General features: G+C 62.4%; 41 protein-coding genes. 14 read left to right on the forward strand and 27 right to left on the reverse strand.

The window, feature by feature from the left end:
- Nucleotides 1-78 precede the first annotated feature (78 nt).
- Nucleotides 79-267, forward strand: coding sequence for a CsbD family protein (locus tag G3N97_RS10260; protein ID WP_205993113.1), 189 nt, complete (start codon nt 79-81; stop codon nt 265-267).
- 149 nt (nt 268-416) lie between these two features.
- Here G3N97_RS10260 and G3N97_RS10265 read toward each other — a convergent pair whose 3' ends face one another.
- The 6 genes from G3N97_RS10265 to G3N97_RS10290 form a co-directional block, all read right to left on the reverse strand.
- Nucleotides 417-1,748, reverse strand: a complete 1,332-nt coding sequence (locus G3N97_RS10265; protein ID WP_205993114.1) for a type II toxin-antitoxin system HipA family toxin — start codon at nt 1,746-1,748, stop codon at nt 417-419.
- The gene (locus tag G3N97_RS10270; RefSeq protein WP_205993115.1) at nt 1,748-2,257 is read right to left on the reverse strand and encodes a helix-turn-helix transcriptional regulator; all 510 of its coding nucleotides are present in this window, start codon (nt 2,255-2,257) and stop codon (nt 1,748-1,750) included. Before G3N97_RS10270 ends, G3N97_RS10265 begins: the two co-directional genes overlap by 1 nt.
- Nucleotides 2,258-2,405: 148 nt before the next feature.
- A complete protein-coding gene (locus tag G3N97_RS10275) occupies nt 2,406-3,347 on the reverse strand; it encodes a phosphatidate cytidylyltransferase (RefSeq protein WP_205993116.1) in 942 nt (313 codons plus the stop codon).
- A gap of 3 nt (nt 3,348-3,350) precedes the next feature.
- A complete protein-coding gene (locus tag G3N97_RS10280; RefSeq protein ID WP_205993117.1) occupies nt 3,351-3,968 on the reverse strand; it encodes a lysophospholipid acyltransferase family protein in 618 nt (205 codons plus the stop codon).
- Nucleotides 3,961-4,605: a CDP-alcohol phosphatidyltransferase family protein gene (locus tag G3N97_RS10285; RefSeq protein WP_205993118.1), complete on the reverse strand. Its 645-nt coding sequence runs from the start codon at nt 4,603-4,605 to the stop codon at nt 3,961-3,963. Before G3N97_RS10285 ends, G3N97_RS10280 begins: the two co-directional genes overlap by 8 nt.
- 290 nt (nt 4,606-4,895) lie before the next feature.
- Entirely contained in the window at nt 4,896-5,855 is a 960-nt protein-coding gene (locus G3N97_RS10290; RefSeq protein ID WP_205993119.1) for a hypothetical protein, read from the reverse strand.
- Between the two features lie 136 nt (nt 5,856-5,991).
- On the opposite strand from G3N97_RS10290, the gene G3N97_RS10295 reads away from it, so the two are divergent.
- The 4 genes from G3N97_RS10295 to G3N97_RS10310 all read left to right on the forward strand — a co-directional run bounded on the left by G3N97_RS10295 (nt 5,992) and on the right by G3N97_RS10310 (nt 13,001).
- Nucleotides 5,992-6,849, forward strand: a complete 858-nt coding sequence (locus G3N97_RS10295) for a M15 family metallopeptidase (protein WP_205993143.1) — start codon at nt 5,992-5,994, stop codon at nt 6,847-6,849.
- A gap of 305 nt (nt 6,850-7,154) precedes the next feature.
- Nucleotides 7,155-11,054, forward strand: coding sequence for a type VI secretion system membrane subunit TssM (gene tssM, locus G3N97_RS10300; RefSeq protein ID WP_205993120.1), 3,900 nt, complete (start codon nt 7,155-7,157; stop codon nt 11,052-11,054).
- A complete protein-coding gene (tagF, locus tag G3N97_RS10305; protein ID WP_110328171.1) occupies nt 11,051-12,061 on the forward strand; it encodes a type VI secretion system-associated protein TagF in 1,011 nt (336 codons plus the stop codon). Before tssM ends, tagF begins: the two co-directional genes overlap by 4 nt.
- A complete protein-coding gene (locus G3N97_RS10310; RefSeq protein ID WP_205993121.1) occupies nt 12,045-13,001 on the forward strand; it encodes an OmpA family protein in 957 nt (318 codons plus the stop codon). Before tagF ends, G3N97_RS10310 begins: the two co-directional genes overlap by 17 nt.
- A gap of 54 nt (nt 13,002-13,055) precedes the next feature.
- Here the strand turns inward: G3N97_RS10310 and G3N97_RS10315 are convergent, their stop codons facing one another.
- From G3N97_RS10315 to G3N97_RS10375, 13 genes are all read right to left on the reverse strand, one after another.
- The gene (locus G3N97_RS10315; RefSeq protein WP_205993122.1) at nt 13,056-15,308 is read right to left on the reverse strand and encodes a DUF2235 domain-containing protein; all 2,253 of its coding nucleotides are present in this window, start codon (nt 15,306-15,308) and stop codon (nt 13,056-13,058) included.
- Nucleotides 15,309-15,317: 9 nt separating this feature from the next.
- A complete protein-coding gene (locus tag G3N97_RS10320) occupies nt 15,318-16,175 on the reverse strand; it encodes a hypothetical protein (RefSeq protein ID WP_346778045.1) in 858 nt (285 codons plus the stop codon).
- Nucleotides 16,165-17,115, reverse strand: coding sequence for a DUF4123 domain-containing protein (locus tag G3N97_RS10325; RefSeq protein ID WP_205993123.1), 951 nt, complete (start codon nt 17,113-17,115; stop codon nt 16,165-16,167). Before G3N97_RS10325 ends, G3N97_RS10320 begins: the two co-directional genes overlap by 11 nt.
- Nucleotides 17,115-19,673: a type VI secretion system Vgr family protein gene (locus tag G3N97_RS10330; RefSeq protein ID WP_205993124.1), complete on the reverse strand. Its 2,559-nt coding sequence runs from the start codon at nt 19,671-19,673 to the stop codon at nt 17,115-17,117. The genes G3N97_RS10325 and G3N97_RS10330 overlap by 1 nt, the downstream gene beginning before the upstream one ends.
- Before the next feature lie 19 nt (nt 19,674-19,692).
- Entirely contained in the window at nt 19,693-20,829 is a 1,137-nt protein-coding gene (gene tssA / locus G3N97_RS10335; protein WP_205993125.1) for a type VI secretion system protein TssA, read from the reverse strand.
- 1 nt (nt 20,830) lies between these two features.
- Entirely contained in the window at nt 20,831-23,509 is a 2,679-nt protein-coding gene (gene tssH, locus G3N97_RS10340; RefSeq protein WP_205993126.1) for a type VI secretion system ATPase TssH, read from the reverse strand.
- Between the two features lie 37 nt (nt 23,510-23,546).
- Nucleotides 23,547-24,632 carry a type VI secretion system baseplate subunit TssG gene (tssG, locus tag G3N97_RS10345; protein ID WP_205993127.1) on the reverse strand — a complete coding sequence of 362 codons (1,086 nt, stop codon included), beginning with the start codon at nt 24,630-24,632 and terminating at the stop codon, nt 23,547-23,549.
- A complete protein-coding gene (gene tssF / locus G3N97_RS10350; protein ID WP_205993128.1) occupies nt 24,596-26,434 on the reverse strand; it encodes a type VI secretion system baseplate subunit TssF in 1,839 nt (612 codons plus the stop codon). Before tssF ends, tssG begins: the two co-directional genes overlap by 37 nt.
- Nucleotides 26,435-26,504: 70 nt before the next feature.
- The gene (gene tssE / locus G3N97_RS10355; RefSeq protein ID WP_205993129.1) at nt 26,505-26,984 is read right to left on the reverse strand and encodes a type VI secretion system baseplate subunit TssE; all 480 of its coding nucleotides are present in this window, start codon (nt 26,982-26,984) and stop codon (nt 26,505-26,507) included.
- A 71-nt stretch (nt 26,985-27,055) separates the two neighbouring features.
- Nucleotides 27,056-27,559, reverse strand: coding sequence for a type VI secretion system tube protein Hcp (locus tag G3N97_RS10360; RefSeq protein WP_065058888.1), 504 nt, complete (start codon nt 27,557-27,559; stop codon nt 27,056-27,058).
- A gap of 249 nt (nt 27,560-27,808) precedes the next feature.
- The gene (gene tssC / locus G3N97_RS10365; protein WP_065058889.1) at nt 27,809-29,305 is read right to left on the reverse strand and encodes a type VI secretion system contractile sheath large subunit; all 1,497 of its coding nucleotides are present in this window, start codon (nt 29,303-29,305) and stop codon (nt 27,809-27,811) included.
- Nucleotides 29,306-29,318: 13 nt separating this feature from the next.
- The gene (tssB, locus tag G3N97_RS10370) at nt 29,319-29,849 is read right to left on the reverse strand and encodes a type VI secretion system contractile sheath small subunit (RefSeq protein WP_065058890.1); all 531 of its coding nucleotides are present in this window, start codon (nt 29,847-29,849) and stop codon (nt 29,319-29,321) included.
- A 62-nt stretch (nt 29,850-29,911) separates the two neighbouring features.
- Complete coding sequence (locus G3N97_RS10375; protein ID WP_205993130.1) at nt 29,912-30,577, reverse strand: hypothetical protein; 666 nt, start codon at nt 30,575-30,577, stop codon at nt 29,912-29,914.
- A 435-nt stretch (nt 30,578-31,012) separates the two neighbouring features.
- Between G3N97_RS10375 and tssJ the strand changes: the two genes are divergently transcribed.
- From tssJ to icmH, 3 genes are all read left to right on the forward strand, one after another.
- Nucleotides 31,013-31,639, forward strand: a complete 627-nt coding sequence (gene tssJ, locus G3N97_RS10380) for a type VI secretion system lipoprotein TssJ (protein WP_205993145.1) — start codon at nt 31,013-31,015, stop codon at nt 31,637-31,639.
- Between the two features lie 217 nt (nt 31,640-31,856).
- Complete coding sequence (gene tssK, locus G3N97_RS10385) at nt 31,857-33,203, forward strand: type VI secretion system baseplate subunit TssK (RefSeq protein ID WP_205993131.1); 1,347 nt, start codon at nt 31,857-31,859, stop codon at nt 33,201-33,203.
- On the forward strand, nt 33,200-33,985 hold the full coding sequence (gene icmH / locus G3N97_RS10390; protein WP_205993132.1) for a type IVB secretion system protein IcmH/DotU: 786 nt from the start codon (nt 33,200-33,202) through the stop codon (nt 33,983-33,985). Before tssK ends, icmH begins: the two co-directional genes overlap by 4 nt.
- A gap of 50 nt (nt 33,986-34,035) precedes the next feature.
- Here the strand turns inward: icmH and G3N97_RS10395 are convergent, their stop codons facing one another.
- Nucleotides 34,036-35,097: a diguanylate cyclase gene (locus tag G3N97_RS10395; protein ID WP_241030510.1), complete on the reverse strand. Its 1,062-nt coding sequence runs from the start codon at nt 35,095-35,097 to the stop codon at nt 34,036-34,038.
- Nucleotides 35,098-35,553: 456 nt separating this feature from the next.
- Between G3N97_RS10395 and G3N97_RS10400 the strand changes: the two genes are divergently transcribed.
- A complete protein-coding gene (locus G3N97_RS10400; protein ID WP_205993133.1) occupies nt 35,554-36,114 on the forward strand; it encodes a DUF4142 domain-containing protein in 561 nt (186 codons plus the stop codon).
- 79 nt (nt 36,115-36,193) lie between these two features.
- On the opposite strand, the gene G3N97_RS10405 is transcribed toward G3N97_RS10400, so the two are convergent.
- On the reverse strand, nt 36,194-36,793 hold the full coding sequence (locus G3N97_RS10405) for a TMEM175 family protein (RefSeq protein WP_205993134.1): 600 nt from the start codon (nt 36,791-36,793) through the stop codon (nt 36,194-36,196).
- 166 nt (nt 36,794-36,959) lie between these two features.
- On the opposite strand from G3N97_RS10405, the gene G3N97_RS10410 reads away from it, so the two are divergent.
- Nucleotides 36,960-37,670: a cytochrome b/b6 domain-containing protein gene (locus tag G3N97_RS10410; protein ID WP_205993135.1), complete on the forward strand. Its 711-nt coding sequence runs from the start codon at nt 36,960-36,962 to the stop codon at nt 37,668-37,670.
- A 12-nt stretch (nt 37,671-37,682) separates the two neighbouring features.
- Here the strand turns inward: G3N97_RS10410 and G3N97_RS10415 are convergent, their stop codons facing one another.
- Entirely contained in the window at nt 37,683-38,771 is a 1,089-nt protein-coding gene (locus tag G3N97_RS10415) for a hypothetical protein (RefSeq protein ID WP_241030511.1), read from the reverse strand.
- Nucleotides 38,772-38,888: 117 nt separating this feature from the next.
- Here G3N97_RS10415 and G3N97_RS10420 point away from each other — a divergent pair, with 117 nt between their 5' ends.
- A complete protein-coding gene (locus tag G3N97_RS10420) occupies nt 38,889-39,149 on the forward strand; it encodes an H-NS family nucleoid-associated regulatory protein (RefSeq protein WP_065058899.1) in 261 nt (86 codons plus the stop codon).
- A 123-nt stretch (nt 39,150-39,272) separates the two neighbouring features.
- Here G3N97_RS10420 and kdgD read toward each other — a convergent pair whose 3' ends face one another.
- The 4 genes from kdgD to G3N97_RS10440 form a co-directional block, all read right to left on the reverse strand.
- Nucleotides 39,273-40,190, reverse strand: coding sequence for a 5-dehydro-4-deoxyglucarate dehydratase (kdgD, locus tag G3N97_RS10425; RefSeq protein WP_205993136.1), 918 nt, complete (start codon nt 40,188-40,190; stop codon nt 39,273-39,275).
- Nucleotides 40,191-40,234: 44 nt separating this feature from the next.
- Nucleotides 40,235-41,584 (reverse strand): glucarate dehydratase, encoded by a 1,350-nt coding sequence (gudD, locus tag G3N97_RS10430; RefSeq protein WP_205993137.1) that lies wholly within the window; start codon nt 41,582-41,584, stop codon nt 40,235-40,237.
- A gap of 89 nt (nt 41,585-41,673) precedes the next feature.
- Nucleotides 41,674-42,750 carry a beta-propeller fold lactonase family protein gene (locus G3N97_RS10435; RefSeq protein WP_205993138.1) on the reverse strand — a complete coding sequence of 359 codons (1,077 nt, stop codon included), beginning with the start codon at nt 42,748-42,750 and terminating at the stop codon, nt 41,674-41,676.
- A 37-nt stretch (nt 42,751-42,787) separates the two neighbouring features.
- The gene (locus tag G3N97_RS10440) at nt 42,788-44,125 is read right to left on the reverse strand and encodes an MFS transporter (protein WP_205993139.1); all 1,338 of its coding nucleotides are present in this window, start codon (nt 44,123-44,125) and stop codon (nt 42,788-42,790) included.
- A 387-nt stretch (nt 44,126-44,512) separates the two neighbouring features.
- Between G3N97_RS10440 and G3N97_RS10445 the strand changes: the two genes are divergently transcribed.
- Together G3N97_RS10445 and G3N97_RS10450 are read left to right on the forward strand one after the other, a co-directional pair.
- A complete protein-coding gene (locus G3N97_RS10445) occupies nt 44,513-44,872 on the forward strand; it encodes a type II toxin-antitoxin system RelE/ParE family toxin (RefSeq protein ID WP_205993140.1) in 360 nt (119 codons plus the stop codon).
- A 26-nt stretch (nt 44,873-44,898) separates the two neighbouring features.
- Nucleotides 44,899-45,183, forward strand: a complete 285-nt coding sequence (locus G3N97_RS10450) for an XRE family transcriptional regulator (RefSeq protein WP_205993141.1) — start codon at nt 44,899-44,901, stop codon at nt 45,181-45,183.
- A gap of 36 nt (nt 45,184-45,219) precedes the next feature.
- Here the strand turns inward: G3N97_RS10450 and G3N97_RS10455 are convergent, their stop codons facing one another.
- Entirely contained in the window at nt 45,220-45,960 is a 741-nt protein-coding gene (locus G3N97_RS10455; protein ID WP_205993142.1) for a FadR/GntR family transcriptional regulator, read from the reverse strand.
- A gap of 615 nt (nt 45,961-46,575) precedes the next feature.
- Here G3N97_RS10455 and G3N97_RS10460 point away from each other — a divergent pair.
- Entirely contained in the window at nt 46,576-47,181 is a 606-nt protein-coding gene (locus tag G3N97_RS10460) for a c-type cytochrome (RefSeq protein WP_205993148.1), read from the forward strand.
- The last annotated feature ends 49 nt before the right edge of the window (nt 47,182-47,230 follow it).

Genomic DNA, 47,230 nt, shown 5'->3' on the forward strand with positions numbered 1-47,230 from the left:
TAACGGGGGGCGCCGGGCACGGCGCGTGCGATAACGAAGACGTCGCGACGCACCGTCGCTTTTACGTGGAGATGCACCATGAACAAGGACCAGGTGAAGGGCACGGCAGAAAAGCTGAAGGGCAAGGTCAACGAAGCAGTGGGCCGCGCCACCGACAACCCGCAGCGTGAACTGAAGGGCGATATGCAGCAGGCAGCAGGCCAGGCGCGCAAGAATGTTGGCGACCTGAAGGAAGCCGCGAAGGATATGACCAAGCGTCATCACTAAACGCGGTCGCGCCACGACAACCTTCGCCGCCGCTTCACGCGGCGGCATCTTTATCCGCGACGGCGCCGGTTTCGGCGTCGTCGCTTCGTCTTTGTTGCTGCCTTTGTTGCTGCCGGTTCGCTTTGTAATTCGCGCTTTTCTGGCGCGAATCAGCGGGTGCCCAGCACTCTGGCGAGACGGCGCATCCCTTCGAACACCGCATCGGCGACATCGACTGGAAACTCACGCGGAAGTTGCGCGCCCACTTCGTCGATGACGCGCTCAGTCTGCGCCACCACGGTCGCCATCATCTCTTCGACCTGATCGATTGTAAATCCCACACGTTGACCTTGCGCGATCCAGTGACGCGGCAAGATCTGCGCGATGCGGTAATGCGCGTTGCGTCCGCGCACCGCCATCGCCAGGCTCGCGCGCTGCGCGGCGAGCTGATTGCGTCCGCGCCCGATGATCGGATGCGCCGAGAGCACGTCGTAAAGCGGCGTCGCCGCGTAACGGCTGCCGGGCAGATGCGCAATGCTGAAATTCTTGGCGTGGCCGTCGGTGGCGGCGAGCAGCCAGAAGATCATCTGCGCGAGAAAGAAGTGGCGACGATCGTCCGCCGCACGCACCGAACCGCCCAGCACCGACATCACGGCGTCGATGCCGGGGCCGCCGTCGGCTTCGTATTTGAGCAGGCCCGGCGTGCCGGTGGCCTGGCAGAGATCCTCTTGCGGCAGACGGACGATCCAGCGGCCGTCGCGTGACAGGCGGCGGTCGAAACGCTCGACCACGAGCGCCTTCACGTCTTCGAATTCGGCGATCTCGCACGGCGCGATCGGCAGCCCGAACGCCGCGACGATGCGCGCGCAGAGCCATTCGTTCTCGACCGAGGTGCGCATATCGGCGCGCATGTTGCCGACGAGGCCGAGCGGCAGTTTGAGGATGTGTGTGGTCGGCGTGCTGCCCGTGGGCAACAGCCACTGGCCGCCATGCCACAGCAGCGCGGTCTTTTCCTGCGCGCCGGCGATCGACAGACGCAGGTCGTCGACGGTGTCGTGCTCGGCGGCGCGCGGCGTGGCCGTGGTGTCGCGCAGCAGTTGCGCGATGGCGTGTTCGTCGAGCGGGCGTCCTTCGATTTGCTCCAGATCGACCGGCGCTTCGCCGGCGGGCAGCAGTTGCAATGCGCCCACGCAATCGCGTCCGAGCACGGCCAGCAGTTCGAACGGCGTGGTGCCGCCCGTGCGGTAACGCGTGGCGATACGGCGGCGGATGCGTTCGCTGTCGGGCAGCAGATTGTCGAAGTAATCGGTGACGATGTCGCCGCGCAAGGGCTGATTGCCGGGCGTAAACGGCAACGAAAGCGACAGCGGACGGCCTTGCTCGTCCTCGAGCCAGCTTTCGGCGTAGGCAAGACGCTCGACGCCGCGCACGATTTCCCAATGACCGACGGGCAGGCCGTTCATCCAGAGATCGAGGCGATTGGTCTGGCGTGGACGCGCCATTACCAGTCCTCCCGCTTGCGGGGCGACGCAGCGGCTTGCGTTTTACGCGGCGCGGGTTTCTTGCGGGCCGTTTTCGTGGCCTTTGACGTGGCCTTTGTTGCTTGCGGCGCTTTCGCTGTTTTCGGGGCTTTCGTCGCTGTTTTTGCTGCCGTCGTTCGTTTCGTGCCGCGCGTGTTTGCCGCGGCGGAAGGGCGTTGTGTCGGCGCGGCGGCTTTGGACTTTGCCTTCGGCGTTTTAGCGGACGTGGTGCTTTTCTTCGCGGCGACGGCACGCGGCGCGGGCGCGAGATCGGTTTCCGTGGACAGCAGGCGCATGTCGACGCTCAGCAGCCGCAAGACGCGAAACAGCCGTTCGACGCTGGCTGCGGCGGGATTGGCTTCGAAGGCGGCATAGCTTTGCTGCGAGATGCCGAGCCGCTGCGCAAGCTTTTCCTGGGTGAGCCCGCTTTTTTTGCGGAAGCCCAGCAGCAGCGGGCGCAACTGGCTGACAGTCTTGAGCGGATAGTCCACGCGAAGCTCCGGAAACGATGACGCGGCGGGTGACATATCCACAGTCTATAAGCTGTAAATGCAAAATACAATCTAAAGGCTGTAAATGCAAAATACAGCCTATAGGTTGTACGTCCGGGCTGTACGTCCGGGCTGTACGTCCCGCGCGTCAGCAGCCGGCCGGCACGAAGAAATAGCGGGTGAGGTGGAAGAAGATCGGCGCGGCGAAGCAGATGGAATCGACGCGATCGAGCATGCCGCCGTGACCGGCGATCATCACGCCCCAATCCTTCGCGCCCATCGAGCGCTTGACGGCGGAAAGCACGAGGCCGCCGACGAAGCCGCCGATCACCGTGACAGCGGACATCAGCGCGGCCTGCCAGAGATTGAACGGCGTGAGGCCGTGGAGCAGGGTGCCGAGCCCGATGGCGAGCGCGCCACCGCCAATCAGGCCTTCCCACGTTTTCGACGGACTCACGAGCGGCGAAAGCTTGTGCTTGCCCCACAGCTTGCCGCAGACGTACTGGAACACATCGCTCGATTGCACGACCAGCAGGAAGAACAGCAGCAGCGGGCCGTTATTGCTGAAATAGTGCGGCAAGGGCAGCAACAGCAATGCGGGCGCATAGCTCAGCGAATACACGCACACCATCAGCGCCCATTGAATCTTCGCGTTGCGCTCGAGAAACTCGGCCGTATCCTGCGCGAAAGCCGCCGCGGCCGCGAGTACGAAGAACATGTACACCGGCATGAAGATCGCGAACAGGCCGTACCAGTGCAACGCCACCAGCAGAAACTGAACCGGCAGCGCAACGTAGTAGGCGAGCACGAGCGACCAGTAGTCGGCGGGCTTGGTCGGCGTGAGCGTGATGAATTCGCGCAGCGCGAAGAACGAGCAGATGAAGAACAGAAACAGCGTGGCGTAAGGGCCGAGCCAGAGCGCGGCCGTGACCACGGCAATCATGACCCACCACGCCGAAATACGCTGGTTCATGTTGACGATGGTCGCGTTGCCCGCGCCCAGTCTGGCGCGCAGCACGGCGCCCGCGACGGTGAACACGCAGAGCAGGGCGAGAACGCCGACGATCGTGATCCAGAAAACGTGCGGCATTGCTTATCCCCGTACCGATTCTTGAAGGTGGATGACGGCGTCGCGCGCCGTCGCCAGGAAGGTGTCCTTGTCGAGCGATGCCGCGCCGGGCACGGCGTCGCCGAATGAAACATGGCAGTTGATCGGCACCGGCAACAGCTTGCCCTTGGGCATGGCGCGCACGAGATCGGACAGATGCACGGGCACGAGCTGCACGTCCGGAAAATCGCGCGACAGCCAGTAGAGGCCGCTTTTGAACGGCCCGATTTCGCCCGTCGCGCTGCGCGTGCCTTCCGGAAAGATGATGATCGACCAGCCCGCGGCCAGCGCATCGCGCACAGCCTGCAGCGGATCTTCGCCCGCCGCGCCCTGGCGCGTCACGTAGACCACGCCGAGCACGCGATTGGCGATGAAGCGGCGCGTGGGCGTGGCGTCCCAGTAGTCGCGTGCGGCGGCCGGACGCACGCTCGCACGCAGGTCCGGCGGCAGCGCGGCGAGAATCGCGAGCGTATCGACGTGGCTCGAATGATTCGCGAAATAGATGGTCTGGCGCGCGTCGGGCGGCGTGCTCGCATAGCGTCCGCGCGCGCCCACCACGAGCCGCACGACGCCGAGCAGCCAGCGCTGCATCACGTTACGCATGGTGGTCTGCCTCCGTGTTTTGCTGGGCGTGCAGATCCTGCACGAGCGCGCGCGTGCGCGTCACGCAGGTCAACGCGCTGCCGACCGCGATGATGATGAGCGCGATGAACAGACAGACGTGATGGCGCTGCAACAAGGTTTCGACGATCGTCGCGACGCAGGCGAGCGTGAGCACGGCCATGCGATGCTGCTTGGCCATCGGCCCGATGAAACGCTGCGGCACGCCCACCGAGCCGCCGAACACGCGCACATAAGCCGTGAGCGCCGCAAACAGCGCGGCCGCCCAGCCCAGCCACGTCATGCCGGCGGCCACGCCTGCGGCGACCAGCAGCAGGCTGTCGGCGACGCGGTCCGGAAATTCATTGAAGATCGGCCCGACGATCGATTTTTTACCGCCTTCGACGGCGACCAGACCATCGACGACATTGCACAGCAGCCGCAACTGGATGCAGACGATCGCCACGACCATGGCGGCGATGCTCTCGGGATTGAGCAGCGCGAGCGCGCCGATGAACGCAAACACGGCGCTCGCGCACGAGATCTGGTTGGGCGTCACGCGCGTGCCCGCAAGGAATGAGGAAAGCGCGACGATTGCCGCGTTGGAGCGCGATTTGATCGGGCGTCGATTGTCGTCCATGAGTCGTCGGGTTCGATGTTGGAGTGAGACCGGCGCGTTATACCGATGCCGGGCGGATCATGGTGCGCTATTGAGCGCAAGTTTGCGCGTGGGCAGGATCGAAGGCAGAAATCCCCCGCGCGGCGACATTATAAAAATGCGCTAATTTGCATTATGTTAAATATAGTTAAGCCTGTGTGATGCGCGGGGTCTGTCATCGTCGTTCCGTGGAATCGCACCAGAGACGCTTCGCATGCCGAAGAATCGATCGATTCTCCGGCATGCAGATACGGCGTGCGCGAGTCGCGACGTCAATGCTCGTTGTTCGCGCGAGCCGTCGACGGACACGCGGGATCTTTGCCCCAATGACCGTCGCAAACGCGCCAGCGGCACAGCTGATCCTCGAAGAATCCGCGTTCGCCGCATGCCTTGACCTGCTGCGCGAGCGACGCATTGCCGGGCGTGGCCGACTTGCCGGCGCGCGCGCTGGCTTCGTGCTTCGGATCGGCGGGCTTGGTGCGCGCGACGAGCACGGCGAGCAGATCCGCGTCCGAGTCGTCTTTCTTCGCCGTGTCGTGATGCGTCGACTTCTTCGACTGCGCCACGCTCGCCTTGCTTTCCTGCCGATGCGCATTCGCAGTTTGATGCTTCGCGTCGGCGCTTTCGTGTTTCGACTTCGCGGCGCCCTTTTCCGGCGCGACCTTCGACGGCGCCACCGCAGCGACCGCAGGCGCGTTCGCCGGCCCGTCGTGCGCGCCATCGGACAGCGCGTGCGACAGACGGTCGGCGTCGTTCTCCGGCGCTGACGCCGCGCTGTTCGCTGCGGCCTTGGCGCTATCGTCGTCGGCGACGATCGTGGCGGCTTGCGAGGCCGAGGCCGCTTCCGGCGCGGCCTGTGCGGCTTGCGTACTCGCCACCGCATGCGGCGCGCTGGCCGCCGAGGCGCTCGTTGAAGCGGTCGCCGTAGCGCTCGCAGGCGTTCCAGCCGTTGCGGACGCACTCGATGCCGCAGACGGCGTACGTGTCATCAGATGCCAGGCGCCAAACGCGCCGGCGCCGACCACGAGCAGCGCGACGAGCGCGATCGCTTTGGAGGATCGCTGCGGCTTGCCTGCAGGCGAAGCAGGCGGCACGACGCGCCCTTCGAGGTTTGCAAGGATGCGCGAGCCGTTGGGCGCGCCATTGGCGGAAGGCGCGCCGGCCGGCTTGCCGGGACCGTCGGCCAGCAGGCTGGGTGGAGCTTTAGGGCGGGAGTTGTCCGGCACACTCATTAGAGTCTCATTCGAATCGTGCACATTGAATCAGGCCATTTTCGACGTAATAATACGTGTCGGCCCGACTTCGGGCAGGCCTGATTCTAAAATCAAGCATTACAAAAAACAATTGCCTCAGCTCTCGGGGTCGCTTTTGGTTGCCATTGCACTCGTCGCCTATTTCGCCATTGCCGTTTTGATCGCGGCTTTACTGCTGTTGCCAGCGGTAAGAGCCGCTGTTTTCGGTGGCGTATTCAATTTGCATAATTCGATTGCAAAGCGCGCTTCAGCGCGTGCAATGCAAGCGCGAAGTCATGTCGGTAAATCGGCAAAAAATTCTATATCGGCTATTTCAAGTCTGCAAAATTTGCTGATTAAGCGGCGCTTGCTGATTTTGGCGACGACAGGTATTCTTGCGACGCCGCCGCTGATCGCAATTGCGCTTCGTGGCCACCAGTTATTCCAATACGATGACACGCTTCGGGCGCCCGATGAAAAAATCTCGGCGCTGCTCAATGGCGAGCAGCTCGTTCCGCCGCCGCCCTTGCCGCCAGAAGTGTTCGCCACACGGGAGGTCGAGCAGATCCGGCCCGCTCTGGTCGACGCGAGCCGCGACTGGAATCTGCTCGATGCGGATTTCCGTACGCGTCTTTTGCTCGTCTATAAAATCATGCACGAGCAATACGGTTACGACATGGCTTTGCTGGAAGGTTATCGGAGTCCCGATCGGCAAGACCGTCTGGCGAAACTGGGTGGCAGCGTGACCAATGCTGCAGCGTTTCAAAGCTATCACCAATACGGTCTCGCAGCAGATAACGCGTTTTTGCGCGACGGCAAGCTCGTCATTTCAGAAAAAGATCCCTGGGCCATGCGCGGCTATCAGCTATATGGACAGGTTGCCGAGCAAGTCGGTCTGACGTGGGGCGGCCGATGGAAAATGATGGACCTCGGGCACGTCGAATATCACAAGCCCGGATTTGTGCTTGGGCGCAAACCGCCCGGCGCGCAATGACGCAATTGTGTAACCGAATGCGGATACACATAGACGCATATATGCATATTGGGCCGATGCAGGACGCAATGCGGACAATAAAGAGGATGTTATGGGGCGTTCTTTCAATATCTTGCGCCGCGCGCCGCATTGGCCGCGCCATTTCTTTTCCCATTTTTCGCCATCCCGCCTGCCGACGCGGCGCCATGCCTGAGCGCCGCGTACGCGCGCGTGCATGCGCCCTGCCCGCGTGACGCCCGAGCGCGCGTCGCGACTCGCAACGAATCACCAGAACAGCACACAAAGCACCAGGACCTGACCGGCTTATGCAACGCATCCTCAACGTGTTGACTCACAGGCGCACGCTTTCCATCATCGGCTTCATCGCGCTCGCCGCCGTGTTGTTCATCGCAGCCGACACGCTGCAGATCGGGCTCATCTGGGTCGGCGTGGTGCTCGGCGCCCTGCTCGCGATCTGGCTGCTCGTCTGGATCGTGCGCCGCATTCGCGTGCATCGCGCGAACCGCAAGCTCGGCGACATGCTCGAACAGCAGGCCCAGGTCGAAAGCCCGGCGACCGTCGCCGCGCGCGGCACCCAGGCCGAACTCGACGCGCTGCGCACGCGCCTCGTCGACGCGGTCAAGACCATCAAGTCCTCGAAGATCGGCCAGATGTCGGGCGGCTCCGCGCTCTACGAGCTGCCGTGGTACATCGTGATCGGCAATCCGGCGGCAGGCAAAAGCAGCGCCGTGCTCAATTCCGGCCTGCAATTTCCGTTTGCCGATAAGAAGGAAGCCATCGTTCACGGCATCGGCGGCACGCGTAATTGCGACTGGTTCTTCACCAACGAAGGCATTCTGCTCGATACGGCCGGCCGCTATTCGATCCACGAAGAAGATCGCGGCGAATGGCTCGGCTTTCTGGGGCTGCTCAAGCGCTTTCGTCCGAAGGCGCCGATCAACGGCATCATCGTGACGGCGAGCATTGCGGAACTCACGGGCAGCAAGCCCGAATTCGCCATCGACCTCGCCAAGAACCTGCGCCAGCGCGTGCAGGAACTCACCGAAAAGCTCGAAGTGTTCGCGCCGGTCTACGTGATGTTCACGAAGGTCGACCTCATTACGGGTTTCACGGAATTCTTCAGCGGCAGCGAGCGCAACGAATACGACCGCGTGTGGGGCGCTACCCTGCCCTACGAACCCGACGAGAAGCGTGACGTGGTCACGCTGTTCGACGATCGCTTCGAAGAGCTTTACGACGGCCTGAAGGAAATCAGCATTGCGCAGATGTCGATGAGCCGCGGCAATGCGCTCACGCCGGGCCAATTGAGTTTTCCGCTGGAATTCTCGACCATCAAGCCCGCGCTGCGTGCGTTCCTCGCCACGCTGTTCGAAAACAATCCGTTCCAGTACAAGCCGATTTTCCGCGGCTTCTATTTCACGAGCGCGCTGCAGGAAGGCGAAACCAATAGCGCCGCCGCGCAGCGCATCGCCAATCGCTTCGCGCTTTCCGCCGACGGTCTCCCCAAGCCGCAAGCTGCGTTCTCGAAGAACGGTTTCTTCCTGAAAGACCTGTTTTCCAAGGTGATTTTCGCCGACCGCCATACGGTTCGCCAGTTCGCGAGCCCCGCGAAAACGCGCCTGCGCTACGCCACGTTCTTCGGCGTCGTGGCCGCGCTCGCCCTCGCGCTCGGCGGCTGGACGTGGTCGGCGATCAACAATCAGCAACTGGTGGCGAACGTGCAGGCCGATCTCGACAACGTCGAGAAACTGCAGCAGAACCGCAACGATCTGCAATCGCGCCTGCAGGCGATGGATATTCTCGAGGACCGCATCGACCAGCTCGAACAGTTCCGTCACGACAAGCCGATCTCGGTGTCGCTCGGGCTGTATCAGGGCGATCGCCTCGAACAGCATCTGCTCGAGGAGTATTACAACGGCATTCGCCAGATCATGCTCACGCCGGTCTCGCAGAATCTCGCTTCGTTCCTCAAGGACGTGGACGCGCATCCGGACCAGCTCGCGCCGATGACGCACGCGCCGGACTCGGGCGCCGTGCCGGTTTCCGCGCACGCCGCCATGGCGAACACGAGCCAGGGCGGCCTCTATAGCGACGCGTCGCCGAGCAGCGTCGAGGACGCGTACAACGCGCTCAAGACCTACCTGATGCTCTCCGACAAGCGCCACGTCGAGACCGCTCACCTCACCGACCAGATCGCCCGCTTCTGGCGCGGCTGGCTCGAACAGAATCGCGGCAACATGCCTCGCGACGAGATGATCAAGAGCGCCGAGCGCATGATTACCTTCTATCTCGCGCGCGTGAACGACGACGACTGGCCGATGATCGACGCGAATCTCGCGCTCGTCGACCAGACGCGCGAAAACCTGCGCCACGTGGTGCGCGGCATGCCCGCACGCCAGCGCGTGTATGAAGAGATCAAGGCGCGCGCCTCGACGCGTTTCGCGCCGATGACGGTCGCACGCATCGTCGGCGACGGCAATACGAACCTCGTTGCCGGCAGCTACGCGATTCCGGGTACGTTCACGCGTGAAGCGTGGTTCCAGTACGTGCAGCCCGCGATCCGCGACGCCGCCACCAAGGAACTGCAGGCGAAGGACTGGGTGCTCAACACCTCGGCCGCCGACGACCTCACGCTCGAAGGCAGCCCCGAGCAGATCCAGAAAACGCTGGTAGGCATGTACAAAACGGAGTACGCGCAGCACTGGCAGAAGTTCATGCAGGGCATCGCCGTGCAGGACTTCGGCACCTTCGGCCAGGCTGTCGATGCGATGAACCGTCTTGGCGACCCGCAGGATTCGCCGATCCGCAAGATCCTCGAAACCGCGTACGACCAGACTTCGTGGGACAACCCGTCGCTCGTGAACACCAGCATCAAGCGTGCGCAGAGCGGCATCACGGGCTGGTTCAAGAATCTGTTCTCGCGCGCGTCGAGCGGTCCGTTGCAGGCCAACATCGACATCAACGGCAATCCGGTCGAGCTGCCGATGGGTCCGGTGGGTCAGGCGTTCGCGGGTCTCGGCCGGATCGTCGTCACGCACGACAACGGTTCGATGCTCAAGGGCTACATGGATTCGCTCTCGAAGGTGCGCACGCGCTTCAACACCATCAAGAATCAGGGCGATCCGGGACCGGGCGCGCGCCAGCTGATGCAGCAGACGCTCGACGGCAACGGTTCGGAACTGGCCGATTCGCTGAAGTTCGTCGACGAGCAGATGCTCACCGGCCTCACCGACGATCAGCGCAAGGCACTGCGTCCGCTGCTCGTGCGTCCGCTCATGCAGGCGTATGCCGTGGTGATCCAGCCGGCCAGCGTCGAAGTGAACAAGGTGTGGAATGCGCAGGTGTATCAGCCGTTCCAGGCGTCGCTCGCGAACAAGTATCCGTTTGCGGGCACGGCGAAGGTCGAGGCCGGCGCGAGCGAAATCGCGCAGATGTTCGGCCCTGACGGCGCGATTTCGAAGTTCGTGAGCACCACGCTCGGCCCGCTCGCGGTCCGTCGCGGCGACACGCTTTCGGCGCGCACGTGGGGCGATATGGGCCTCTCGCTCACGCCTGATTTCACCGGCGGCTTCGCGCGCTGGGTCGCGCCGCTCGCAGGTGGCGCGGCGGGTGCGAACGGCGGCAGCAGCGAACCGCAGACCGTGTTCCAGATCCTGCCGCAGCCGTCGAGCGGCACGACCGAGTACACGATCGCGATCGACGGCCAGCAGCTGCGTTATCGCAACACGCCGCCGCAGTGGACCAACTTCGTGTGGCCGAATCCGTCGGGCTCGCCGGGCGCGACGCTCTCGGCGACCACCTTCGACGGCCGCACGATCCAGCTCGTCAACGAGCCGGGCCGCTACGGTCTCGAGAAGCTGATCAACTCGGCGCAACGCAGCCGTCGTCCGGATGGCACCTTCGATCTCAACTGGACGCAAGGCAGCGTGACGGTGTCGGTGAGCATGCGCATCATCAGCACCTCGCAGCCGACCGCGTCGAGCGGCGACGCACCGCAGCAGCAAGGCTTGCGCGGCGTGCAGTTGCCGTCGTCGATTGCCAGCGTGGGCGCGGGCGCGAATCCGGCTGTAATCCCGGCTTTGAATCCGGCCGCACCGGCCAATGCGTCGAACAGCAACGCGGCGGCCGCGACGAGCGCGCCGCAAGCGGCGGTCGCGACGGCCAATGCAGTGAGCGCCAACAACAAGGCGGGAGGTGCGCAATGACGCAAACCGTTCAGGCGCAAATCGCCTACTTCGGCAAGATTCCTTCGCGCGGCGACTTCGTGAAGAGCGGGCACAATCCGCAACTGCTGCAAACGCTCGATCGCTGGATCGCGCAAGCGATGGAACTGCTCACCGACGATCCGCGCTGGAAGATCGTCTACGAAGAAGCGAAGCCGATGCACTTCGCGTTTCTCGGCTCGCACAGCAAGCTCGCGATCGCCGGCCATATGGTGGCGAGCCACGATCAGTCTTCGCGGCGCTTTCCGTTTCTCGCGGCCACCGCGCTGGAAGTCGAGCAGCCGCTCGCTTTTCTCGCGCGCAGCCCGCTCGCATTCGCGCGTCTCTGGTCGCGCGTCGCTGCACAGATGCAGCCGCTGCTCGGACCGAGCGAACCCGCGGGCGCGCTGCAATCGCTCGGCGAAACGTTCGTGCCGGTCGATGTCGGCGGCACGGGCAATCCGCACGACGGCACCTTCGCCGACTTCGTCGAACATCAGACGCTTTCGGGCCTCGAACAGATGCTGCTGGCGAGCGGTCATCCGGTGCGTTTGCGCGGCGCGATGCTCGCGCTCGGCTCGCTGCTGCGTCCCGTGATGACGAGCGGCGCAGCGCATCTCGAACGCGGCCTCACGCTGCCGCTGCCGACCGATCCGTTCTATCGCAGCCTCGTTGCCGCGTTCTGGCTCGAACTGATCGCGCCGTTCGTGTCGAAGGCCGATTTCGAACTGGCGATTTTCATCGGCACGATTGCGCAGCGCGAGCGCCTCGTCATCGGATTCAACGGCGCCTCCGCGAAGACCCTGCACAGCGTGGTCGATCCGCAAACCTACGCAGCCCACAACATCGACATCGACGATCCCGAGTGGATCGACGATCATGCACAAAGCGACCATGGCATCAGCAAACTCGTCAGCTACCTCGACCAACCGCAACTGTCGCTGCGCGTCTCGATCGACACGTTCCGCGAGGCGTTTATCGGGGAGCCGGTCAATGGCCGCCGTGCTTGATACGCGCGCGCGCCGCGCGCTGGCGGCCGCGGTCGCGCTGGTGTTCTGCGCTGCCGCGCCCGCTTTCGCCGACGACGGCAGTCCCGCACGCGTCACGCCCATCGACAACAGCGGCTCGCAGATCCGCACGACGGTCCTGCCTGGCACGGCTTCATCGGCAGGCGTGGCGAATACTGCGCCCGCCGTGGCCGCCGCATCGGGCACGCGCAGCGCCGTGACCTCGACGCCCGCACCGATGGATAACGCGCCGGGCCAGGTCGTAGTGGGCGGCAAGGTGCCCGACGAAGCCACGCACGCCGCCGTGCTGCAACGTCTGCGCGATACGTATGGCGCCGGCAACGTGGTCGACCAGATCGAAGTGGGCGATGTGGCCACGCCGCCTAACTGGTCGTCGAATGTGCAGAAGCTGATTGGCGCGCAGCTCAAGCAGATTCACAAGGGACAATTGAAGATCGACGGCACGCAGATCGACGTGCGCGGCGAAGTGGGCAACGAAGCGCAACGCCAGCAGATCGCGAGCGATATGGCGAATGCGCTCAATCCCACTTATACGATTCGCAATGGACTGCGTGTGAGCGCATCCGAACAGGGTCTGCTCGATCAGACGCTCGCGAACCGCACGATCGAATTCGAAACCGGCAGCGCGACGCTCGCGCCGGAAGGCCGCGCGATTCTCGATCAGATGGCCGCCGTGCTGGCGAAAATGAATACGCGCACGGTGGAAATCATCGGTCATACCGACAATTCGGGTAATCGCGCTTCGAATATCGCATTGAGCCAGGCGCGCGCGGATGCGGTGAAAGGCTATCTCGTTGCGAAGGGTATTTCGCCGCAGCAGCTCACGACCAATGGTGTGGGCCCCGATCAGCCGGTGGCGTCGAACGACACGACCGACGGGCGTGCGCGTAATCGACGTATTGAATTCCGCGCGGGAATTTGAGTGTTGCTGGGCCGCGCGGGGCGCAATGCCCGCGCGGCCTTTTTCATATCGGCTTTACAGCGCTGAACGCGCCTTTTGCATGGCCGCCTGATCGGCCGCCATCTTGTCGATACGCGCCGCGTTGGCGTCGTCCTCTTTGCGCTTCTTGTCTTCCGCGTCGTAATCGGTGGTGCCGAATACGTCTTTGTCGCGCGTGCGGAAATACAGCGAGCGAGTCAGTATGTGATCTTGCCAGCTAGTCAGCAGCGTATCGTGCACCAGCATGTCGAACAATGCCATTACGCTGTCTGGCAGCGGGTTCTTGCCCTGCATGCCTTCTTCCCATGCTTTGACTAGAGCGATCTGGTTCGTGTCGAGCTCGTCCGTATGCGAGAAAGCCGGCGCAAGAAACAGCGGCGTGTAATGCATTTGCGTATCGAATGAATGTGTGAAGCGGCGCTGCTGTTCCGCCTCGTATTCGGGCCGCATCTTGTCCCACTTCGACGTCATTTCCTTCGCTTCAGCGTCCAGACGCTTCCACACAGTCGTGTAGCTATTCGAAGGTGCGTGCGCGAACAGATCGTTCCAGTGTGCATCAGCGGCCTGCTTTTCCTGACGCAATTGCTGGATCTTCGGCGAATCCATCGGACCGCTGCCCTGCATTTCCCATTGAAGTTTCGCTGCAGCAGCGCGCCGGTCGTAATCAGCCTTCTCCACTTCCTTGCGCCAGGCCGCCACCGGGTCGGTCACGGAGTGCCGGAAATCAGCGTCTTGATACCGAACCGCAATCCAGCGAAGGAACGTCTCGGAATGGGGAAGGAAGTCGACACCCGCGTTGTTACGCACGATCTGCCGATAGGCGTCGACAAGCTGCTTGATGCGATACTGCTTTCCTTCGTACGTGATCGGCTGCGCGATAGTGAACCGATCGAACACGTCGCTGTGGTGCGCGAACAAGCTTTCGAAGTCGTTCATCGCACAGCCTGCCTTGAGTGCTTCGATCAACATGTCGCGCAGCGGAATGCGCATGAGTTCGGCATTCAGACCGAGCGACCCTTCCGGTGCACCGCCAACGATATCGCAACTGGTTCCCGGGTAAAGGTACTGCTCCGCGCGCGTCTTCTCGAGACTGTCAAGGCGTTGATAGAAGCGCATTTCGTGCGCGGCGGCAAAATGGACGCATCGCTTGACGCTGGCAGGAATCGTAAGCGTATAGCTCTTGTAGTCGGTCTTGATGGTTCCGAGGTAAGGAACCATCCCGACGAGTTCGCCTTCATCTTCCGACATGATCGACGAAACGGCGTCGAGCAATCCCACGAACTTGATTTCCAGAGGCGTACCTTCAACCTGAAGGTCCTCATCGTCGCGATGCTTGTACTTCTCTGCGATCTGGTTGACGAATGCGCGTGCGAGCACGCAGCCGCGATCGGCGCCGAAAACCGAGAGTTCGATCTTGCGCATCTTCTGCGCCTTATGCCGGGTGCCGCTGACGGTTTTCTCGAATTGATCGATCGCCGCGTTCAGCCGTGTGTCTACCCCTGTTCCAAAGTAGAAACTCATCAGTTTCGAATCGCGGACGATCGGGATGTTCTCAATGATCACGGTTCCTATCACTTCACGCGCCACTGCCCAACCGGCTTTAATCGGATTTTTGAAGAAATCGCGTTTCGCATTTTTGAATATCTGAATGCCGCCTCGCTTCGTACGCTTCCAGATAAATTCCGGCGACTCGTTGAGGACATTGGCAATCCTTCTGGCGGTCGAAGGAATGTTCACGATGTCCTTCTTGAAATCGCTATAGGCTTTGATTATGGGACGTAGTGAAAAGTCCTCGGCCGATTTTTTCGCGGCATCTGTCGCGCGCGCCTTCACGTCGTATTTGTCGAGTGTGTCCAGACGTGTGACAGCCTTCCCAAGTTTTTCGCCGGTATCAGCGGTGGTTTTAAGCGCCTCGAGCGTAGCTGCCTTTGCGAAATTTTTCTTGCTACTGGAATCCGCGTCATTATTGAGGTCTGTGCCGAGACCAGAATAATAGTACGCGTACCAGGCTTGATTCGCCGGGCGGCTCGGATCATCGTTTTGCCGGTGGGCATCCCAAAGACGAGCGATGTTCGAGTACAACGATGGGTTGGAGGACTTCTGGTCTTCGTCTTTGTTTCGGCCAAACGCATCGAAGAAAATACCAATTCGAATCGTCGTACCACAGGGCAAGCAGTCGCCCTTCGGATAGTCGTTTGCCGTCATCCGGTTGACCGCCAACCGAACGCTTTGTGGCGTCGCATCATCCGGATCTAAACCGGGTGCTTTTTTTCCCTGATTGACAGCCATAGCTTGTCCTTAGATCGGCGGCGGAAGCAGTCCTTCCGGAATGATTGGAACAGGTACTGCGGAAAAATGGCCGCTTTTTAATTCCTTCATGGCACCAGGCGAAAGTGAATCAAGCGCCTTGGCGAAGGCGCCAGGCGTACTCCGTGTTTGCTGAAGGATCTTCTGGATAGCAGGATCTTCGTCGAATGCCGGATTCACCAGCAGCGCGAAGTAAGCGTACTGCTCCAGATCACGCTCATCGATCAGACGGTACTTGAGCCATGCTGCGGCGACAACGCGCGCAATGCGACGGTACGTTTCGCCATACGGATTGTCATAACGTTTGTCGAGTGCATCGCCGTGCTTGTTAAGCATCGCCCGCATGACGTCGACCATCGGGAATGCTGGGGAATCAGTGATCCCGGCAGGAAATGTCAATTCGACGTGGCGATCGGGATAAAAATGCAACTCAAGAATGCGATCGCCAATATCTGCAGGCTCCTTGGTCGGGGCAAGCGTGACGGAGGCCTCCGCATGAAACTTCCGCTTGTCGCCCGCATGCCACTGGTCCACATCGTAGTAGTCCCAGTCGACTTTGAATTGAGTGCCTTTGAGCGCGTAACAACACGACAGTTTGCCGCCTCCCGCACCTGGTTCAAGGTCGCCTCCACCAGTCGCAGAGTTGCCGAATTGATCGGTAATCGTGAAGCCGGCCATGTTGTATGGCATATAGTTTCGTCCAACAGTCGAAATGGACTCGTACCTCGGCTCGGATTTCCCGCATGCGTTCAGCGCGACACAAAGCGCACTCGCAACCGCCACGCGCGTCAGCAAAAAAGTCCCCAACTTCACGATCTGCTCCTTGAATTCCTGAATATCATCCCGCACGAATCTCATCCCATGTCGCATCGTCGATCGCCTCAAACGCCTGCGCCGCGTCCATTTCCTTGCGCATCACCGCGACCAGTTGCGACTGCACGACCGGATGCTCGTCGAAGCGCGGGCCAATCAACAGTCCCGTCATGACATACGCCGACAACGACTCATCGCCGGTAATCCGATATCTGCCCGAGCGTTCCAGTTGTTCCAGCGTCTGCTCATAAAGCTCGATATCGCTGAGATGATCGATCGACGTGCCCATCGTTTCGCGAAACTTCAACACCAGTTTGTCGGCATGACCGAGCTGCAACAGACCGTCATGTTGCTCGGCGCTCAACGGCGACACATCGCGAGTCAGCGCAGGCCGTGATTCATTCCGCCACGTTGCCGCTTCCAGATGGCGCGTGCGATACCCAATCTCGAGACAAGGCGCGATAAATTCCTGAGCCTGCTTCTCGCTCCAAACCTGTCGCAATCTCGGCAGCACATGGTTATCGAAAAAGAACAGGTAATACGCCCGACCGTTGGGCAATTCGTACATCACATAGCGACGCAAATGCGCGTCGATCTGTTCGAACGAAACGGGTGACCAGATCCACGTCAGCGCATAAAGATCGACGGCTTCGCACCAAAGTTGACGAAGCATACTCAGCCCGCTTTCGTCCTTACCGAACAGCACGTGTGCATCGAACTCGATCAAGTAAGGCGAAATCTCGGGATATTCCTCGAGTTCGATGCCTTTCCATAACGACACATGGCGAAGCCGCGTCTCGTTCTTCAATCGTTCGTGCAGATTCTGATAACCGCGCGTATCCACGACCAGATAAAGTCTCGCGTCGATATCCGCATGCACATAAGCCGTGAGCTTTGCGCGCAGACCGTCAAGCCACGCAGGCCACTCTTCCTGGCGCGTATCGACGACGTCGCCTTGCACATTCTGTTCGCTCATCAACCCACCTCGAGCATCGATTCACGGCCGCTCAGCGCGTTCAGCACGCATTCCTTACAGGTGGAATTCGGCATGGTCGGCAGCGGATAATTCGTGCTGGCCGGCCCTTCGAACGAATGCTGTGCACCCTTGATATCGATCTTGCCAGGCGCGTGAATCTCGATGTTGCCGTCCTTGATGCGGATATAAGCGCCCCCGGAAGTCAGCAGCAACTCCTTCTTCGCGGCGCTCTCAACCTTGTCGGTCGCGGAAATCACCTTGAGCAATTTCTGCGCGGTGATTTCGACATTGTCCGCGTGCGACTGGATTTCCACTTTGCCTTGGCCCGCGAACAGCTTCATGCCCGCGTTCTGCGCAAACAGACTGAGTTTCTCGCGCGCGCTGGCGATCAGCGATTTGCCGGTCGCCACGTGCGTGCTCTGTCCGCTCGCGAGGCTAATCTGTTGATCGGCGGCGATGTGCGTGGATTGCTGGGTCGACAACGCAATGCCCGCAGGGCTCGCCATGAGCATCACGGGCTGCGAAAACGCGTTTGCGCTGCCCGTTCCGCCGCCCGCCGTATTGCCGCCGCTTCCCGTCGCGGCTTGCGCGCGTTCCTGCGTCGCGGTGGTGAACGACTTTAGCGCGTTCACGCCGTCCGCAAGACTTTCCGCCTGTTGATTCGCACTCGCTTGCGAGAGCGCATCCATCATGTCCTGCGAACTCGTCAGTTGCTGATGCGCTTCGGTCACGTCGAGTTGCGCGCTCGCGGCCGATCGGGCGTAAGTCGAAACGTACAGTCCCTGACCAGCCCGCACCGCGCCATAAGCATCCGATTTCAAATCGAAACCACTACCCAGAAACGCGCCACGCGTATTCGCGCTTTGCGCGACGAGATAGCCCAGATGCAATTGCGAATTCGCACTCGTGCTATAGAGCTGCATGCGGTTCTGGCCGGTGGCGTCGTCGAGTACGAGCTGGTTATAACCGCTGCCGCCATATTCCTTCGATTTATAACCGGAAAGCAGACCGTTCGAATGCCAGTTTGGTGCGGTCGATCCGTTATAAACGCGGCCCGTCACGATAGGCCGGTCGCAATCGCCGTCGAGCCAATCGACGATGACTTCCTCTCCGACGCGCGGCACGTGCACGCTGCCATAACTGCTGCCGGTATCGGACATCGCCACACGCAGCCAGCACGAAGCATTTTCGTCGCCGCTATTGAGCCGGTCCCAATGAAAATGCACTTTGATGCGATTCAGCGAGTCGGTGTACACCTCTTCGCTGGCAGGCCCCACCACGATCGCCGTTTGCATCTGCATATCGGGCTTGGGGTGCTCGAATGCGCTGCGATACGGCACGGTTTTGCGCTGCGCTTCGATCTGCGCGTACAGAAACCCTTCGCTGCCGTCCGCGTGCGTGACGGTGGCCGATGGGGATGTGTGCGCGGTTTTGATCGCCGCAAGACGGCTTTGCAGGCTGTGCGGAAACGATTGCGCCTGCATGCTGGAAACCGGCAGATTATTCTCGACGAACCACACCGTTTCGATAATGGCGAATTCGCGATCCTGCTCACTATCGGCGTCGTGTGCCGGATGCCCGCTCAACGTGAACCAGCGGCCCGCGTCGAGATTGCGCACCGCGCCGCCGCCCTCGAAGCGCTTCGTGCGCGATTCCCACTCTTCCATGCGAAACGTCGAAAGCGAGTCGCCGCGCGCCTGATCGCCAAAACTATACGCGCCGGTGTATTCGTACACTTCGGCTTGCTGCGGAAGATTGCTCGTCGTGTCGAGCGTCGGCACGGAGGTGCCCTTCGCGTTGCTGGCCGTCGATGGCGACTTGTAATCGAACGTACGCGTTGTGAGCGTCACGCTTTGCAACATACGCGTGGCGCTCCATTGCACCAGCGCATTCGTTTCGCTATTCGTGCCCGCGCGATAGAACTGCACCGTTTGCGGCGAGAGCGCCGGCAATGCGCTCAGATTGTCGACGACGACCAGCGTGTGCGATTTGCCGTCACTGCCCTGTTCGAAATAACTATAGAGCCCTTCTGACTCCATGATCCGTTGGCAGAAATGCCAATCGTCTTCATATTGCACGCAGAAAGAACGCTGCGGCAACGTCCTTTGCAAGGCGAAGCGGAACGCGCCTTGTGCCTGCGGGTGCGCGTTGAATACGTCGGTGAGAATGGCGTCGGCGGTTTTATCCTGCCAGATGCGCGCGTCTTTCCTGAACTTCAAAAAATGCTGCCAGGAAGCGAATTCGAGCTGATAACTCGTCAGGCCGCTATCCGAACCGAGCCGACGCGCCGTGTGCACGTAGCCGTGATGCGGCAGATACGATTTATCGGCCTGTTCGAACCAGAGCGTCACCGGCTGCGCGATCAGTTTCTTCAGCGCGATATCGCCCGTGAGCGACACCGCATCCACCGTGAAGCCATACTCGCGGCCCATGCGCGTGCGGCCGATCACACGTTGCGGCAGCAGCGCGTTATCGCCGAGCGGCGTGTCGAGTTTCAGCAAGCGGCCGTCCTGCACGAGGCCGCCGCTGATAAGACTCATGATGTCCTGTGCGCCCATTTCGCTCACCAGGTGAATGTCATTCGTCCGATTTCACGCCAAGCATCTCGCGAATATGTGCGAGCGTGCTGTCGTCCTTGACCACTGTCGAAAGCCATTGATGCAGCGGCATGCCGGCCCACTCGGCCGCTTTGTCGGCGAGATAAGCGACCGGGCTATGCGGCTCGGTCTGGCGGAAGTAATCGGCCACCGCGCGCAATTGCGCAACGGCATCCGCGCGGCTTTCAATGCCGCCATGCGCGCGGGGTTGAACGCGAGTCGGAGTCAGCACGTGATCCTCATTGGGCAAAGGCGTCTTGAAGCTCGGTTCCGAGCGTTCCTGTGCGCCGCGCGCCGCACCGTGTGCGTCGCCTTGCGCTGATTGCTCCACCAGGGACGGTTTCTGCGCAGCGTTCGGGTCCACGCCCACATCGCGCGCAAAACGCTCGAGCAACCGATACACATCGTCATAGGCATCGCGCGTTTGACGAAAGCTCGGCGCAGCGTCACCGGCGCGGCGTTCGAGTTCCGTATCGAGCGCACCGAGTGCCGCCTCGAACGTTTTGAATTGCGCGAGCAGCGCTTCATAAAATGCGGGCGCCGTGGCGCGCCGTGAAGCATCGATCTGCTCCACGGACGGTTTGCCGCGTGCAATATCGGCAGCATTGTCGGGATCGCGTTTGATTGCCTGCGCGACGTGTTGCGCGACTTCCCAATCGAGCGTGCTGAACGCCGTGCCGGATTGGGTGAGCGGCACCGCACGCAGCAATTCGGCCGAGCGTCCCGCGAGCCACGCGACGTTGCCCAGGCGCGACTCCACATCATCGCCCTCGGGCAGCGGATGCACGCCGTCCCAGAAGCGATCGACGAGGCCCGTGAGCACCGAAAAGCCTTGCGTCAGGCCCGGCACGCCTTCCTGGATTGCGAGCGCTTCGGTAAGCCATACCGCGAGGCGCAGATCCTTCGTTTGCGTGGAGAGCAGTGCCGTGCAGCGCTCGATCACGAGCGGCCAGTCGGCTTCCTTGATTTCTGTGACCCATTCGCCCTGATCGAGCGACGGGTCGTCGAAGCGGCGCGCGTAAGCAATCGTGTCGAAATCCGCGGAGAACAGCAGATCTTCGCCGCACGGCGAGGCTTCGTTGACGGGCGCAAGCAGCGCGGTGTAATCGTTCGACATATCAATTCACGGTGTATTCGAACTCGCCGGCCTCGTTGGCGCGCACCGTCACGCGCGCGAGCGCGGTGCCCTCTGCGATGCGTTCGAGCACGTATTGCGCAAGTTCGGGCAGCAGCGTGCCATTGAGGATGTGATCGACATTGCGTGCACCCGAATCGACTTCGGTGCAGCGCGCGAGCACGGCGTCGACGAGCGTATCGTCCCACTCGAAAGTGGCGCCATGATTCGCTTCGATCCGCCGGCGAATGCGTTCGAGTTTGAGTTCGATGATCTCGGCGAGCACGTCGTCGGAGATCGGGTAATACGGTACGACTTTCATGCGCCCGAGAAACGCAGGCTTGAACGTCTTATAGAGCTGCGGACGCAGCAATTCGGCCAGCGCGTCGGCGTCGGGCAATTCCTCGGCGGATTTATTCAGGCACGCCTGCATGACCGCCGACGAACCGACATTCGAAGTCAGAATGATGAGCGTATTGCGGAAGTCGATTGCGCGCCCTTCCGCATCATCCATCGTGCCCTTGTCGAAGATCTGGAAAAACATTTCCAGCACGTCGGGATGGGCCTTTTCCACTTCGTCGAGCAGCACGACCGAATACGGATTGCGGCGCACGGCTTCGGTCAGCACACCGCCTTCGCCATAACCCACATAACCCGGCGGCGAGCCTTTGAGGCCCGATACGCTATGCGCTTCCTGATATTCGCTCATATTGATGGTGACGAGTTTGCGCTCGCCGCCATAGAGAATATCGGCGAGCGCGAGCGCCGTTTCCGTTTTACCGACACCCGACGGGCCGACGAACATGAATACGCCACGCGGCTTATCCGGATCTTCCAGGTTCGCGCCTGCCGTGCGCACACGTTGCGCAATCGCTTCGAGCGCGTGGTCCTGACCGATCACGCGCTCGCCGAGCAGCGGATTCAGGTTCAGCACCGTTTTGATTTCGTCCTTCACCATGCGGCCGAGCGGAATGCCTGTCCACGACGAGACCACTTCGGCCACGACATGCGCGTCCACTTGCAGCGGCACCATTGGGCCGTCGCCCTGCAAGGCATGCAATTGCTCGACGAGCGCGGGCAGCGCGGCACGCGCTTCGTCAGCGTCGCGTGCCAGCGCAACGTCGGCGCCGGCTTCGCGCGAAGCATCAATACGCGCACGCAATGCCGCGATCTGCGTGACGAGTTCGCGCTCCTGCGCGTAACGCGCTTCGTCTTCGGCCACTTCCGCGGCGCTGGCTTCGCGTTCCACCTTGAGTGCGGCGAGCCGTTCTTCATGCGGCGCGCCATTAGCCGCTTCGCGTTCGAGCGCGGCGATTTCAGCGTCGACACGTTCGATATGGCGCTTGCCGTCGTCGATTGCACCAGGCGTTGCGCTATGCGCGAGCGCGACTTTTGCGCAAGCCGTATCGAGCACGCTCACGGCCTTATCAGGCAATTGACGTGCGCTGATATAGCGATGCGAAAGGCGCACGGCCTCCGTAATCGCTTCGTCGAGAATGCGCACGTTGAAATGCTTTTCCATCAACGCGGTCATGCCGCGCAGCATCGAAGCCGCGAGCGTTTCGCTCGGCTCTTCGATCTTCACAACCTGAAAACGCCTCGCAAGCGCCGCGTCTTTCTCGAAGTACTTTTTGTATTCGCTCCACGTGGTCGCGGCGATCGTGCGCAATTCGCCGCGCGCGAGTGCGGGCTTGAGCAGATTGGCGGCATCGTTCTGTCCCGCCTGACCGCCCGCGCCAATGATCGTGTGCGCTTCGTCGATGAACAGCACGATCGGCTGCGGGCTTTTCTTCACTTCGTCGATCACGCTTTTCAGGCGATTTTCGAATTCGCCCTTCACGCTTGCGCCCGCTTGCAGCAAGCCCATATCGAGCACACGCAAGGCGACGTTGCGCAGCGCCTCCGGCACGTCGCCTTCCGCAATGCGTAGCGCCAGACCTTCGACCACCGCCGTTTTACCGACGCCCGGCTCGCCCGTGAGAATCGGATTGTTCTGGCGGCGGCGCATGAGAATGTCGATGGTCTGGCGAATCTCGACTTCGCGGCCGATCACCGGATCGACGCGGCCTTCGCGCGCTCGCTGCGTGAGGTCGGTCGTATACGTGTCGAGCGCAGGCGTTTTCGACAGGCCGCCGTTCGATTGCACTTCACCTTCCGCGTCCGATGCCGAGGGTTGCGCCGCTGCACGCTCGGCGTCGCGCGGCGCAGCTTCGACCGACCCTTGCGTCAATTCGTCGAAACTGTGTTTGAGTTCGGCAACCGGCACCTCGCCCAGACGCGAAGACATACGATGCGCGAATTGCGCGAGATCGGGCGCGCTCAATAGTGCGAGCAGCAAATGACCCGAGCGGATACGCCCGATCTGCGTATCGAGCGAGGCAATCAGCCAGGCCTGTTCGAACAGCGCGATCAAATGTGGCGAAAACACCGGCGTACGCGTATTGCCGGTTTTCAACTGCTGCAATTCGCGTTCGAGATCGGCGCGCACGGCATGCGGATCGATGCGCGACGCGCGCAGCGCGCACACCAGATCGCTCGCGGGCTCTTCGAGCAGGGCGAGGAACAGGTGCTCCAGATCGACTTCGTAATGCCCACGCGAAAGGCACGCGCTGGCCGCGCGTTCGGCCGCGAGACGGCAGGTGGAGTTGAGCTTGGTGATGAGGGTCTTGAGAGGCGTGCTCATGTCGTGAAGTCGGTCCGGGCGGAGTTCCAGTCAGTCGTCAGTGGGTGACATGCAATTCGTAATGCGCGTCGGCGCGATCGCGGTCGGCTTCGTGGGTGCAGAGGAACGCATCCCAGCCCAGGCGCGAGCCGCCGCCGAGTTGACTCGGCCCGACGTCGTCGCGCCGCAGCACGAGCCGCACTTCGTATTCGAGCGTCACGCGCCCCAGCAGCGTGAGCATGTGCTCCAGCGCGATCGCGCGTTCGCCGCCGGGCAAAAAGGCTTCGTAATCCGTTTTCGAAAGCGGACCGATCACGAGACGCGCGCGCATGTCGCGTTGCCAGACGCGCTGACCGGCGAGCGCCGTCGCGCCCAGCGCCACGTTACGCATGCCGAGCATCGAGAGTTGATCGGGCGGCACGTCGTACCATTTGCCCACGAACTGCTCGATGCGCACCGGCACATTGAAATACTCGGAAAGCGTGTTCTGCAAATACGCTGCGGAAACGGGCCGATGACGCGCGGCCGGCGCATAACCGGCAATCGCTTCATCGAGCAATGCGCCGCGGCCGCCATGCAAACTCTCGCGCGAATCGTGGTCTGCCACGCCGGCGAGCGCGAGCAGCAAGGGCATATAGCGCTCGTCGCGATCGAGTTCGTAATGGAACGGCAGACGGTATTTTTTCCACGCGGAATAAAACAACGCCGTCGCGCGATTGGAAAAGATGTCGAAGAATTCACGCGCGGCGCGGTCGCGCTTGAGCTGCTCGCGCGCGATCAACTGCTCCGTATAGTGCAGCGGCAATGCGCCCTGTCCGCCGAGCAAGCCAAAGAACGCAGGCGTGATTTCCACCTGATCGAGACGTTCCTCATCGAGTGCGGCGGCACGTTGCTCGGGCTCGGCGAGTCGCGTTCCGGCTTCGTCGTATGACGCAGCCTGTTCGATTTCGCTCGGCGGAAAACCCAGCGAGAGCGTGTTGCGGAATGCCACGCGATGCGTGAGCACGTCGCGCTGGCGATCCTGCTTCTTGTCGACAAACCAGCGTTCGAGCAAACGCACCGCCTGAAAAAATTCAAAGCGGTGCGGCTCGTCGAGCAGACGCTCGATTACACGAGGATCGAATCGCCGCTGCGGGGCTTGCATCGCAGGATCTCCTCGCCAGTAAATTTCGAAATCACGACCAGTTGTACGAAACTGTTGATATGCACATACAGGCCGAAGAACACGTCGAGCACGCGCGCGAACGTGCCGAGACTCGTGCCGACAAAATGGTCCTCGTCGACGGTCACGCGAATTTCCACGCCGCGCACGAAGGTGGCGAACGGCTTGCCGGGCAACCATTGCACGGCGGCGCGCTGCTCCACGTCGACAATGCCGTCGATATGGCGCGACGACACGGCGCTGCGCCGCAAATCGTAGAGCGCGAGCATTTCCTTGAGCGTGGTCGCGCCGCCGCTCGCGAGCGAAACGTGACTGAGCGCGAGATGCGAAATCAGGCGCCAATGCGCGGCTTGACGTCGCTCGAAACGCGCGCACGACGTGGGCCGCGCGAGCAGCGCAATCTGATTCACGAGCGAGCCGCCTTCGAGAAACAGGTCGCCGCCTTCGAGGCCCACTGCGAGACCGGCGGGCAAATCGCGGTTCGTGCAGGTCAGTTCGATGCTGAGCGTATCGGTCTGTTCGACCGCGGGATCGAAGTCGATATCGACAATCGAAATTTCAGTTTCGTAACCCGGGCTCTTCTGCGCGACGGCTTCGTCGCGGCGCGCAAACCAGTAATGACCGGCGCGCGAGGTTTCGCCATGACGCAACGAATAAAACGGCCGGAATTCCACGACCGATTCCGCATCGGCGCGCTGTTGCACGAGTTTGACGGAGTCGATCGAATAGACTTCGTACGCGAACGCGCGGCGCGCCTCGGCCACCACCGGATACGCGATGCTCTGATGATTCAGGCGAATAGGCTCGCCGTGTTGCTTGAAGAGATTCACGACCGGCGTGCAAAAGAGCCGCAAATGATGCGCCGCAAGCGTGTCGAGCAGCCGCGCCTCATGCGAATCACCGCGCACTTCCTTGAGCACGACATGCAGCGTGAGACGCTGGCAGCGGCCCGCGGCGGACGCCATCGCGCCCAGATCGAAATCGACGAAATCGAATTTGGCGGGAAACGCGAAATACTCCGTGAGCAGCCGATAGGCGGGGTGCGAGCGCGAAGGAAAATCGATCAGCGCTTCGTCGTCGCTAAAACCGGCCTGACGATACGGCAGTTCCGGTAACGCGCGCCAGCGGCCGCTGCGATCGGATTCGACCCATGCACCCAGCGCATTCACGAACAGACAGTCGCCGAGCGCCGCGATAAACGATTGCTCGCCGTGCAGATACGTGCGCAATTGCGGCAGTTTCAACGCCGCGAGATCGAGTTGCGGCGAAGTCGATTCAATCGTGATCGAAATAACGCCCGTGGCGTCGCCGGGCAGCACGATCGAACTCGGCGCCATCGCCACCGGCATATAGCGCGCTTCGCTGATCCGCACCGGCGCAAGCGTCACGTCATAAGCGGTGCGAAAACGGCATTGCACGCCGCGCAGCGGACGCGACTTCAGTTCGGTGCCGCGCTCGATCGTGGCCGGCGCAGTGAGTTGCGCGAACGACGCCGTCGTGCCGATCTGTGCAATCGAACACGCCGGAAAAGGCCGCAGATAATGCGGATAGAGGACTTCGAGCAGCGCCTCGGTGAATTCCGGGTAATCGTCGTCGAGACGCTTGTTGATCCGCGCGCCCAGCAGCGCGAACGACTCGATCATGCGCTCGACGTGCGGGTCCTCGCAATGCTCGCCGCTCATCGCGAGACGGGCCGCGATCTTCGGGTAGCGCTCGGCGAATTCGCGCGAATAGCGTCGCAAGAACGACAATTCGCGCTCGTAATACGGCAACAACTCTTCCATCGCGACTCCCCGCCCCCCAAAACTACCTGTGCAGCCGCGGCGCGTGACAGTCCGCGGCCGTTGCCGTGCTTCAGGTCTTCGCGCGTGAGCGCGAGACCGAATACTGCAGCGTCGAAGGCTGCAGCAATGCATCGAAGTTTACCGGCTCTTCGGCCGGATGCACGACCAGTAATGCCTGAATGGCGAAATTCAGCACGCTGGTCGAGCGCGAATTCAATTCGAGCGACACCGTCACACGTTGCAGACGCGGTTCGTGCCGCTCGATTGCCTGCTGGATCGACTTGCAGATAAAGGCGCGATCGTAATGGCTCGCGAGACTCAAACCCGCGAAATCATTCAAGCCGTAAGTCAGCAGGGATTTACGGCATTCGGGCAATTGCGCGAGCATGTGCTCGGTGAAGGCGATTCGCGTATTCAGAATCGACTCCAGATCGCGCGCCACCGTCGCTTTCAGTTCGTCCAGCGACAATTGCCGCATCGCGGCAGGTGCCGGCGAATGCGGTTCGTCGTCGAACAGCTTGTCGAAGAAACTGGGCTCGAAACGTTTCATCAAACCATCCGGCGTCGCATGCAATGAAAACCGGGCGGCGCGCCCTGCGCCCCACCCGGTTCAACGACACCTTAGACCGCGTAGGTCTTGTCGTTCTTCGTCAGGCTCCATGCGCCCTGAGCGTTGCCGCCCTGGTTGCCGCCGATCTTCTGCTGCGTGTACTTCCACTGCACGGCAGCGTACTTGAGCGAGAACTCTTCGGTCGGCAGGCCTTCACCAACGACCGTCGGCGTGATGCTCGAAATGATCACGTACTTGAGCTTCACTTCGAGGTACTTGATGCGGTTGCCTTCGCCGTCCGAACGCATGAAGTCGATGGTGACTTCGTCGAACGTCGTGCCGCCCGAAGCGTGCTGATACAGCAGCGGGCTGACCACGTCGATGTCTTTCGTGAAGCGCATGTCAGCGTGTTCGCAACGCTCCGACGTGTGGCCGCCGGCCGTCGATGCCGTCGCCGAACGCGGTTGCAGGATCGAGTGACTCCACGAGTCGATTTCGATCCAGTTTGCGTGGTCCTTATCCTGCGATTCGCCCTTGATCGCGGGATTGCCGAATTTTAGATAGATGTCCTTCATAACGTATCGCTCCCCATAGAGGTGGTTTATACGGCGGCGCAAGGCTCGAAGCCGGGCCGCCCGATGGACCGCTCACACTTGGCGCGGGCCCCATTTACACGAGGCCTCTACACCGGATGCACCGCATTGCCTGCACCGCTCTGGCGGGGCAGGCAATCGCGTTCGGCGCGTTCTCAATTCCCGTTATGCGGCTTTCTTTCCGTCGTCTTGATTGCCGCTTTCGATGACGCGCCCGTTACGACGCTTGAATTACGAATTAGCCGGCTTCGGCAGATCCGCCACGAGACGCAGCGAGATCGACAGTTCGTCGAGCTGGAAGTGCGGACGCAGGAACGCGACCGAACGATACGCACCCGGACGACCCGGAATTTCCGCGACCTGAATCGACGCTTCGCGCAGCGGGAACTGTGCCTTCTGTTCCTGCGTGGCGTTGTCGTCGAGCAGCACGTATTGCGAAATCCAGCGATTCAGGAACACTTCGACGTTTTGCGCCGAAGCGAAGCTGCCGATCTTGTCGCGCATCATCGCCTTCAGGTAGTGCGCCACGCGCGATACCGAGAAGATGTATTGAAGCTGCGCGGACAGCACGGCATTCGCATTGGCGCTATCGGTGCTGTACTTCTTCGCTTTCTGCACCGACTGCGCAGCAAAAAACGCGGCGTAATCGGAATTCTTGCAGTGGACGAGCGGGATGAAACCGAGGTCGCTCAGCTCCTTTTCGCGGCGGTCCGTAATGGCGATTTCGGTCGGGCACTTGAGGGCGATTTCGCCGTCGTCGGTCTTGAACGTGTGCGTCGGCAGGTCTTCCACGAGACCGCCGCCTTCCACGCCGCGAATTGCCGCGCACCAGCCGAAGTCGTCGAATGCTGCCGTCAGGCGCGCGCCGAAGGCCCACGCCGCGTTGCACCAGAGGTATTTGCTGTGATCGGTGCCGTCCACGTCTTCAACGAAGTTGAAGCCTTCTGCGGTCGCGCCGTCTTTCGGATTGAACGGCAGGCGGCCCAGGAAACGCGGCAGCGTCAGACCCACGTAGCGCGAATCTTCGGCGTCGCGGAACGACTTCCACTTCGCGTATTCGACGGTGTCGAACACCTTGCCCAGATCGCGCGGCTTGCCGAGATCGGCAAACGATTCGAGGCCCATCAGTTCCGGCGAAGCCGACGCGATGAACGGCGCGTGCGCGGCCGCGGCGACATGCGACATCTGTTCGATGAAGTACATGTCTTCGGGCTGGCGCGTGATTTCGTAATCGCCGATCAGCGTGCCGAAAGGCGCGCCGCCGAACGTGCCGAATTCTTCTTCGTAGACCTTCTTGAAGAGCGCGCTCTGGTCGAATTCGACCGCGGCCTTGAAGTCGCGCACGACGTCGCGCTTCGGTGCGTGCAGCGCCTTGATCTTGATGGTCTGGCCGGTGTTGCTTTCCTTGCACAGATAATCGAGACCGCGCCACGTGCTCTCGAGGCGCTGAAATTCCGGCGCATGCATCACCGCGCTCAATTGCTCGGAAATCAGGCGGTCGAGTTCGGCCACGCGCGCGTCGATGGTCGCGGACAGATTGTTCGACACGACCACGGTGCCGTCGAGCACCTGATGCACGAGTTCGCCGATCAGGTCCTTCGCACGCGCGTGCTCCGAATCCGACTTCGCGACTTTGCTCTTCTCGACAATGCTGTCGAGCAGCGAAGACGTGCTGCCGTCTTCGGCTTCGATGGCCGCGCTTTGCGCGGCTGCGGTTTGCTGATTCATTGCGTCCCCCGCCTCATTCGCCCTTGGGTTCGTCTTCCGACGGGTCCTTGCGCGTGTTCTCCGCGAGCGCCTGCAACTGCTGCGTATTGGAGAGCACTTCGCTCAACAGATCTTCGAGCTTGTCGTTGCCCGCGAGCTTGTTGCGCAGATCCGCGAGCTTCGAACGTGCATCGAGCAGGCGGCGCAGCGGCTCGACCTGTGCCACGACCTCGTCCGGGTTGAAATCGGCCATCGACTTGAAGCGCAGATCGACGGCGAATTTGCCGCCCGCTTCGCTCAGGCGGTTTTCGACCTGAAACGCGGCGCGCGGCTCGATGCCTTTCATCACGTCGTCGAAATTGTCGCGATCGATATTGATGAACTTGCGGTCGCGCAGCTTGGGCTGCTCGATTTCCGACTGACCGGCCAGATCGCCCATGACGCCGACGACGAACGGCAGTTCCTTCACTTCGATCGCATCGCCACGCTCGACCTCGTAGGTCAGCTGGACGCGCGGCGGCCGCACTTTCTGCAAGCGCTTCTGGATGCTTTCTTTCTTTGCCATCGACGGCTCCCTGCTCCCGTTTTGACCTTGTTATCGGACGTGTCGCGTGTGGTGCTCGAAACTCAGCGCAGCGCGCTGAACGGATCGGCGGCGTTGCCGGCAGCCTTGGCGGGCGCCGGCGCGGCGGGTGCTGCAGGTGCAGCCGGAGCCGCGGGTGCAGCCGCCGTTTCTGCGGATTCGGCAGCCTTCGGCGCGGCCTTGGTGACTCGCTTCACATAGCGCTTCTTCTTCACCGGCGACTTCCCGCTTTGGTCGGGCGGGAACAGTGCGTCTTCGCCGAGCGTGTCGCGCAACTGTTTCGCGAGCGCCTGCGCGTCCGACTTCGCGTCGCCTTGCAGCGAGGCATCCTGACGCAGTTCGCCGAGCGACTCGGTCGCTACGCGCAGGCCGGCCACGGCCAGCACGCTCTTCGCGCCACGATCCGTCTGATCGCGTTGCAGCGCTTCTTGCGCCGCGACGATCGCCTGACCGTAATGCTGTTGCTGGAACTGGATCTGGGCGATGCGCGACCACGGTTCTTCACGCGTGGGATCGGCGGCGGCAAGCTTCTGATACGCGGCGATCGCCTGATCCTGATCGCCGCCCTTCGAGAGCGTGTCCGCATCGGCAAGCGCCTTGTTGAATGCGTCAGGCGATGCGGAAAGATTGTTGCCCTGGGTGGCGCAGCCCGCGACGATGCCGCATGCGATCACTGCCCCCGTTAGCTTCGAGAAGACGCTCTTATTCATGTTTTCTCTACCGACCAGAGAGTTTGATTGTGTTTGTGATTCAGCTTCGAGATCTGCGCCTCGAAAACTACACCGTGATATTGAAACGAGTGTTTTACTTATTGCTCAACGCGCGGGTATAGTACAGGCCAAATTTCGATAATTCAACTGTGCAATGAAAACTGGCAGTAAGAAAATGGTCCTCGCGTGAAGCTGAAAAGTGGTAGAGAAGCGAGTAAGAACCATGACAGAAGCCGCAAAGTAACGTGTGCACAGCTGACGAGGAAATAATTTCCGGCGAAACCAATGTACATGGGCCTGCGGGCAGGAAAATTTGCCGGAATTTTATTAAAGAAGGCATCACGGGGATAATGCCCGCGCAATGCGCAGTGCATTAACGTCGTTCAGGCGGATTTAACGTTGTTGGAGAGTTCGGGCTTCAAGCCCGCGATAAAAATGACTGCGCGCATTATTCAAATCGCATCGAATGCAGCTGTGCTTTGCGCTGTTGCCGCCTTGCTCGGCGGGTGCGCGGCAGCCGTGCCCGCATTGGGCAGCGCGGCCTCGGCGGCGCTGCAGCTCGCGGGTATCGGCAAGCCCGACGTGCCGGACAGCCAGAAGCCGCCGCGCGACCTCGGCGTCACGCTTTATGCGGCGCGCAATCTCAATGCGGCGACCGACAACAAGCCGCTCGCATTAGTGGTGCGCCTCTACGCGCTGAAGGATCCGACCTCGTTCCAGCAGGCGCCGTTCGACACATTCACCGATCCCGCGAAGGAAAAAAGCACCCTCGGTGCGGACCTGCTGAGCGTGCGCGAAATCACCTTGATTCCGGGCCAGCGGTATAACGCCACGGAAAAAGTTTCGCGCGAAGCGCAGGCTTTCGGTATCGTCGCGCTGTTCCGGGATCCCGCAATGAAGCGCTGGAAATTCGCGTTTGACCCGGCGAAATCGGAGAAATCCGGCATAATGGTTGGCCTGCACAACTGCGCCATGACGGTCACGAGCGGTACCGTAATCCCCGCGGATGCGAGTCAGTCGGCGCAAGCGCTCAATCTGCTTTCGTCCGTCACCTGTGGTTAAAAGCGAATAGGTGAGTGCGAATGCGAAGTTTTAAAACGGGGCAGAAAGAGCGGCAGTGGACCGTGCAAATGAGGACATTGCGGGGGATGAAAGCGGGCATGAATGCACACGCCAGAAGCGCGTTGAATTTCACGGAACCGGACCTCTTTAACCAATTCAGTCAGCCGGCGGCTCGCACGCCAGGCACGACCCGATCGACGCATAACGCTGAATCAACATGAGCTATTCCTCGAAAGTGCTTTGGGGGGAAGGCCTGTTTCTCAGGCCTCAGCACTTCCAGCGGCAAGACGCCTATCACGAAGCGCGGCTCTTCGAGTCGATCCAGGCGATCCAGCCATATAACTGGGGCGTGCGCTCGATCCGTATCGATCACGACTCGCTCGGCAGCAATATTCTGCGCATCAGCGAGTTGTCGCTCGTGTTTCCCGACGGCACGCTCTACTCCGCGCCGCAGGCGGACGACCTGCCGCCGCCCGTCGCGCTCGACACGCTGCCCGAAGGCATCAACGAATTCACGTTCTATCTGGCGCTGCATCAGGTGCGCGAAAACGGCTCGAATTATTCGGCTAATCGCGACGACGGTTTTGTCGCGCGCTACGTGAGCGAGCAGTCGAGCGTGGCCGATCATTACACCGACGCCGCGCAGGCCGACATCACGTTCCTCAAGAACAACGTGAAGCTCGTCGCGCACACCGAGCCGCGCGACCAGTTGCTGTCGGTGCCGGTGGTGCGCGTGCGCCGCACGGCGTCGTCGGGTTTCGAGGCCGACGAGAGCTTCGTGCCGCCGAGCCTCGCCATCGAGGCGTCGCCGCTGCTGCATCAGCGCCTGCGTCGCCTGATCGACGCGCTGCAGGCGAAGGTCAACGCGCTCTACGGTTTCCACCGCGAGCCGACCAAGAACATCATCGAATTCCGCTCGGGCGATATCGCGTCGTTCTGGCTGTTGCACACGGCCAGCGGCGCGTTCGCGACGCTCGCGCATCTGTACCAGCACGCGGCGCTGCATCCGGAGCGGCTCTTCCAGGAAGAACTGCGTCTCGCGGGCCAGTTGCTCACGTTCTCGAAGAATCACACGCTCGCCGATCTGCCCGCCTATCGTCACGACGATCCGGGCCCGGGTTTTGCGCGCCTCGACGCCATCCTGCGCGATCTGCTCGAAACGGTGATCTCCACGCAGTACTTCGCGATTGCGCTGGAAGAAGTGCGTGCGTCGTTCCATATAGGCCGGCTCGACTCCGGCAAGATCGACGACAAGACCACGTTCTATCTCGCCGTCTCGGCCGACATGCCCGCCGTCGATCTGGTCGATGCCGTGCCCGCGCGCTTCAAGGTGGGCGCGCCCGACGACGTCGACAAGCTCGTGCTCTCGGCCATGCCCGGCGTGCGCCTCGTCTACACGCCGCAAGTGCCGCCCGCCATTCCGGTGCGCCCGGGCGCCTGCTATTTCGCGCTCGAATCGCGCAGCGCGCTCTATGAGCGCATGATTCAGGCGCAATCGGCGATGGTGTACACGCCCTCGGGCATCAACGATCTCAAACTCGAACTGATTGCGGTGACGTCATGACCAACGCGCCCTCCCTTTTCGGCGACGTCGCGCCGCCGCCCGTCACGCCGCAAGCGCCGGTGGGCGATCCCGCCTATCAGGTGCGCTCGCTGCTCGATCTGCTCTACGACGGCTTTTTCATGCTATTCCTGCTGAAAAACGGCCGCGAGCCCGGCGACGCCGCCGAATTCAGCGCGCGCGTGCAGCAGTTTCTCGGCGACTTCGAGCGCGGCGCGAAAAAGCTGAATGTTTCCGCCGACGACGTCTATGCGGCCAAGTTCGCATTCTGCGCGGCGATCGACGAATCGGTGCTGTCTTCGCCGTTCCGTATTCGCGCGGATTGGGAGCGCCGTCCGCTGCAACTCACGCTGTTCGGCGAGCAGCTCGCGGGCGAGAAGTTCTTCCAGTATCTCGAGCAATGCCGCGCGCAGGGCGCCGCGCGACTGCAATCGCTCGAAGTCTTTCACATGTGTCTGCTGCTCGGTTTTCAGGGCAAATACATGCTCGAAGGCCCGGAAAAGCTCGCTTATCTGACCGCGCGCATCGGCGACGAAATCGCGCACATGAAGGGCAAACGCGCGCCGTTCGCGCCGCATTGGCCGCTGCCCGATCAGGTGGTGCACCGCCTCAAGCGCGAAGTGCCGCTCTGGACGATCGGCGCAGTGTTCGCGCTCGTCGGCGTACTCGGATGGCTCGGTCTCAGCACGTGGCTGCGCGACAGCACGCTGCGCACGCTCGCGCCCTATACGCAGATCGTCAAGCTCGGCCCGCAATCGGCCAATCTCACGATCTCGCTGCCTTGATATCGACCCGATGACGATTTCAGCCCTGAAAACACGGGCTGAAATCGCTCTCACGCAGGCTCGCCCTGCTCTGCGACCACGCGATCGCGACCCGTCATCTTCGCGCGATACAGACTCGAATCGGCCCGCTTGAGCCAAGCGGCGTGATCGTTCATCGCCTCGTCGCATTGCGCTACGCCGATGCTCACCGTACACGGGCACATGCTGTCCTCGTCCTTCGCCTGCAAGCGCACCGCGCGCGCAAAACGCTCGGCGACCGTGCGCGCTTCGGCGAGCGTCGCACCAGGCAACACCACGCCGAATTCCTCGCCGCCGTAACGGCCAATGCTGTCGCTCGCGCGAAAATGCTCGCGCAATTGCCCCGCAAACGCGCTCAATACGGCGTCGCCGGCCTGATGACCGCGCGTGTCGTTGACGTCCTTGAAATGATCGAGATCGATGAGCAGCAGCGACGATGCATAGCGCGTCGCGCGGCAGCGTTCGAATTCGCGCACGAGCAGATTTTCCCAATGGCGGCGATTCAATAGACCGGTGAGGCCGTCGGTGCGGCTCAGCCCTTCGAGCATGCGCGATTGCTCGGCGAGCTTGCGCGAGATGCGATACACCGCGAGACCCAGCGCAAGCGGATAAATCGCGAGAAACGGCAGGCACGCGAGCAGCGTGGGCAAGCGCGTGTTGGGCTCGAACGCGAAGCCGAACATCAGGAGACCGGCCGCCAGCCCCGCGAGATTCGCCAGCACGCCGCGCAGAAAAAGCCGCATGCCGCCCGACGCCATATTGTTCATGCCCGACATCACGAGCATCAGCGCGCTCGGCAATAAATCGAATCGCATCGCGGCCACCCACACGCCGCCCATGACGGAATCGACCATTAAATTCAGGCGTTCGCCGCGATACGGCACGGCCCATGCATGCGCGGCACGACGCGCGATATGCGGCCAGATCAGGCAGTCGATGACGAGCAGCACCCAGAACGGCGCGCCGCGCCCCTGCTGCACGAACACCGACGCCATGCAGAAAAACGCGAGCAGGCGCCCGCCGGCGCGCAATCGCCAAACGCGCTCGACGAAGCGCCTCCCCTTGCCCGCCATCGGATTCGTGCTGGGTAACATTCTCGGTCTCTCGAATGTCCTGCTGTCGCGCAGGATCTATGCATGTATTGTGCCATCGGCTACCGCGTTCGCCGTGCAGAATTCGGGTTTTCCCCCTGAAAATAAGGGCTATTTGCATGCGTGCGATGAGCGCACGATCGATGCCCGCGCAACCGGACGTCCATGCGTGTGGATCGCGACGGCCCCGCATCGCATGACGTCGCGATGAATTCACCCCACTCAGGGCGCGCCCAAGCCGGTTCTTACCAACCGTTACAGAAGCGACGTGATCGTTGCACCTGTACGCGCCACGCCTTCCTAGAATGCTTCAACCGTTGCGCAGCAAGACCGCAGCGGCCGCCAACGACACTCGACGCGGCACATTGCACGCCTATGCACGGCGCATGCAGCAACGCGCGAATGTCGTGGGCGCTATCGATACCCATGACGTAGAAATCACATAGAAAAGGAGTTCGCATGAATCGCCTCTCGCTTGTCTCGCTCGCCAGTGTTTCCGCCACCGCGCTGCTCGCGCTCTCCGTGAGCGCTCACGCGCAAACCGCCGCGCCGGCTGCCACGACCGCGGGCGCCACGCAGGAATTGCACGCCGCCGACAAATCGTTTATCGCGGACGGCACGCAAACCGTCGCCACGCAGCGCGACGCGGCGCGTATCGCCGACTCGCGTTCAACCGACCGCGAAGTGAAGGCCTTCGCGGAACAACTGGTCGCCGACTACACGAAGCTCTCGAATTCGATGCGCGCCGCCAGCCCGCGCGGCGTGGACGTCCCGCGCGACGATCCGGACGCCGCCGTGCTCTCGAGCATCAACAATCTGCGTGGCGCGGATTTCGACAAGACCTATATCGAACAGGTCGCGCTCGAAGGCCAGCAAAAAACGCTGTCGGCATTTCAGGCGGAAATTGCGTCGGGTCGCGATGCGGGTTTGAAGAAGGCCGCGACCGAAGGATTGCCCATGATTCAGGCGGATATCGCCAAGGCAAAGGAACTGGCCGCGCGCAAGCATCTGGCGGGCTGATGATGGCATGCGCGTGAGCGCATGATCGGCGAGGCGGCGCGCATTCGTGCGCCGCCTCGCATTCTATGATTCGCGTGTTTTATGCTTCCGGATGGTCGTGGGCCGCCGTCACGAGGCGTTCCATGCGCCGATCGGGCACGAGCCACAGCAGCGCGACGAGCAGGAAAAACAGCGCGCCGAAATGCGCGTAATCGGCGGCGGCACAGCCGATTCCCAGCAGATATCCCACCACCGACAACTTGCCTTTGTAATCGCGTCCGAGCGCTTGCGCCAGCGCGCTTTGCGCACCGTGATAGCGCACGAGGCAGCCTTGCAGCACGACGTAGGCAATCGCGCAGAGCAGCAGATTCACGCCATACAGCATGGTCGGCCAGCGCCCGAAATGGTTTTCGCCCATCCAGCCCGTGGTGAACGGCAGCAGCGAAAGCCAGAACAGCAAATGCAGATTCGCCCACAGCACGGTGCCGTTGACGCTGTGCGCCGCGTGCATCATGTGATGATGATTGTTCCAGTAGATGCCCACGTAGACGAAACTGAGCACGTAGCTCAGATACGTCGGCCACAAGGGCGCGAGCGACGTGATGCTGTCGCCGTGCGGCACCTTGAGTTCCAGCACCATGATCGTGATGATGATGGCGAGCACGCCATCGCTGAACGCTTCGAGTCGGTTCTTGTTCATTGGCTCAATGATTCGAGGGGTTCGCAGACGGAGCAAGGCGCGCGAAAGTATGGCCGAAGTATCGCCGAAAGCGACGCGCGATGCTACGTCCTGCCGCGATCGCGCGATAATCGGGCGATGCCGCCGTAAGCGGCGCGCTACATCGTCTGACGAATCGGGCTCGCCCATGGATACCGACCGACGCGCCACCGCCTCACCCGCGAACGCAACCGACGCCGCTGCACCCACGCGCAGCGTGCGCGTCTGGGACTTGCCGACCCGGCTCTTTCACTGGCTCGTTGTGCTGCTCGTCGGCGTCGCGTGGATTTCGCAGCATTTCAACTGGATGCAGTTGCACGTGCGCGCCGGTGAAACGCTGCTCGCGCTGGTGCTGTTCCGTCTGCTGTGGGGCGGGTTCGGCAGCGAGACCGCGCGCTTCGGGCGCTTCGTGGCGTCGCCGCTTGCCGCGTGGCGGCATCTGCGCCACGTCTTCCGGCGCGAACCCGACACTCAGGTGGGTCACAACGCGGCAGGCGGCTGGATGGTGCTGTTGCTGCTCGCGCTGCTGTTCGTCGAAACGCTCAGCGGCCTCTACGTCAACAACGATATCGAGGACGAAGGCCCGCTTTCGGAACACGTGAGCGCCGCGTTCGCGAATGCGATTTCGGCACTGCATGCCTACGGCTGGGATGTGATCGCCATCGCCGTCGTGCTGCATGTCTGCGCGATCGGCGTCTATGCGATCGCCAAAGGCCACAATCTGCTCGGCCCGATGCTCACGGGCCGCAAGCGTCTGCCCGTCACGGTGCGTGCGCCCGCACGCGCCTCGCTCTGGCTCGCGGCGCTGCTGATGGGCTGTGCCGCGCTCGTAACGGCCTTGCTGGCGATGTATCTGTAACGCTCGTGCGCGTCAGCCGGCCGGCACCGTGAGTATCGGCGCCTTCTGATCCTGATTCGCCTGGGAAAGCGCGATCAGATTCTGCAGCACCGTCAACGCATATTTCGAATCGAAATCGTCGTTCTCGATCCAGTACGTGGCGTCGTGATAGCCGATTGTGGCATACGCATCGGGCGGCGCCTTGCTGCCCACGTGCACGATGATCGTCGGCCGCGTTTCGCCGCCGATCAGATGCACGGTGGGAATCGTCGCGCCGCGCTTCACGTCGTCTTCGGGCACGGAAATCTGCGCGCCGAGATTGGTGAGAATGCCCATCACCGAGCGCGTGACCATGTGGATGCTGCGGCCGTCGCCGTTCGCGGGACCGTACACGACCGGATATTCGCGCACGACGGGCGAGAGCTTCAGCAGGCGGCGCACGTCGTCGAGATCGGCTTTCGTTTCGGGCGGCGCGTCTTCGCTGCCGAGCGTCATCGTCACGCGATGCGAGTGATCCACCGGATCTTCCTTGTAGCTGACGGTGAGTTGTCCCGCGAGCTGCAGGCGGCGCAACGCGCGCAGCAGCTCGAAAAAACCGGGACTGCCGTCGCTCGTCGGGCCGCCGAGCGGCGCGGCGTTTTGCAGGCCGCCGACCGATTGCACCGAGAGGCGCAGCAGCAGGTCGATCGGCACGCCGCTGTCCGCGAGCGGCAGCACGAGTTCGGTCGGCAACGGGCGGATATAGCCGGTCGCGAGCGCCTCGCCCGTGGTCGGCACGAACGTGAAGGTCGGGTGATTCGAGTACGTCGCGCCCACGCTCGCCTGGCCGTAGCTGGTGCCCGCCGTGCTGGAGCCGCCCTCCGCGATCGCGCCCGCGTTGGCCTCGAACGTGTAAGACGCGATGATCTGGCTCACCGCGACGAACGACGGCGAATCGCCGAAGCGCAAACCGACGATGGTCGCGAGCATCTCGCGTTTCTTGGCGTCGCCGAGCGCGCGCTCGTAATCGACCTGATCGGTGCGCAACATGTGCGGACCGAACCAGGCGCAGCCGGACGTCATGAGGATTGGACACAGAGCGGCGATCAGGCGGCGCCGCGGCAGCAGGCGAAATGAAATCATGTCGGCTTCGGTCGTCGGTGAGGCAACAGCCGATGCAGCTAGCAAGTGACATGCCTCGCGCGCGCCGCTTGACGTAAAATCGGGCGATCCCGTTCACTTCATTCGACACGACCGCACATGGCAACCTACCTCGAATTGCTCGCCGAAAAGCGTGCGCTCGACGCGCGTATCGATGCGTTGCGCGCCGAGGCGGCCGACGAAGCACTCGCGGCCGCCCGCGCCGCCATCGCCGAATTCGGTTTCACGCCGGACGACCTGTTCGGCAAACCGCGCGCGAAACGCGAGAAAAAAGGCGCGGCCCGTTCGCGCAAGAATGCGTCCGCGCAAGATGCCGACCACGGCAATCTCGATCTTTTCGGCGGCTCCGGCGCAAATTGAACATCTGCGTTGAACCGTTGAAATAAGCGATTGAAATAAACGCGTGCGCGTACGATAAAAAAGCCCGCGAACCATCACGGTTCGCGGGCTTTTTTTGCCTGCGATGCGAGCGGATCGGCCAGCTTACTGCGCGCCCAGCTTCTTGATCAGCACGTCGAGCTGCTCCATCTCTTCAGGCGTGAGGTCGGTGAGCGGCGCGCGCACCGGACCCGCGTCGTGGCCGACGAGCTTCGCGCCCGCCTTCACGATGCTCACCGCGTAACCGGCGCGGCGATTGCGGATCTTCAGATACGGCAGGAAGAAGTCGTCGATCAGCTTGCCGACCGTTGCGTGGTCATCGGCTGCGATCGCGCGATAAAAGTCCATCGCCGTCTTCGGAATGAAGTTGAAGACCGCCGACGAATACACCGGCACGCCCAGCGCCTTGTACGCCGCCGCATACACTTCCGCAGTCGGCAGGCCGCCGAGATACGAGAAGCGGTCGCCCAGACGACGGCGAATCGTCACCATCGCCTCGATCTCGCCCACGCCGTCCTTGAAGCCGATCAGGTTCGGGCAACGGTCGGCGAGCTGTTCGAGCATGTCCGGGCCGAGCTTCGAATTCGCGCGGTTGTAGATGATCACGCCCATCTTCGGCACGGCCTTGCAGACCTGTTCCGCGTGCGCGGCGATGCCTTCCTGCGAGGCTTCCGTGAGGTAATGCGGCATCAGCAGAATGCCTTGCGCGCCGTTGCGCTCCGCTTCCTGCGCGTATTCGATGGCCACGCGCGTCGCGCCGCCCGCGCCCGCGAGAATCGGCACCTTGCCCTTGCAGGTTTCCGTGGCGGTCTTGATGACCTGCGAGTATTCGCTTTTCGTGAGCGAGAAGAATTCGCCCGTGCCGCCCGCCGCGAACAGCGCGCTCGCGCCATACGGGGCGAGCCATTCGAGACGCTCGGCGTAGGTGTCGGCGCGGAAATTGCCTTGCGCGTCGAAGTCGGTGACGGGGAACGACAGCAGCCCTTCTGAAACGATCTGCTTGAGTTCTTGCGGCGTGGTCATGGTCGGGGATCCTGTGATGATGGCGATATCGGGCGAGCCTGCGTTCAGCGCACGAGGCACGGACGCTTGTGGTCGAAAGTCCAGTTGGGAATCAGGTATTGCATGGCGATCGCGTCGTCGCGCGCGCCGAGTCCGTGCTGCTGATACAGCGCGTGGGCCTTGTCGAGTTCGTCGAGATCGATGTCGATGCCGAGGCCGGGTTTCTGCGGCACCTGCACCTTGCCGCCCACGATCTGCAGCGGCTCGCGCGTGAGACGCTGGCCGTCCTGCCAGATCCAGTGCGTGTCGATCGCGGTGATCTTGCCGGGCGCGGCGGCGGCCACGTGCGTGAACATCGCGAGCGAGATGTCGAAGTGATTGTTCGAGTGCGAGCCCCACGTGAGGCCCCAGTCGTTGCACATCTGCGCGACGCGCACCGAGCCCTGCATGGTCCAGAAGTGCGGATCGGCGAGCGGAATATCGACCGATTGCAACTGGATCGCGTGACCCATCTGCCGCCAGTCGGTGGCGATCATGTTGGTGGCCGTCGGCAGGCCGGTCGCGCGGCGGAATTCGGCCATCACCTCGCGGCCCGAATAGCCGTTTTCCGCGCCGCACGGATCTTCGGCGTAGGCGAGCACGTCGTGTTTGTCGCGGCACAGGCGAATCGCTTCGGCCAGCGACCACGCGCCGTTCGGGTCGAGCGTCACGCGCGCCTCGGGAAAGCGTTCGGCCAGCGCCGTGACCGCTTCCATTTCGGCGTCGCCGGCCAGCACGCCGCCCTTGAGCTTGAAATCGTTGAAGCCGTAACGCGCTTTGGCGGCTTCGGCCAGCCGCACGACGGCCTCGGGCGTCATCGCCGCTTCGGTGCGCAGGCGCTCCCAGTCGTCGCGGCCTTCCGCGCCGCTCGCGTACGGCAGATCGGTCTTGCGCCGCTCGCCGATAAAGAACAGATAGCCGAGCATCTCCACTTCGCTGCGCTGCTGTCCTTCGCCGAGCAGCGCCGCCACCGGCACGTTCAGATGCTGGCCGAGCAGATCGAGCAGCGCCGCTTCGAGCGCCGTCACCGCGTGGATCGTGGTGCGCAGGTCGAAGGTCTGCAGACCGCGGCCGCCGGCGTCGCGATCAGCGAACTGCTTGCGCACCGTGTTGAGCACCGCCTGCAGATTGCCGATCGACTGACCGACCACGAACGCGCGCGCATCGTCGAGCGTCTTGCGGATCGCCTCGCCGCCCGGCACTTCGCCGATGCCGGTGTTGCCCGCGCTGTCGCGCAGCAGCACGACGTTGCGCGTGAAGAACGGGCCGTGCGCGCCGGAGAGGTTCATCAGCATGCTGTCGCGGCCCGCGACGGGCACGACGCGCAGTTCGGTCACGACGGGCGTGGCGTTCGGTTGGACGGTCTGTGTGGACATGAAGGCTTACCTGCTTGAAAGCGCTGTTTAAAGGCGGCGCGGGCGAGCGTCCCGCGCCAGTCGGTCGGTCAAAACGGTGTGCGCCGAAATCAGCCCGGGGCGGCGACGATCTCCACCCAGTTCGCGCCGTGTCCGCCCGCGCAGCGCGCGGCGAGCGTGAGCGCCCCGCTCTGCGCATCGACGCGATACAGCGAGACATGCGACGACTTCTCTCCGCAGGCCACCGCGAAGCGGCCCGAGGGATCGAGGCGGAAACCGCGCGGCTGGGTTTCGGTATCGACAAAACCGGCGTAGTCGAGCGCGCCATCGGGCTGCACGGCGAACGTGAGCAGGCGGCTGGTCGTGCGCTCCGAGGCGTAGACGAAGCGGCCGTCGGGCGAGACGTGGATATCGGCGGCCCAGACCAGCTTCGCCAGCTCGGCGGGATCGGGCTGCACCGGGTCCGACGAACTCGGGCGCGCGAAACCGTCGTTCAGATGCGCGAGGTCGGCGGCGCGCGGCGAGACGTGGCCGGGCGCGAGTGCGCCGGTCTGTGCGTCGCGCGTCAACGCGGCTACGGTGGCGCGGAATTCGCTCAGCACGTAGAGCGTGCGCTCGTCGGGCGACAGGCACAGATGACGCGGACCGAAGCCCTTGCCGAGATCCACGGTGCCAATTTCGCGCAGGCGTCCTTCGTCTTCCAGCGCGAAGCAGAACACGCGGTCGCTGCCGAGCGACGAGGCATACGCAAAGCGCCCGTCGGCGGAAACGATCACACAATGCGCGTTCTGGATCCCTTCCACGGTCTGCAGCGGTCCGCCCAGACCCTGATCGATGTCCTGCGTGCGATAGAGACACACGCGATGCTCGCCATACGAGGCGCCGAGCAGAAAACGCCCGAGCGGATCGGCGCACAGATAGGCGAAACTCGAATCGAGCGGCGCGCGGCCGAGCGTGGTCAGCGTGCCGTTGTGCGCATCGATCGCGTAGCGATACAGATGCAGGTCCGAACCGCGCGTCACGGCATAGAGATGGCGGCGGTCGGGCGCGAGCGCCATCGGCATGACGGTCGGCGCGATGGCCGTGCGCGCGTGCGGGGTGAGCGTGGCGGCGTTGGCGTCCAGGTGCAGCACGTCGATCTCGCCGTCGTTGGCGTTCGAAACGTAGACGAAGTAGCGGTCTTGCATGAGCGTTTCCTCAGTGGTCGCGGTCGTGGCGAAAGCCTCAGTGTGCGCCACGATGGACGGACTCTGCTTCGTCGCCGAACGCGCGGCGCGTCGGTTTGTTGCGTGCGAGGAACGCGGCGGCCGCGGCGATCAGCGACGTCACGCCGAGTCCATACAGGCCGCCCGCGATCGAGCCGGTGTGCTGCTGCAGGTAACCGAAGGTGGCGGGCGCGAAGAACCCGCCCAGATTGCCGAGCGAATTGATCAGTGCGATCACGCCGGCGGCCACGCGGGCGTCGAGATAACCTTGCGGCAGCGGCCAGAACAGCGACGAGGCGGCCTTGAAGCCAATCGCCGAGAAGCAGATCGCCACGAACGAGAACACCGGATTCGCCGAGGTCGACGCGAACAGCCCGCACGCGGCGATCACCAGCGCCAGCGCGAGCCACGCCTGCTGGAAGCGCCATTTCGCCGAGAGCAGCGCGAAGCAGTACATCGCGACGATGGCGATCATCCACGGAATCGCGTTGTAGAGGCCCACCTGGAAATCCGTGAGGCCGCCCATCTTGCGGATGATCGTCGGCAGCCAGAACGTGGCCGCGTAAATCGTGAGCTGAATCGCGAAGTAGAGGAAGCAGAACAGCACGATCTGCGGATCCTTCAGCAGGCGCATGACGGGCACGTGCGCGCCGGTCGCGGCTTCACGCTCGGCCTGCTCGCGCGCCATGTAGTTTTCGAGCGCGCCCTGCTCGTCGGGCGTGAGCCAGTGCGCGTCGCGAATGCGCGACTTCAGCAGCAGCCAGCTCGCGCCGCACAGCACGATCGAGAACGCGCCTTCGATCAGGAACATCCACTGCCAGCCCGCGAGGCCGAAGCCGCGCACCGAGAGCAGCGCGCCCGTGATCGGGCCGGACAGCACCGAGGCGAACGCCGAGCCCGCGAGAAAGACCGCCACCGCCTTGCCGCGCGCCTGCTGCGGCAGCCACTGCGCGAAGTAGTACACCACGCCCGGAAAGAAACCCGCCTCGGCGATCCCGAGCAGAAAGCGCAGCAGATAGAACGAGGTGTCGTTCTGCACGAACGCCATCGCGCCCGCCACGAGGCCCCACGTCCCCATGATGCGCGTGAGCCAGGCGCGCGCGCCGTACTTCTGCATCAGCATGTTCGACGGCACTTCGAACAGCGCGTAGCCGATAAAAAACAGCCCGCTGCCGAGCCCGTAGGCCGCCGCGGAGAGACCCAGATCGGCCTCCATGTGCGCATTCGCAAAACCGACGTTCACGCGGTCGATGTAGTTCGCGATGAACATGATCAGGAAGAGCGGCAGCACGTGCCGCATGACCTTGGCGCTGGCCGAATCCAGCAGGTCGTCGTGACGCTTGGCGGGAATGGACATCTGGGTTTGTCTCCTGAGCGACGTCGCGCATCGGGGTTCGTGTGCGGCGCTTCATGGTACGTTGTCTGACGACATTGCAGGGAGGAGACGAGCAGGATTCTATTGGGTGTTTACCCTGAAAAACGGCTTTATATATGCGAATCAGGCGATATCAGTGGGTTCTCCCGCCCTCTCGATGGACATGATTTTGGATTATTTCGCCTAGTTGTACGATGACTTACTTTGCCGTTCTGGCGCGCGCTACCCGCGTGCTGGTGCGGCTTGTCAAACCTGTATCCACATCAACATCCGCTGCCGATCCAGCCATTCGGCCGAGTCTTTTCGCACCACATCGCTACGTAAGATCAAACTCCATCGGCTTGATATTTCGTACCAATGTTGATACATTTGAATCGCCCCAACCTCTACGTCTCGCCGCTCGTCGTGCACTTTTTCCGGACGGATTCCGGCAACGAACCGGTGCGGCAATGGCTCAAGGATCTCGAGGCGGCCGATCGTAAGGCCATCGGCGAGGAAATCAAGGTGGTGCAGATCGGCTGGCCGCTGGGCATGCCGGTCGTGCGCAAGCTGGAGCGTGATCTGTGGGAGATCCGCGTGCATTTGCCGCTGCGCATTGCGCGGGTTTTCTTCACGGTCGCGGGCAACGCCCTCGTCCTGCTGCACGGCTTCATCAAGAAGTCGCAGGCCACGCCGCAAGACGACCTGGCGCTGGCAAGAGAGCGGTTACGTCAATTGAAAAACGGCTAGCGCGCCCCGCGCGCAAGGAGCACGGCATGACGAACAAACATATCGGCGCGAATTTCGACGAGTTTCTCGCCGGAGAAGGCCTGCTCGAAGAATCCACGGCCATGGCCATCAAGCGCGTGATCGCGTGGCAAATCGAGCAGGAAATGAAAGCGCAGCAACTGACCAAGACGCAAATGGCCGCGAAAATGAAAACGAGCCGCGCGGCGCTCAATCGCCTGCTCGACCAGAACGACACCAGCCTCACGCTCACCACGCTGGCCAGCGCCGCCGCCGCGCTCGGGAAGAAGTTCAGGTTCGAGCTCTGCGCCTGAACGCTGCGTGAATTCGGGTAACGCGCGAACGGGCGGCTAGACCTTGCCGCTCGACTCCGTTGCCGCGCGGCGCAGTCTTTCGCGGCTGCTCGACAGATGCATGCGCATGGCCGCGCGCGCGCCTTCGGGGTCCTGACGCGCGATCGCCTCGAAAATGCTTTCGTGCTCGCGGTTCACGAGTTCGGCGTAGGTCTTCGGATCGCGGTGCGCAATGCCGGCCGAATCAATGCGATGGCGCGGAATGAGCGCGGCGCCCATCTGCGTGAGGATGTCCACGAAATAACGGTTGCCGGTGGCGCGCGCCACGGAGACATGAAACTCCAGATCCGCGCCCGCGCTGTCACCGCCTGCGTGGGTCGCCGCCGAGATCGCGTCGAGCGCCGTGCGGATGTTCGCGAGGTCGCGTTCGCTCGCGCGTTGCGCGGCCAGTCCGGCGCACTCGGTTTCCAGGCTGATGCGCAATTCCAGCACCGAAAGCAGATCGTTGAGCGTGCTGGCGGGCACGACGTCGAGTTCGAGCGGCTCGCGGCGCGGCTCCAGCACGAAGCTGCCAATGCCGTGCCGGGTTTCGATCACCGACATGGCCTGCAGGCGCGAAATAGCCTCGCGCACCACCGTGCGGCTCACGCCCAGTTGCGTCATGAGACTGCTTTCGGTCGGCAGCTTGTCGCCGGGTTTCAACGCGCGCGATCCAATCTGCTGGTTGATGAAGTCGACGACCTGCTCGGCCAGGTTGCGGTTGCGCGCGGGTATGGGCGCGGCGAGCGATGCGGCCATCGTCCCCTCCTTGTCGTTCGGTTTAGGGCTTCATTATACGTCGTCGGACAACTGGCGGTTTGTGGGATTTGGCGCGCCGGAAGCGTCGCGTATCAGCGGTTAGCGTGGGTAAGGCTTTGCACAGGCAGTCATCGGACAACCCGTTTGAACAAGCGCTCGACGGCAGTGTTCGTCGCTACCTGTCCTGACGATCCCATCGCGCTAAAAATTTGATTAGCCATCCGAATAAATTGCGACAATAAATCGCGTCACCTTCTCAACGCCCACGGCGTAAAACGAAAACAAACACTCGAACCGTTGTGTTAGCAAACATATCAATCGGCACCGCCGTACCCAGGTTTTTTGTACACCTTCGCGTGCATCGAATTCATTTTTCTTGATAATGTCGCTCAGAGGATGCGCGCCGGACTGCCGGAACATCGGCTGCCGAAGAGAACGAAATCTGCCCCACGCCGGACGACGCCTCAACTGATATCGAATCGCACCGCGTTTGTGTCGCCACAATCCGCAACGAGGGAATCATTGAGAACCCGCATCGTCCTCTTCATTGCCGCGCTCGTCCTGCCCTGGACGCCGCTGTTCGCGGCGCCGCCGGCCGAGCCCGCGCCCGACACGATGCAGGCGCGCGTGATGGGTTGCGCCGCCTGCCACGGCGCGCACGGCGAAGGCACCGACAACGATTACTTCCCGCGCCTCGCGGGCAAGCCGGCCGGTTATCTTTACAACCAGCTGATCGCGTTTCGTGACGGCGGCCGCAGCTATCCGCCGATGAACTATCTGCTCGCGTATCTCCCCGACGCGTACCTCAAGCAGATCGCGGAATTCTTCGCGCAGCAGCATCCGCCCTACCCGCCGCCCGCCACGCCGAAGGTCGACGCCGCGCTGCTCGCGCTCGGCAAGTCGCTCGTCGTCAACGGCGCGCCGAACCGCAACGTGCCCGCGTGCGCCGCCTGTCACGGCGCCGGGCTAACCGGTATGGAACCGGCGATTCCGGGCCTCGTCGGCCTGCATGCGGATTACATCAGCGCGCAACTGGGTGCGTTCCGCTACGGCACGCGCCGCGCCGCGAGCCCCGACTGCATGCACGATATCGCCTCGCATCTCGCCGAGCGCGACATCACGGCTATCGCCGCCTGGCTGGCCGCGCAGCCGGCGCCCGCCGATCCGAAGCCCGCGCCGCCCGCGCCCCTGCCGCTCGCCTGCGGCAGCGTCCCTCACTAGCCGAGGCCTCGACGTGCGCAAACATCGAATCCTCACTACGCTGCGTTCC

The organism is Paraburkholderia sp. Ac-20347 (assembly GCF_017104805.1).
In the GTDB taxonomy this organism is placed as follows: domain Bacteria; phylum Pseudomonadota; class Gammaproteobacteria; order Burkholderiales; family Burkholderiaceae; genus Paraburkholderia; species Paraburkholderia tropica.

Excerpts from the sequence above, each read along its gene's own strand:
- tssH (WP_205993126.1), bottom strand. The coding sequence starts at position 23,509 with ATGAGCACGCCTCTCAAGACCCTCATCACCAAGCTCAACTCCACCTGC.
- G3N97_RS10375 (WP_205993130.1), bottom strand. The coding sequence starts at position 30,577 with ATGAATAAGAGCGTCTTCTCGAAGCTAACGGGGGCAGTGATCGCATGC.
- G3N97_RS10405 (WP_205993134.1), bottom strand. The coding sequence starts at position 36,793 with ATGAACAAGAACCGACTCGAAGCGTTCAGCGATGGCGTGCTCGCCATC.
- G3N97_RS10415 (WP_241030511.1), bottom strand. The coding sequence starts at position 38,771 with ATGATTTCATTTCGCCTGCTGCCGCGGCGCCGCCTGATCGCCGCTCTG.
- tssF (WP_205993128.1), bottom strand. The coding sequence starts at position 26,434 with ATGGAAGAGTTGTTGCCGTATTACGAGCGCGAATTGTCGTTCTTGCGA.
- G3N97_RS10395 (WP_241030510.1), bottom strand. The coding sequence starts at position 35,097 with ATGTTACCCAGCACGAATCCGATGGCGGGCAAGGGGAGGCGCTTCGTC.
- G3N97_RS10435 (WP_205993138.1), bottom strand. The coding sequence starts at position 42,750 with ATGCAAGACCGCTACTTCGTCTACGTTTCGAACGCCAACGACGGCGAG.
- G3N97_RS10400 (WP_205993133.1), top strand. The coding sequence starts at position 35,554 with ATGAATCGCCTCTCGCTTGTCTCGCTCGCCAGTGTTTCCGCCACCGCG.
- tagF (WP_110328171.1), top strand. The coding sequence starts at position 11,051 with ATGACGCAAACCGTTCAGGCGCAAATCGCCTACTTCGGCAAGATTCCT.
- G3N97_RS10360 (WP_065058888.1), bottom strand. The coding sequence starts at position 27,559 with ATGAAGGACATCTATCTAAAATTCGGCAATCCCGCGATCAAGGGCGAA.
- G3N97_RS10315 (WP_205993122.1), bottom strand. The coding sequence starts at position 15,308 with ATGGCTGTCAATCAGGGAAAAAAAGCACCCGGTTTAGATCCGGATGAT.
- G3N97_RS10310 (WP_205993121.1), top strand. The coding sequence starts at position 12,045 with ATGGCCGCCGTGCTTGATACGCGCGCGCGCCGCGCGCTGGCGGCCGCG.
- tssA (WP_205993125.1), bottom strand. The coding sequence starts at position 20,829 with ATGTCGAACGATTACACCGCGCTGCTTGCGCCCGTCAACGAAGCCTCG.
- G3N97_RS10420 (WP_065058899.1), top strand. The coding sequence starts at position 38,889 with ATGGCAACCTACCTCGAATTGCTCGCCGAAAAGCGTGCGCTCGACGCG.
- G3N97_RS10325 (WP_205993123.1), bottom strand. The coding sequence starts at position 17,115 with ATGAGCGAACAGAATGTGCAAGGCGACGTCGTCGATACGCGCCAGGAA.
- G3N97_RS10260 (WP_205993113.1), top strand. The coding sequence starts at position 79 with ATGAACAAGGACCAGGTGAAGGGCACGGCAGAAAAGCTGAAGGGCAAG.
- gudD (WP_205993137.1), bottom strand. The coding sequence starts at position 41,584 with ATGTCCACACAGACCGTCCAACCGAACGCCACGCCCGTCGTGACCGAA.
- G3N97_RS10410 (WP_205993135.1), top strand. The coding sequence starts at position 36,960 with ATGGATACCGACCGACGCGCCACCGCCTCACCCGCGAACGCAACCGAC.
- G3N97_RS10280 (WP_205993117.1), bottom strand. The coding sequence starts at position 3,968 with ATGCGTAACGTGATGCAGCGCTGGCTGCTCGGCGTCGTGCGGCTCGTG.
- G3N97_RS10330 (WP_205993124.1), bottom strand. The coding sequence starts at position 19,673 with ATGGGCGCACAGGACATCATGAGTCTTATCAGCGGCGGCCTCGTGCAG.
- G3N97_RS10285 (WP_205993118.1), bottom strand. The coding sequence starts at position 4,605 with ATGGACGACAATCGACGCCCGATCAAATCGCGCTCCAACGCGGCAATC.
- tssE (WP_205993129.1), bottom strand. The coding sequence starts at position 26,984 with ATGAAACGTTTCGAGCCCAGTTTCTTCGACAAGCTGTTCGACGACGAA.
- tssM (WP_205993120.1), top strand. The coding sequence starts at position 7,155 with ATGCAACGCATCCTCAACGTGTTGACTCACAGGCGCACGCTTTCCATC.
- tssB (WP_065058890.1), bottom strand. The coding sequence starts at position 29,849 with ATGGCAAAGAAAGAAAGCATCCAGAAGCGCTTGCAGAAAGTGCGGCCG.
- tssJ (WP_205993145.1), top strand. The coding sequence starts at position 31,013 with ATGACTGCGCGCATTATTCAAATCGCATCGAATGCAGCTGTGCTTTGC.
- G3N97_RS10450 (WP_205993141.1), top strand. The coding sequence starts at position 44,899 with ATGACGAACAAACATATCGGCGCGAATTTCGACGAGTTTCTCGCCGGA.
- tssK (WP_205993131.1), top strand. The coding sequence starts at position 31,857 with ATGAGCTATTCCTCGAAAGTGCTTTGGGGGGAAGGCCTGTTTCTCAGG.
- kdgD (WP_205993136.1), bottom strand. The coding sequence starts at position 40,190 with ATGACCACGCCGCAAGAACTCAAGCAGATCGTTTCAGAAGGGCTGCTG.
- icmH (WP_205993132.1), top strand. The coding sequence starts at position 33,200 with ATGACCAACGCGCCCTCCCTTTTCGGCGACGTCGCGCCGCCGCCCGTC.
- G3N97_RS10460 (WP_205993148.1), top strand. The coding sequence starts at position 46,576 with ATGCAGGCGCGCGTGATGGGTTGCGCCGCCTGCCACGGCGCGCACGGC.
- G3N97_RS10455 (WP_205993142.1), bottom strand. The coding sequence starts at position 45,960 with ATGGCCGCATCGCTCGCCGCGCCCATACCCGCGCGCAACCGCAACCTG.
- G3N97_RS10440 (WP_205993139.1), bottom strand. The coding sequence starts at position 44,125 with ATGTCCATTCCCGCCAAGCGTCACGACGACCTGCTGGATTCGGCCAGC.
- tssC (WP_065058889.1), bottom strand. The coding sequence starts at position 29,305 with ATGAATCAGCAAACCGCAGCCGCGCAAAGCGCGGCCATCGAAGCCGAA.
- tssG (WP_205993127.1), bottom strand. The coding sequence starts at position 24,632 with ATGCAAGCCCCGCAGCGGCGATTCGATCCTCGTGTAATCGAGCGTCTG.
- G3N97_RS10275 (WP_205993116.1), bottom strand. The coding sequence starts at position 3,347 with ATGCCGCACGTTTTCTGGATCACGATCGTCGGCGTTCTCGCCCTGCTC.
- G3N97_RS10265 (WP_205993114.1), bottom strand. The coding sequence starts at position 1,748 with ATGGCGCGTCCACGCCAGACCAATCGCCTCGATCTCTGGATGAACGGC.
- G3N97_RS10290 (WP_205993119.1), bottom strand. The coding sequence starts at position 5,855 with ATGAGTGTGCCGGACAACTCCCGCCCTAAAGCTCCACCCAGCCTGCTG.